This is a genomic window from Ruegeria sp. C11 (assembly GCF_056537725.1).
In genome coordinates, this window is record NZ_JBQFSB010000006.1 from 57,203 (window position 1) to 112,122 (window position 54,920).

56 protein-coding genes and 1 pseudogene (1 of these 57 cut by a window edge) are annotated in these 54,920 nt (G+C 58.9%); 33 read left to right on the top strand and 24 right to left on the bottom strand.

Translation table 11 applies throughout. The features are described 5' to 3' along the window. The first annotated feature begins 241 nt into the window (after positions 1–241). From ACR0NA_RS12420 to ACR0NA_RS12430, 3 genes are all read left to right on the top strand, one after another. Positions 242–1,036 carry a CE1 family esterase gene (locus ACR0NA_RS12420; protein WP_480729323.1) on the top strand — a complete coding sequence of 265 codons (795 nt, stop codon included), beginning with the start codon at positions 242–244 and terminating at the stop codon, positions 1,034–1,036. A 78-nt stretch (positions 1,037–1,114) separates the two neighbouring features. Further along, positions 1,115–3,511: a phenylalanine--tRNA ligase subunit beta gene (pheT, locus tag ACR0NA_RS12425; protein WP_480729325.1), complete on the top strand. Its 2,397-nt coding sequence runs from the start codon at positions 1,115–1,117 to the stop codon at positions 3,509–3,511. Between the two features lie 170 nt (positions 3,512–3,681). Next, on the top strand, positions 3,682–4,131 hold the full coding sequence (locus ACR0NA_RS12430; protein ID WP_480729327.1) for a YtoQ family protein: 450 nt from the start codon (positions 3,682–3,684) through the stop codon (positions 4,129–4,131). 76 nt (positions 4,132–4,207) lie between these two features. On the opposite strand, the gene ACR0NA_RS12435 is transcribed toward ACR0NA_RS12430, so the two are convergent. Next, on the bottom strand, positions 4,208–4,906 hold the full coding sequence (locus tag ACR0NA_RS12435; RefSeq protein WP_480451606.1) for a glutathione S-transferase N-terminal domain-containing protein: 699 nt from the start codon (positions 4,904–4,906) through the stop codon (positions 4,208–4,210). A 207-nt stretch (positions 4,907–5,113) separates the two neighbouring features. On the opposite strand from ACR0NA_RS12435, the gene ACR0NA_RS12440 reads away from it, so the two are divergent. Beyond that, positions 5,114–5,926: a mechanosensitive ion channel family protein gene (locus ACR0NA_RS12440; protein WP_480729537.1), complete on the top strand. Its 813-nt coding sequence runs from the start codon at positions 5,114–5,116 to the stop codon at positions 5,924–5,926. Between the two features lie 87 nt (positions 5,927–6,013). Here ACR0NA_RS12440 and ald read toward each other — a convergent pair whose 3' ends face one another. After that, entirely contained in the window at positions 6,014–7,132 is a 1,119-nt protein-coding gene (gene ald / locus ACR0NA_RS12445) for an alanine dehydrogenase (RefSeq protein ID WP_480729330.1), read from the bottom strand. A gap of 137 nt (positions 7,133–7,269) precedes the next feature. Here ald and ACR0NA_RS12450 point away from each other — a divergent pair, with 137 nt between their 5' ends. Further along, a complete protein-coding gene (locus ACR0NA_RS12450; protein ID WP_480729333.1) occupies positions 7,270–7,728 on the top strand; it encodes an Lrp/AsnC family transcriptional regulator in 459 nt (152 codons plus the stop codon). A gap of 9 nt (positions 7,729–7,737) precedes the next feature. Here ACR0NA_RS12450 and ACR0NA_RS12455 read toward each other — a convergent pair whose 3' ends face one another. Next, a complete protein-coding gene (locus tag ACR0NA_RS12455) occupies positions 7,738–8,577 on the bottom strand; it encodes a CPBP family intramembrane glutamic endopeptidase (protein ID WP_480729335.1) in 840 nt (279 codons plus the stop codon). 331 nt (positions 8,578–8,908) lie between these two features. Between ACR0NA_RS12455 and ppk2 the strand changes: the two genes are divergently transcribed. Then, positions 8,909–9,826, top strand: coding sequence for a polyphosphate kinase 2 (ppk2, locus tag ACR0NA_RS12460; protein ID WP_480729337.1), 918 nt, complete (start codon positions 8,909–8,911; stop codon positions 9,824–9,826). A 63-nt stretch (positions 9,827–9,889) separates the two neighbouring features. Here the strand turns inward: ppk2 and ACR0NA_RS12465 are convergent, their stop codons facing one another. From ACR0NA_RS12465 to rpsU, 3 genes are all read right to left on the bottom strand, one after another. Continuing rightward, the gene (locus ACR0NA_RS12465) at positions 9,890–11,122 is read right to left on the bottom strand and encodes a CAP domain-containing protein (RefSeq protein WP_480729339.1); all 1,233 of its coding nucleotides are present in this window, start codon (positions 11,120–11,122) and stop codon (positions 9,890–9,892) included. 202 nt (positions 11,123–11,324) lie between these two features. After that, the gene (locus ACR0NA_RS12470; protein WP_480729341.1) at positions 11,325–12,431 is read right to left on the bottom strand and encodes a CAP domain-containing protein; all 1,107 of its coding nucleotides are present in this window, start codon (positions 12,429–12,431) and stop codon (positions 11,325–11,327) included. Between the two features lie 299 nt (positions 12,432–12,730). Further along, positions 12,731–12,937 carry a 30S ribosomal protein S21 gene (gene rpsU, locus ACR0NA_RS12475; RefSeq protein WP_005614280.1) on the bottom strand — a complete coding sequence of 69 codons (207 nt, stop codon included), beginning with the start codon at positions 12,935–12,937 and terminating at the stop codon, positions 12,731–12,733. Between the two features lie 110 nt (positions 12,938–13,047). Between rpsU and ACR0NA_RS12480 the strand changes: the two genes are divergently transcribed. After that, positions 13,048–13,740, top strand: a complete 693-nt coding sequence (locus ACR0NA_RS12480; protein WP_480729344.1) for a COQ9 family protein — start codon at positions 13,048–13,050, stop codon at positions 13,738–13,740. Between the two features lie 70 nt (positions 13,741–13,810). Continuing rightward, on the top strand, positions 13,811–14,797 hold the full coding sequence (locus tag ACR0NA_RS12485) for an NAD(P)H-quinone oxidoreductase (RefSeq protein WP_480729346.1): 987 nt from the start codon (positions 13,811–13,813) through the stop codon (positions 14,795–14,797). 45 nt (positions 14,798–14,842) lie between these two features. On the opposite strand, the gene ACR0NA_RS12490 is transcribed toward ACR0NA_RS12485, so the two are convergent. Further along, positions 14,843–15,700 (bottom strand): DUF2189 domain-containing protein, encoded by an 858-nt coding sequence (locus ACR0NA_RS12490; protein ID WP_480729348.1) that lies wholly within the window; start codon positions 15,698–15,700, stop codon positions 14,843–14,845. Between the two features lie 194 nt (positions 15,701–15,894). Between ACR0NA_RS12490 and ACR0NA_RS12495 the strand changes: the two genes are divergently transcribed. Next, a complete protein-coding gene (locus ACR0NA_RS12495; RefSeq protein ID WP_480729350.1) occupies positions 15,895–16,878 on the top strand; it encodes a quinone oxidoreductase family protein in 984 nt (327 codons plus the stop codon). 58 nt (positions 16,879–16,936) lie between these two features. Here ACR0NA_RS12495 and ACR0NA_RS12500 read toward each other — a convergent pair whose 3' ends face one another. From ACR0NA_RS12500 to ACR0NA_RS12535, 8 genes are all read right to left on the bottom strand, one after another. Continuing rightward, on the bottom strand, positions 16,937–17,491 hold the full coding sequence (locus ACR0NA_RS12500) for a porin family protein (protein WP_170654548.1): 555 nt from the start codon (positions 17,489–17,491) through the stop codon (positions 16,937–16,939). Between the two features lie 265 nt (positions 17,492–17,756). Continuing rightward, positions 17,757–18,230 carry a YHS domain-containing (seleno)protein gene (locus tag ACR0NA_RS12505; protein WP_480729352.1) on the bottom strand — a complete coding sequence of 158 codons (474 nt, stop codon included), beginning with the start codon at positions 18,228–18,230 and terminating at the stop codon, positions 17,757–17,759. Positions 18,231–18,429: 199 nt separating this feature from the next. Further along, complete coding sequence (locus tag ACR0NA_RS12510; RefSeq protein ID WP_480729354.1) at positions 18,430–18,699, bottom strand: hypothetical protein; 270 nt, start codon at positions 18,697–18,699, stop codon at positions 18,430–18,432. Beyond that, positions 18,696–19,301, bottom strand: coding sequence for a glycerol-3-phosphate 1-O-acyltransferase PlsY (plsY, locus tag ACR0NA_RS12515; protein ID WP_480729357.1), 606 nt, complete (start codon positions 19,299–19,301; stop codon positions 18,696–18,698). Before plsY ends, ACR0NA_RS12510 begins: the two co-directional genes overlap by 4 nt. Next, positions 19,301–20,581: a dihydroorotase gene (pyrC, locus tag ACR0NA_RS12520; RefSeq protein ID WP_480729359.1), complete on the bottom strand. Its 1,281-nt coding sequence runs from the start codon at positions 20,579–20,581 to the stop codon at positions 19,301–19,303. The genes plsY and pyrC overlap by 1 nt, the downstream gene beginning before the upstream one ends. Beyond that, positions 20,578–20,964, bottom strand: a complete 387-nt coding sequence (locus tag ACR0NA_RS12525; protein WP_480729361.1) for a hypothetical protein — start codon at positions 20,962–20,964, stop codon at positions 20,578–20,580. Before ACR0NA_RS12525 ends, pyrC begins: the two co-directional genes overlap by 4 nt. Continuing rightward, positions 20,949–21,467, bottom strand: a complete 519-nt coding sequence (locus ACR0NA_RS12530) for a hypothetical protein (RefSeq protein WP_480729363.1) — start codon at positions 21,465–21,467, stop codon at positions 20,949–20,951. The genes ACR0NA_RS12525 and ACR0NA_RS12530 overlap by 16 nt, the downstream gene beginning before the upstream one ends. Next, a complete protein-coding gene (locus ACR0NA_RS12535) occupies positions 21,464–22,399 on the bottom strand; it encodes an aspartate carbamoyltransferase catalytic subunit (RefSeq protein WP_480729365.1) in 936 nt (311 codons plus the stop codon). Before ACR0NA_RS12535 ends, ACR0NA_RS12530 begins: the two co-directional genes overlap by 4 nt. Positions 22,400–23,179: 780 nt before the next feature. Between ACR0NA_RS12535 and ACR0NA_RS12540 the strand changes: the two genes are divergently transcribed. From ACR0NA_RS12540 to ACR0NA_RS12565, 6 genes are all read left to right on the top strand, one after another. Further along, positions 23,180–23,947: a uracil-DNA glycosylase gene (locus ACR0NA_RS12540; RefSeq protein WP_480729539.1), complete on the top strand. Its 768-nt coding sequence runs from the start codon at positions 23,180–23,182 to the stop codon at positions 23,945–23,947. Beyond that, the gene (locus ACR0NA_RS12545) at positions 23,944–24,543 is read left to right on the top strand and encodes a metallophosphoesterase family protein (RefSeq protein WP_480729366.1); all 600 of its coding nucleotides are present in this window, start codon (positions 23,944–23,946) and stop codon (positions 24,541–24,543) included. The genes ACR0NA_RS12540 and ACR0NA_RS12545 overlap by 4 nt, the downstream gene beginning before the upstream one ends. Continuing rightward, entirely contained in the window at positions 24,540–25,157 is a 618-nt protein-coding gene (locus ACR0NA_RS12550; protein WP_480729367.1) for a LysE family translocator, read from the top strand. The genes ACR0NA_RS12545 and ACR0NA_RS12550 overlap by 4 nt, the downstream gene beginning before the upstream one ends. Before the next feature lie 6 nt (positions 25,158–25,163). Further along, entirely contained in the window at positions 25,164–25,706 is a 543-nt protein-coding gene (gene moaB, locus ACR0NA_RS12555; protein WP_480729368.1) for a molybdenum cofactor biosynthesis protein B, read from the top strand. Between the two features lie 107 nt (positions 25,707–25,813). Continuing rightward, positions 25,814–27,268, top strand: coding sequence for an efflux RND transporter periplasmic adaptor subunit (locus tag ACR0NA_RS12560; RefSeq protein WP_480729369.1), 1,455 nt, complete (start codon positions 25,814–25,816; stop codon positions 27,266–27,268). 5 nt (positions 27,269–27,273) lie between these two features. After that, complete coding sequence (locus ACR0NA_RS12565; protein WP_480729370.1) at positions 27,274–30,669, top strand: efflux RND transporter permease subunit; 3,396 nt, start codon at positions 27,274–27,276, stop codon at positions 30,667–30,669. Here ACR0NA_RS12565 and ACR0NA_RS12570 read toward each other — a convergent pair whose 3' ends face one another. Both ACR0NA_RS12570 and ACR0NA_RS12575 read right to left on the bottom strand, forming a co-directional pair. After that, positions 30,670–31,110: an NUDIX hydrolase gene (locus ACR0NA_RS12570; protein ID WP_480729371.1), complete on the bottom strand. Its 441-nt coding sequence runs from the start codon at positions 31,108–31,110 to the stop codon at positions 30,670–30,672. A 3-nt stretch (positions 31,111–31,113) separates the two neighbouring features. Beyond that, a complete protein-coding gene (locus tag ACR0NA_RS12575; RefSeq protein WP_480729372.1) occupies positions 31,114–31,926 on the bottom strand; it encodes a protein-disulfide reductase DsbD domain-containing protein in 813 nt (270 codons plus the stop codon). Positions 31,927–32,068: 142 nt separating this feature from the next. Here ACR0NA_RS12575 and ACR0NA_RS12580 point away from each other — a divergent pair. Then, positions 32,069–32,626 (top strand): annotated as a pseudogene (locus ACR0NA_RS12580) (YqgE/AlgH family protein); the annotation flags it as partial. Here the strand turns inward: ACR0NA_RS12580 and ACR0NA_RS12585 are convergent. Beyond that, positions 32,627–33,577, bottom strand: coding sequence for an L-threonylcarbamoyladenylate synthase (locus ACR0NA_RS12585; RefSeq protein ID WP_480729373.1), 951 nt, complete (start codon positions 33,575–33,577; stop codon positions 32,627–32,629). Positions 33,578–33,713: 136 nt separating this feature from the next. On the opposite strand from ACR0NA_RS12585, the gene ACR0NA_RS12590 reads away from it, so the two are divergent. The 7 genes from ACR0NA_RS12590 to ACR0NA_RS12620 all read left to right on the top strand — a co-directional run bounded on the left by ACR0NA_RS12590 (position 33,714) and on the right by ACR0NA_RS12620 (position 40,220). Further along, positions 33,714–35,417 (top strand): acyl-CoA dehydrogenase, encoded by a 1,704-nt coding sequence (locus tag ACR0NA_RS12590; RefSeq protein WP_480729374.1) that lies wholly within the window; start codon positions 33,714–33,716, stop codon positions 35,415–35,417. Continuing rightward, positions 35,417–36,463 (top strand): MBL fold metallo-hydrolase, encoded by a 1,047-nt coding sequence (locus tag ACR0NA_RS12595; RefSeq protein ID WP_480729542.1) that lies wholly within the window; start codon positions 35,417–35,419, stop codon positions 36,461–36,463. Before ACR0NA_RS12590 ends, ACR0NA_RS12595 begins: the two co-directional genes overlap by 1 nt. A gap of 3 nt (positions 36,464–36,466) precedes the next feature. Then, positions 36,467–36,919: a DUF6173 family protein gene (locus tag ACR0NA_RS12600; RefSeq protein ID WP_170654586.1), complete on the top strand. Its 453-nt coding sequence runs from the start codon at positions 36,467–36,469 to the stop codon at positions 36,917–36,919. 64 nt (positions 36,920–36,983) lie between these two features. Then, positions 36,984–38,822, top strand: coding sequence for a glycerophosphodiester phosphodiesterase family protein (locus ACR0NA_RS12605; RefSeq protein ID WP_480729375.1), 1,839 nt, complete (start codon positions 36,984–36,986; stop codon positions 38,820–38,822). After that, a complete protein-coding gene (locus ACR0NA_RS12610; protein WP_480729376.1) occupies positions 38,809–39,369 on the top strand; it encodes a hypothetical protein in 561 nt (186 codons plus the stop codon). Before ACR0NA_RS12605 ends, ACR0NA_RS12610 begins: the two co-directional genes overlap by 14 nt. 66 nt (positions 39,370–39,435) lie before the next feature. Next, positions 39,436–39,570 (top strand): aa3-type cytochrome c oxidase subunit IV, encoded by a 135-nt coding sequence (locus ACR0NA_RS12615; RefSeq protein ID WP_170654591.1) that lies wholly within the window; start codon positions 39,436–39,438, stop codon positions 39,568–39,570. A 17-nt stretch (positions 39,571–39,587) separates the two neighbouring features. Beyond that, on the top strand, positions 39,588–40,220 hold the full coding sequence (locus tag ACR0NA_RS12620) for a hypothetical protein (protein ID WP_480729544.1): 633 nt from the start codon (positions 39,588–39,590) through the stop codon (positions 40,218–40,220). Here ACR0NA_RS12620 and ACR0NA_RS12625 read toward each other — a convergent pair. Beyond that, on the bottom strand, positions 40,209–40,541 hold the full coding sequence (locus ACR0NA_RS12625) for an AzlD domain-containing protein (RefSeq protein WP_480729377.1): 333 nt from the start codon (positions 40,539–40,541) through the stop codon (positions 40,209–40,211). The genes ACR0NA_RS12620 and ACR0NA_RS12625 overlap by 12 nt on opposite strands. Then, positions 40,538–41,254, bottom strand: a complete 717-nt coding sequence (locus ACR0NA_RS12630) for an AzlC family ABC transporter permease (protein ID WP_480451558.1) — start codon at positions 41,252–41,254, stop codon at positions 40,538–40,540. Before ACR0NA_RS12630 ends, ACR0NA_RS12625 begins: the two co-directional genes overlap by 4 nt. Positions 41,255–41,303: 49 nt before the next feature. On the opposite strand from ACR0NA_RS12630, the gene ACR0NA_RS12635 reads away from it, so the two are divergent. The 6 genes from ACR0NA_RS12635 to ACR0NA_RS12660 all read left to right on the top strand — a co-directional run bounded on the left by ACR0NA_RS12635 (position 41,304) and on the right by ACR0NA_RS12660 (position 47,164). Then, the gene (locus ACR0NA_RS12635; RefSeq protein ID WP_480729547.1) at positions 41,304–42,194 is read left to right on the top strand and encodes a formate dehydrogenase accessory sulfurtransferase FdhD; all 891 of its coding nucleotides are present in this window, start codon (positions 41,304–41,306) and stop codon (positions 42,192–42,194) included. 112 nt (positions 42,195–42,306) lie between these two features. Beyond that, positions 42,307–43,260, top strand: a complete 954-nt coding sequence (locus ACR0NA_RS12640; protein WP_480729378.1) for an AEC family transporter — start codon at positions 42,307–42,309, stop codon at positions 43,258–43,260. Positions 43,261–43,321: 61 nt separating this feature from the next. Next, positions 43,322–43,966, top strand: coding sequence for a molybdenum cofactor guanylyltransferase MobA (gene mobA / locus ACR0NA_RS12645; protein ID WP_480729379.1), 645 nt, complete (start codon positions 43,322–43,324; stop codon positions 43,964–43,966). Beyond that, a complete protein-coding gene (gene mobB, locus ACR0NA_RS12650; protein ID WP_480729380.1) occupies positions 43,963–44,454 on the top strand; it encodes a molybdopterin-guanine dinucleotide biosynthesis protein B in 492 nt (163 codons plus the stop codon). The genes mobA and mobB overlap by 4 nt, the downstream gene beginning before the upstream one ends. A gap of 20 nt (positions 44,455–44,474) precedes the next feature. Next, entirely contained in the window at positions 44,475–46,520 is a 2,046-nt protein-coding gene (locus ACR0NA_RS12655) for a molybdopterin-binding protein (RefSeq protein ID WP_480729549.1), read from the top strand. Then, on the top strand, positions 46,517–47,164 hold the full coding sequence (locus ACR0NA_RS12660) for a GNAT family N-acetyltransferase (protein WP_480729381.1): 648 nt from the start codon (positions 46,517–46,519) through the stop codon (positions 47,162–47,164). Before ACR0NA_RS12655 ends, ACR0NA_RS12660 begins: the two co-directional genes overlap by 4 nt. Here the strand turns inward: ACR0NA_RS12660 and ACR0NA_RS12665 are convergent. The 3 genes from ACR0NA_RS12665 to ACR0NA_RS12675 all read right to left on the bottom strand — a co-directional run bounded on the left by ACR0NA_RS12665 (position 47,127) and on the right by ACR0NA_RS12675 (position 49,128). Then, positions 47,127–48,128: a hypothetical protein gene (locus ACR0NA_RS12665; RefSeq protein WP_480729382.1), complete on the bottom strand. Its 1,002-nt coding sequence runs from the start codon at positions 48,126–48,128 to the stop codon at positions 47,127–47,129. The genes ACR0NA_RS12660 and ACR0NA_RS12665 overlap by 38 nt on opposite strands. 13 nt (positions 48,129–48,141) lie before the next feature. Continuing rightward, entirely contained in the window at positions 48,142–48,612 is a 471-nt protein-coding gene (gene greA / locus ACR0NA_RS12670) for a transcription elongation factor GreA (protein WP_170654607.1), read from the bottom strand. 135 nt (positions 48,613–48,747) lie between these two features. Continuing rightward, positions 48,748–49,128, bottom strand: a complete 381-nt coding sequence (locus tag ACR0NA_RS12675) for a VOC family protein (RefSeq protein WP_170654609.1) — start codon at positions 49,126–49,128, stop codon at positions 48,748–48,750. Positions 49,129–49,213: 85 nt separating this feature from the next. Between ACR0NA_RS12675 and soxR the strand changes: the two genes are divergently transcribed. The 4 genes from soxR to ACR0NA_RS12695 all read left to right on the top strand — a co-directional run bounded on the left by soxR (position 49,214) and on the right by ACR0NA_RS12695 (position 54,082). Further along, positions 49,214–49,669 carry a redox-sensitive transcriptional activator SoxR gene (gene soxR / locus ACR0NA_RS12680; protein ID WP_480729383.1) on the top strand — a complete coding sequence of 152 codons (456 nt, stop codon included), beginning with the start codon at positions 49,214–49,216 and terminating at the stop codon, positions 49,667–49,669. Between the two features lie 136 nt (positions 49,670–49,805). Then, positions 49,806–51,452: an electron transfer flavoprotein-ubiquinone oxidoreductase gene (locus tag ACR0NA_RS12685; protein WP_480729384.1), complete on the top strand. Its 1,647-nt coding sequence runs from the start codon at positions 49,806–49,808 to the stop codon at positions 51,450–51,452. 103 nt (positions 51,453–51,555) lie between these two features. Then, on the top strand, positions 51,556–53,271 hold the full coding sequence (locus ACR0NA_RS12690) for a tetratricopeptide repeat protein (protein ID WP_480729385.1): 1,716 nt from the start codon (positions 51,556–51,558) through the stop codon (positions 53,269–53,271). Further along, a complete protein-coding gene (locus ACR0NA_RS12695; protein ID WP_480729386.1) occupies positions 53,261–54,082 on the top strand; it encodes a 4-(cytidine 5'-diphospho)-2-C-methyl-D-erythritol kinase in 822 nt (273 codons plus the stop codon). Before ACR0NA_RS12690 ends, ACR0NA_RS12695 begins: the two co-directional genes overlap by 11 nt. On the opposite strand, the gene ACR0NA_RS12700 is transcribed toward ACR0NA_RS12695, so the two are convergent. Beyond that, positions 54,075–54,920 carry the 3' portion of a polyprenyl synthetase family protein gene (locus ACR0NA_RS12700; protein ID WP_480729387.1) on the bottom strand. Its footprint extends 153 nt past the window's final position, so the window shows 846 of its 999 coding nt (coding positions 154–999); its start codon lies off the right edge, out of view; it ends in the stop codon at positions 54,075–54,077. The genes ACR0NA_RS12695 and ACR0NA_RS12700 overlap by 8 nt on opposite strands.

The following is a 54,920-nucleotide window of genomic DNA, read 5'->3' on the forward strand; positions in this document are numbered from 1 at the left end:
AGTTTTCTTCCCGGTTGGTTGAGCATTCTGATTCTGCTTGCGGCCTCGCCGTTTCAAGGGCTTTTTATGTTGGCGCATCATCGTGTTTGGGAAATACGAGATCAGACATCGCGTGATCAAAAGTACCAATTGTGGAAAACAATAAAACTCATTGACTGGCTCAAAAAATAGGCGCGGCTTGTCACAGAATCCCACGGGGTTGTGACGTGACACTGAGAGCGGGCTCGTTAGGTTCAGTCGCATGATTTACCGACTGCTTTGCCTCTTTCTGCTGGCCGCCACCCAAGCTGCCGCCGTGGATACCTGCCACGGCGATACCGCCTGTCAGGTCGGTGACAGATCCTATCATGTGCTGGAACCGGACGGGTGGGATGGTGAAACGCCTCTGCCCGTTCTGCTGCATTTCCATGGCTGGGCACGGCAAGGGACCGTGGTGGTGAACCATGAGCGGATCGCGGGCGCGACGAAACTGCGCGGCGTGCTGCTGGTTGCCCCGAACGGGCTGGGCAAAAGCTGGGATTTCTGGACCTCGGACACCGGTGACGTGCCCTTTGCCGACCGGGTGCTTGAGGATGTGGCCAGACGCTACCCGATTGACCCGGACCGCATCTATGTCTCGGGCTATTCTTTCGGCGGTGCGATGGCGTGGCGCTATGTCTGCCAGTCTGGCAACGACACCGCCGCGTTGCTGGCCGTTGCGGGCTCGATCCGGCAGACCGAGGATTGTCCTCAGGCCCCCGCCCAAGTGCGCCATGTGCATGGCCTCAGCGATACGGTGATGGATTTTCCCTATGGCGCGGGCGGCGATACGACCTATCCGGTGGCCCTGTGGCGGCAGAAATACGGCTGCAACACCGCGACCCCGCGCGGGGATTGGAGCGTGGTGCCGATCCTGACGCTCAGCCGGGTCGAATGGACCGATTGCGCCCGGGGGCAGGTCACTCTGGACACCCATCCCGGTGGGCATTTCATTCCGCATGGTTGGATCGGACGGCAACTGGACGAGCTTTTGGGCCGCACCCCCACCTATCCGTGACGCGCAGCGCTTGCACCTTGGGCCATTCTTTGCCATTGCCTGTGCCGACTGGATGTTTGCCAAAAAAGGCCCCGTGCAATGAAATTCACCCTCTCCTGGCTGAAAGACCACCTCGACACCAATGCCTCGGTCGATGAGATCGCCGAAGCGCTGACCGACCTTGGGCTTGAGGTCGAAGAGATTGTGAACCCTGCGGACCGGCTGGCGGGCTTTACGCTGGGCTATGTGAAACATGCCGAGAAACATCCCGACGCCGACAAACTGCGCGTCTGCAAGGTCGACACGGATGAGGGTGAGCTGCAGATCATCTGTGGTGCGCCCAACGCGCGCGAAGGCATCACCGTCGTCGTCTGCAAGCCGGGCATGTATATTCCCGGGCTCGACCTGACGATCAGCGTCGGCAAGATTCGCGGCGTCGAAAGCTTTGGCATGATGGCCTCGGAACGCGAGCTGGAGCTGTCGGACGAGCATGATGGCATCATCGAGCTGCCAACGGGCGAAGTGGGCGACCGGTTCGTCGACTGGTTGGCCGAAAACGATCCGTCCAAGGTTGATCCCGTGATCGAGATTGCCATTACCCCCAACCGGCCCGACGCTCTGGGTGTCGAGGGAATTGCCCGCGATCTGGCCGCGCGTGGTCTGGGCACGCTGAAGACGCGCGATTACGCAGCTGTGGCCGGTGAATATGAAAGCCCCATCAAGGTTTCGATTGACGAAGACACGCTGGACGGCGCGCCGCACTTTACCGGCCGTTTGATCCGGGGGGTGAAGAACGGCCCCAGCCCGCAATGGCTGCAGGATCAGCTCAAGGCGATTGGCCTGCGCCCGATTTCGGCGCTGGTGGACATCACCAACTACATGACCTTTGATCACAACCGCCCGCTGCACGTGTTCGATGCGGACAAGGTGCAGGGTAATCTGCGGGTGCACCGCGCCAAGGGTGGTGAAAAGCTGGTCGCACTGGATGAGAAGGAATACACCCTTCAGCCCGGCATGATGGTGATTTCGGACGACAACGGTCCGGAATCCATTGCCGGTGTCATGGGCGGTCAGGAAACCGGATGCACCGAAGAGACCGAGAACGTGTTTCTGGAAAGCGCGTTCTGGGACCATGTGCAAATCGCGCTGACGGGTCGGGCCCTGAAAATCAACTCGGACGCTCGCTATCGGTTCGAGCGGGGTATTGATCCGGAATACACGCTTGAAGGGCTGGAACATGCGACGCAGATGATTCTGGATATCTGCGGCGGCGAGGCGTCGAACGTGGTGATTGCCGGTAAAACGCCGGATCATTCCCGCGCTTACCGATTGGATGCCGAACGGGTGCAGTCATTGGTCGGGATGGACATTCCCGAAAGTGAGCAGCGCCAGACCTTGACGCGTCTGGGCTTCCGTCTGGAAGGTGACATGGCACATGTTCCCAGCTGGCGCCCCGATATCATGGGCGAGGCAGACCTTGTCGAAGAGGTCGCGCGCATCGCTTCGCTGACCAAGCTTCAGGGTAAGCCACTACCACGGGTGACGCCCGGCATTCCCAAACCGGTGATGACGCCCGCGCAGCGCCGCCAGACGATGGCCCGACGGACCTGCGCTGCGCTGGGTTACAATGAATGCGTGACATATACCTTCATCGATCAGGCCTCGGCCGCGCTGTTCGGTGGCGGGGATGACGCGACGATGCTGGAAAACCCGATTTCGTCGGAAATGAGCCATATGCGCCCCGCGCTTCTGCCCGGATTGTTGCAGGCGGCGGCGCGCAATCAAGCGCGCGGCTTCAGGGACCTTGCCTTGTTCGAGGTTGGTCCGGCCTTTCACGGTGGCGAACCTGGCGAGCAGCATACGTTGATTTCAGGTCTGCTGGTCGGGCAATCCGGTCCCAAGGACGTTCACGGGGCGTCGCGGCCAGTTGATGTGTTTGACGTCAAGGCCGATGCCGAGGCGGTGTTGGCGGCCATTGGCGCTCCGGCCAAGGTGCAGATTCTGCGCGGCGCGCGTGAATGGTGGCATCCGGGACGTCACGGCAAAATCTGCCTAGGCCCCAAGAAAGTGTTGGGAATATTCGGTGAATTACACCCGCGCGTGCTGCAGGCAATGGACATCAAAGGCCCAGCGATGGCCTTTACCATCTGGCCCGAAGAAGTGCCGTTGCCGCGTAAATCCGGAGCAACCCGCTCGGCGCTGGAACTGCGCGATCTTCAGGCGGTCGAGCGTGACTTTGCCTTTGTCGTCGATGCCGATATCGAAGCGCTGACACTGGTCAACGCGGCTGCTGGGGCGGACAAGGCCCTGATCGAGGATGTGCGGGTTTTCGACGAATTTATCGGCGGCGGTCTGGGTGAAGGCAAAAAGTCACTGGCCGTTACGGTCAGGTTGCAGCCTACCGAAAGGACGCTGCAGGAAAAAGATATCGAGGCGGTCGCAGACAAGATCGTCGCCAAGGTGACTAAAGCCACCGGTGGCGTTCTGCGCGGTTGAGTTTCCGGTACGACGACTGTGGAACAGGGGCTCTGATTTCAGAGCCCCTTTTTTGGTTTGCACCGTCGTGTGCTGTTGATCTTTTTTCCGAAAGCACCTGTCGCAGATTGCACATTGGGATTTTCGGATTTCGTCGTTAGATACAGGGTCAACGATCAAAGGAGGTGGCAATGGGCCTGAACGTATATCTGTCCGGAGAAATTCATACGGATTGGCGAGAGCAAATTATCGATGGCTCACAGGGTCTCGATATCACGTTCAACAGCCCGGTAACCGATCATGACGCCAGCGACGATTGCGGTGTTGCTGTTCTGGGAGCTGAGCCCAACAAGTATTGGCACGACCACAAAGGTGCGATGGTGAATGCGATCCGTACGCGAAAGGGTATCGCTGATGCGGATGTCGTGGTGGTGCGGTTCGGCGACAAATACAAACAGTGGAATGCTGCCTTTGACGCGGGTTTTGCTGCGGCTCTGGGAAAATCCATCATCGTTCTGCACGGCCCCGATCATCAGCACGCCCTGAAAGAGGTCGATGCCGCTGCTTTGGCTGTGGCTGAAGAACCGCATCAGGTCGTTGAAATCCTGCGTTATGTTCTGACCGGTAAACTCCCAGGGTAACATTTCGCAGATAGTCAGATCGGTGGGAACAAATTTGCTCCCACCATCATGTTTTCAGAACGTTGTGCGATAGCGATCAATCGCGGGCAGGGGTGACCAGACCTTTCTGGACGGCCGGGCGTTCAACGAAACGGTCGACATAGGCAACAGCATTCTTGTAATCGTCCCAGCCAAGCACCTCTTTGGCGCCATAGAAATCCAGGGCGCGCAGCCATGGGGCAATCGCAATGTCCGCAATCGAATACTCGCCGGCGATCCAGTCCTGCCCGTCAAGCTGCGTGTTTACGACATTCAGCAGGCGCTTGGCCTCGTTGATGTATCGTTCACGCGGACGCGGATCCTCGATCTCGCTTCCCGCAAACTTGTAGAAAAACCCAAGCTGCCCGAGCATCGGGCCAACTCCGCCCATCTGAAACATCAGCCATTGTGTGATGCGGTGCTTGTCGCTGGTGGAGCTGCCGATAAATTTCCCGGTTTTTTCGGCCAGATACAACAGGATGGCGCCGCTTTCGAAGAGGCCGATGGGCTCTCCGTCCGGGCCGTTGGGGTCAATGATCGCCGGAATTTTGTTGTTTGGATTCAATGACAGGAATTCCGGGCTTTTGACATCTGCATCAGCCAGCGTGACCTTGTGTGCCTCATAGGGCAGGCCCGTTTCTTCCAGCATGATCGACGCCTTGACACCGTTGGGTGTCGGAAAAGAGTAGAGCTGAATGACATCCAGTGACTTCGGCGGCCATTTGGCCATGATCGGGTGGGAAACGGTATCCAGCATTTTGAACTCCTTGGCTGACGGTGTTTGTAACCTAGGAACTTCGGTGCCGTTTTTTCAGATGTTTTTTGTGCAGAGCCGGTCAGGAATTGTTCGTTGGTGAACATTGCGGGGAAAACTTGCTGAACTCGCACCTAGACCGCAGCGTGATTATTGGCCAAAATCGCGCGCAACCCCGCGTATCCACGCGGGTTTCACTTTGTACAGGAGATGCGTGTGGAAGAGGTTGTCAATCAGGTCGGAGCCTTTGCTCCGCTGCTGTTGAGCGCGATCAAGGCGCTGATTGTTCTCGTTCTCGGCTGGATTGTGGCCGGTGCAGTCGGCGGTATGGTACGTCGGCGGATAAACAAAACCCCGCAGATCGACCAGACACTGGGCAACTTTGCGGCCAGTATGGTCAAGTGGGCGATTCTGGCGATGGTCCTTGTGGCCGTTCTGGGCATCTTCGGGATCCAGGCCACAAGCATTGTCGCAATCCTTGGTGCTGCTTCGCTGGCAATCGGTCTGGCACTGCAGGGAACGCTGAGCGATCTGGCCGCGGGCGTGATGCTTGTTATCTTTCGCCCGTACAAACTGGGCCAGTATGTCGATATCGGCGGCACTGCGGGTACTGTGAAGGACCTGAACATGTTCACAACTGAACTAGTGACGCCGGACAATGTTCAGATCATTGTTCCGAACGGTCAGGCCTGGGGGTCGATCATCGTCAACTATTCCGCGCATGACACGCGGCGCGTCGATCTGGTGTTCGGCATCGATTACGGCGACAGTGCCGATGAAGCGATGAACATTATTCTGGATGTTGCCAAGGCAGACAGCCGCATTCTGGGCGATCCGGAACCGTGGGTGCGTGTGACCAATCTGGGTGACAGCTCTGTCGATCTGACTGCGCGCCTGTGGTGCAATGCTGCCGATTACTGGGATCTGAAGTTTGAGATCACCAAGGCAGTCAAGGAAGCCTTTGATGCAAAAGGTGTCTCGATTCCCTATCCCCATTCGGTCGAGATTCAGAAACAGGGTTGAGTTTTTCGCCCGTTGTCATGGCACGCTGACGCGCCATCTTCCCATTGGGTTCAGCGCCGTGTCTTGCGACACGGCGCTTTTGTTTTTTTAGGATTTGACCACGATGTTTGGCGAGACTACGTCGATCCCCAATGCCTTGCCTACCGCGTAATAGGTCAACTGTCCTGCATGGACATTGAGTCCGGCGAGCAGGTGCTCGTCATCAATGCAGGCCTGTTTCCAGCCCTTGTCGGCAAGTGCAAGCATGAAGGGCAGCGTCGCGTTACCAAGCGCAATGGTCGAGGTGCGGGCCACAGCGCCGGGCATATTGGCCACGCAATAGTGCATGATGCCGTCCACATCATAGATCGGGTCGGCATGGGTGGTTGCCTTCGACGTTTCGAAACATCCGCCCTGGTCAATGGCGACGTCCACCAACACAGCGCCGGGTTTCATGGTCGAAAGCTGCTCACGGCTAACCAGTTTGGGCGCTTCGGCCCCGGGGATCAGAACCGCGCCGATGACCATATCTGCGTCCTGAATAAGTTCCGCCGTCGCGCCAGCCGTGGAATACTGATTCTTGAACGTGTCGCCGAAGACGTCATCAAGGTAACGCAAACGGGGCAGTGACCGGTCAAGCACGGTTACATCCGCGCCCATGCCGGCGGCGATCTTGGCCGCGTGTGTGCCGACGACGCCGCCGCCGATTACCACAACCTTGGCAGGGCCCACTCCGGGGACGCCGCCCATCAGGACACCGCGTCCGCCATTGGCTTTTTGCAACGTCCACGACCCGACCTGCGGCGCAAGACGGCCTGCCACTTCGGACATGGGCGCCAGCAGCGGCAAGCCGCCATTGGCATCTGTCACGGTTTCATAGGCAATCGCGGTGCAGCCCGACGCCAGCAGATCGTGTGTCTGATCCGGGTCCGGAGCAAGGTGCAGATACGTGAACAGCAACTGCTCTTCGCGCAGCATCTTGCGTTCCACGGCCTGCGGTTCTTTCACTTTGACGATCATGTCCGCAGTGGCAAAAACCTCTTCTGCGGTATCCACGATCTTTGCGCCTGCGGCGATATAGGCGGCGTCGTCAAACCCCGAACCCAGTCCCGCATTGGTTTCGATGATGACGTCATGTCCGTGCGCAATCGCCTCTTGGGCTGCGTTCGGCGTCATGCCGACACGGAATTCCTGTGGTTTGATTTCCTTCGGGCAACCGATCTTCATGAATCCTCTCCATTCATAAACTGCCTAAATTATGTGCAGAAAGTGACTGCAATTTCTGTGAAACCCCACTCGTCATTTGATGTTGTTGCGGGATAATATTCGATAATAGACGAAATTCATGCAATGGATGTGCGCGAATGGCCCTTGATGCAACTGACCGAAAGATTCTGGCGGCGCTTCAGCGCAAAGGACGGTTGTCCAATTCGGAAGTGTCTGACCGGGTGAACCTTTCGCCTTCGGCGTGCCATCGGCGGGTGCAGCGTCTGGAGGCCGAGGGGTATATACGCGACTATGTTGCACTGCTTGACGCGCGCAAGATGGGTGTCCCTACAACGGTCTTTGTCGAAATTACACTGCAAGGTCAGGCCGAAGAGGTTCTGGAGGGGTTTGAAAAAGCGGTTGCTCGAATTCCCGACGTGCTGGAGTGCCATCTCATGGCCGGGACGGCTGACTATATTCTCAAGGTCGTGGCCGAGAACACCGAGGACTTCGCCAGAATCCATCGGCAGTATTTGTCACGTTTGCCCGGCGTTGCCCAAATGCAAAGTTCGTTTGCGCTCAGGACGGTGTTCAAAACCACGGCATTGCCGGTCTAAGAGGAAGTATCAGGCGGGCCCTGGATAAGTGAACAAAGCAAGGTGTGCGAAGTTAAATCCGAAATGCATCAGGACAGGCACCCACAGTCTTCCGGTTGCCAGATATCCCAAGCCGCAGGACAGCCCCAGAAGCGCGGCAAAGATGACCAGACCCGGTCCCCCTGGAAAATGCACCAGCCCAAAAAGCCCACTCGCCACCAAAAGCCCGGTGGCCGCGCCGAATTTTGACGTGATTGCCGACTGCAGGTAGCCCCGAAAAAAAGCCTCTTCCGTCAGGCTGGTCAGAAACAGATTCGAAAATGCAAAAACAAGCCACCACTCGGGCAGCCCCGGTTCAAACCTGACCGCGCCGACACTCATCCCCATACCAAAAAGCACTGGCAGCAAAGCAAGCGCGGCGGCCAATGTCACAGGCCGCGTTGTAGCATTGTGCGACAACATCGAAGGCCAGGCCAGAAGCAGCGCAAACAGAACCATCGGCTTATCGAGGTTCAGATGCATTGTGAATGACGTGCTTTGCGCCCCCGCCTGAACATGATCCAGAACTTTCAGATTGTTAAATCCGGGCAGCAAATGCGCGCCAAGCGTCAGACACCAGCCTATCAATGCTATATGGCCCGCAATTCGCACCCAACCCTTTGTTTGCGGCAGGCACGCGGCCAACGTCAGACCGATCATGATTGCCGACAATGCGACCGGCGATAGCAAACCCAGAAAAAGACACACGCCGCAAAATAATGCCAGCAGAACAAAGGCGAGCTGAATTTTTCCGGCCAACCCGGCGACCTGTGCCGATACCAGAATGATCCAAGGCCAAATGGCCGGAAGCACAGAGAAAAAGAATGCCATACGCCGTCCTGCTGCAGATTGCCCATTGATGAAAGGAAAGGATGTGATTGCGCAAGACCGGAATCACCAGTCACTATTGCCGGAAATGATCAGCACCGCCGGCCTTGGTTTGCACCGTGCTCCGGTGATGCGGCAAATCTGTCGCTTGTATCTGGTAAGGTTGAAGTTCACATTTGAAACTTGGAATTATGGGTTGGCGGGTTAGTTGGCCGCTTTTTCGGTGGCAGCCGCCTGCAAAAATTGATCTGGTTCGTTCAGGATATTTTGCTGACATCAGGGATTTACAAGCGTCAGATACGGTGCCGACCCAGTGAAAGATAAGGAGCAGACCGTGGCTTACGAAAACGACCGCGCGCCCAAGGACTGGCTGGAGGCCGAACTTGAGGACACGCTGGACGAAGATTTCGAAATTGAATTCAGCGAACCGATGCTCTCGATGGAGGTCCGCAAGATCTACAAGGATCAGCATCCCGATATGCTGGACCGAAAGGTATACTTCCGAAATCTTCTGCGCTTGCAGGCTGAACTGATCAGGGTGCAGGACTGGGTTCTTCATACTGGTGCCAAGGTCTGTATTCTGTTCGAAGGCCGCGACAGTGCTGGCAAAGGTGGGGTGATCAAGCGGATAACCCAGCGCCTTAACCCCCGGGTCGCACGGGTGGTGGCGCTGCCCGCGCCCAGTCGCCGCGAGCAAAGCCAGTGGTATTTCCAGCGATATGTGCCGCATTTGCCAGCCGCCGGAGAGATCGTTTTGTTCGATCGGTCTTGGTACAACCGCGCCGGTGTCGAGCGGGTGATGGGATTTGCCAACGAGGATCAGGTCGAACAGTTCTTTCAGGACGTTCCGGAATTTGAGCGAATGCTGGTCCGGTCGGGCATTATTTTGCTGAAATACTGGTTCTCGATCACCGACGAAGAACAGCAGTTGCGATTTCTCATGCGTATCCATGATCCGATGAAACAGTGGAAACTGTCACCGATGGATCTGGAATCCCGCATCCGCTGGGAGGCCTATACCAAAGCCAAGGAAGACATGTTCTTTCGCACCAATATCCCCGAGGCTCCGTGGTACATCGTCGAAGGGAACGACAAAAAACGTGAGCGTCTGAACTGTATCGAGCATCTTTTGACCCGAATCCCCTACGAGGATGTCCCGCAGGACAAGGTCAATTTACCAGATCGCAGATACAACCCGGATTACGAGCGTCGGGTTTTGCCCGATGAATTGTACGTGCCCAAGGTCTACTGACAAAAAACGCCCCTGGATCGGGGGCGTTGCAAAATGTGGTTCATGGTCTTTTTGATGGTTTCCTCAAAAGAGGAAATGGCTCTGATCAAGTTGCGCTAAAAGCGTGTCCTCGAGTAGCAGCGAATTCCCCAGACCGTCATAAATCAGAACATCCTGGCCTGACTGGAACATGTGGTTGGCCCTGAGGTCGCCGTAGTTGCGGATCGGCGCAGACCCGTTCAGGACAATCTGATCATTACCCTGAAAGTCGGTGACGCGATCGCGGCCGGCTGCAAAGACAAAGTCATCGGCCCCAAGGGAACCCGTCATCACGTCGTTGCCTGCGCCTCCGTCCAGTCGGTCATTGCCGAAACCGCCATTCATTACATCGTCTCCGGACTGACCTTTGAGGTTGTCCGCGCCCCGATTGCCAAACAGACGGTCATTCCCGTTTCCACCTCGGATAACGTCTTTCCCATAACCGCCGGAAACAAAGTCAGCACCATCGTCACCGCTCAGATAATCGGCGCCCTGACCTCCCCAGAGCTCATCCTTGCCACTGCCGCCGTGAAGCCTGTCGTTGCCGATTGAACCATAAGCTTTGTCGTTTCCACTTTCGCCAAAGATTACGTCGTTGCCGCCGTTCGATTTCAGAACATCGTCCCCGCCACCGCCCAGCAGCGTGTCGGCGAATTGCCGGCCCGTCAGGATATCGTTGCCTCCCCGCCCTTCCAGCCGTCCGCTTTTCCCTGATTCCAGCACAAGCCAGTCCGCGTTGTCAGTCCCGGTCGTATCCGAGGATACAACCTGTCTTGCCGGGGCGCTTGGAGGAGGCGCGGGCGGATTGCCCGGTGCGCCATTGTCCACCTGAACCGGTGCCGTGGTGCGCGCAAAGTTCTGCGTGACCATAATAGCGTTCCAACCATTGAAATTACCGGTCTCGATGCCGATTCCAATTACCGTCACATTGGGGTTGAGGATGTTTGCCTTGTGACCGGAACTGTTCATCAGGCTGTTGTGCAGATCTATGACGTCATCGCTCAGACCGGGGGCGCCCTGTATCGTTTGCCAGGCGATATTTTCGGCCCAGGTCCAGCTGCCCGAAAACTTGAATCCGGCGCTCTCCATCCGATCGCCCGCACTTGATCCACCAACCCCGGTATGGTCGAACGTGTTGGTGGCCAGCATCCAGCGGCTGTGATCCTCGGAAGAATCGTTGAGCCTGAGTTCAAGCTGGACCGGATTTAACCCGCGCGAGGTTCGCTCCGCATTGATAAGATTGAGCATTTGCCGCTCAAGGCTGCTGGCATAGGACATGGTACTGCCTCCGGTGGATTGTGATTTTTTGTGGGACATTAATGGCGAGACTTTGGCGAGAGAAAGTCACAATCTTGCCGTGTATTCCGGATGAGCGAATTGCCACCAAATTGTGATGCTGCGTGTGCAGAAAACTGCGCAGAGATGTAAAGCAGGATAAATGGGGGCACCGTTTCCAGTGCCCCGTGTTGTCCATCTCTGGTCAGACAAACTCTATCAGGTATCCCGCATCACATTGCATGGGCCTGAAATCGAGCTCGTCCACTTCGACGCACTCCAAAGCGAACTCTTCGGGAGAGGTAGCATCTTCCAGGTCGGCTGTGCGCGGTGTCATAAATTCATCGACGATATTCGTTTCAGCGACAACGTCACTTTGCGCGGTGTCTGTCTTGTTCCAGTCGAGCTGATCCACGAATGCTTGCAGTTCGAACCTGAACTCTTCAATTGCAGCCAGAAACTCCTGAATGTTGAAACATCCATTCTCTGGCTCTGCGGTTTCAGTGACCTCGGTTTCGGGTGTTTCGGTCTCCGGTTCCTCTGTTTCAGTAACATCGGTGTCAGGTTCTTCGGTTTCGGGTGTCTCGGCTTCCGGTTCCTCGGTCTCAGTGACCTCGGTTTCGGGCGTTTCGCCCTCTTGCTCATCCGTCTCTGTGACGTCGGTATCCGGCTCGTTGGGCTCGGTTACATCGGTATCGGGTGTTTCTGCCTCCGGTTCCTCGGTCTCGGTTACATCGGTATCTGGCTCTTCGGGGATGGTTACATCGGTTTCCGGTGTTTCCGCCTCGGGCTCTTCAGGTTCCGCCACTTCTTCGTTTGGCGGTGTTGGCGCAGGGGGCGTGGGTGAATTGCCGTTGTCCAAGACCACAGCTGCATCTGTCGCCGCGAAATTCTGCGTGACCATGACCGCGTCAAAGCCTTGCATGTCCCCTGTCTCGATCCCGATTCCAACGTATTCGAAGTCCGGGTTCAGGATGTTTGCGCGGTGGCCCGGGCTGTTCATAAGGTTCTGGTGAAGCTGCGCGACGTCATCGCTGATGCCGGGGGCGCCGCGTTCGGATTGCCAGGCAATGTTTTCACCAGAACGCCAGCTGCCTGAGAAATCAAAGCCCGCATTTTCCATCCGCTGTGTCGCGCTGGAACCACCTGAACCAGTATGGCTGAACGTGTCTGTATTCAGCATCCACATGCTGTGATCCTCGGACGAGTCGTTCAGGCGGGTTTCCAATTGCACCGGGTTCAGCCCGCGAGACGTGCGTTCCTGATTGATAAGCTCCAGCATTTCCCGCTCGAAAGTACTTGCAGTCGACATATTAGCCTCCGTTTGGTTTGTCGTCTTAGTAGACGGGGCCAGTTACAGGAGGCTTCGACGGGGCCGATAGAGACACAGGAATTCGGGGCGAGTTTTGGCGGGGCCGTGCTACCTCTGCGGGATTCGCTGCGCTGCAAAATGCCGGGCAAAATTCTGCTTGGGGCGAAATGGCAGGTTGCCGCGCGGTGCCCGCCCTATGTCGGCGAAATACATCCGACCCCAGAAACGACAAACCCCCGGGCGATGCCTCGGGGGTCGTCAAATAGTGTCATCCAAAGCTGGACGAGTCTTGGTCGCTCTCAGAGCAAACCTTCGCGCTGTGCTTTCTTGCGTGCCAGTTTACGGGCACGGCGGATCGCTTCAGCTTTCTCGCGCGCTTTCTTCTCGGACGGTTTCTCGAAATGTTGCTTCAGCTTCATTTCACGGAACACGCCTTCGCGCTGCAGCTTTTTCTTCAGGGCACGAAGCGCCTGATCGACGTTATTGTCGCGAACACTAACCTGCATGTGGTTGTCACCACCTTTCTAGATAGAGTTGCAAGGAAATTGCAGGAAGTGGCCGTATAGCAAAGCGCGCCTAACTTGTCTAGTACTGGGCCGTGAACCGGAGAACCGTCATGACCGCAACATACGAAGATGCAAAAGAGAAACTGCTGGATGCCATTCTGAACCACGTTCCGTTCGAAGGATGGTCCGAATCAAGCTTTCGCGCGGCAATTTCAGACTGCGATCTGGATGATGGTCTGGCGCATGCCATCTGCCCCCGCGGTGCCGTTGATCTGGCGTTGGCGTTTCACGCAAGGGGAGACGCGGCCATGCTGTCCAGGCTGCAAAGCGAGGATCTGAGCGACCTGAAGTTTCGGGACAAGATTGCAGCGGCGGTTCGTTTCAGGTTGCAGGCCGTTGATGACAAAGAGGCCGTACGCCGGGGTGTGACCCTGTTTTCCCTGCCGACGCATGCGGCGGACGGTGCCCGGGCGATCTGGGGGACCTGCGATCTGATCTGGAACGCGTTGGGGGACACCTCCGAAGACGTCAACTGGTACACCAAACGGGCCACGCTGTCCGGAGTGTATTCCTCGACATTGCTGTTCTGGCTGGGGGATGAAACGCCCGATCATCAACCGACTTGGGAGTTTCTGGATCGCAGGATCGCCGATGTCATGCAGTTCGAAAAATTCAAGGCGCAGGTAAACGGCAATCCTTTGTTCAAGCCGTTTCTGGCCGTGCCGAACTGGCTGGCGGGTCAGGTCCGGGCACCGGCTGGCGCCCGGGCGGATTTACCGGGATCTCTGTCAAACAGGAAATAGGCGGGAATTCAGCTTGAGTCTTTGCCTTGGCTGTCCTGCCTGCTAGGCAGGGCGCAAAGGAGAATTGCCGATGACCCAGATGATGCGTGCCGTCGAAATAACCACTCCCGGCGGGCCCGATGTTCTGAAACTGACCGAACGCCCCGTACCCGAACCGGAGAACGGGCAGGTTATCATTAAGGTTGCATATGCAGGCGTGAACCGCCCCGATGCCTTGCAGCGCGCGGGTGCGTATGATCCGCCGCCGGGGGCAAGCGACCTGCCGGGGCTGGAAGCATCGGGCGAGGTTGTGGCCATCGGCTCCGGAGTCGAAGGGCTTGCCATCGGAGATAAGGTTTGCGCTTTGTTGCCGGGCGGCGGATATGCCGAATACGTGGCGACTCCGGCTGATCATTGTCTGCCGGTTCCTGCCGGGATGGGCCTGAAGGAAGCGGCGTGCCTGCCCGAGACGTTTTTCACCGTCTGGTCGAACGTGTTCACGCGTGGCGGATTGCAGGCTGGTGAGCGGTTTCTGGTTCACGGCGGCTCCAGCGGCATCGGTACTACTGCGATCCAGCTGGCAAATGCGTTCGGGGCGCGGGTCTTTGCCACGGCCGGGTCTGACGACAAATGCGATGCCTGTCTGAAGCTAGGCGCGGAAAAGGCAATCAACTACCGGGATGAGGATTTTGTTGCGGCCATGCGGGCAGAGGGTGGCGCGAACCTGATCCTCGACATGGTTGGCGGAGACTATATCCCGCGCAACGTCAAGGCGCTGGCCGAGGACGGACGTTTGGTGCAGATCGCGTTCCTGCAAGGGCCGGTGGTCGAGCTGAACTTTGCACTGATGATGGTCAAGCGCCTGACGCTGACGGGCAGCACCCTGCGCCCGCAAAGTGACCTTGCCAAGGCGCGGATCGCGCAGGATTTGCGGGAAGCCGTCTGGCCCCTGCTTGAGGCAGGCAGGATTGCCCCGGTCATGGATAGTGAATTTGATATGTCAGACGCTGCTGCAGCCCATGCTCGAATGGAAAGTTCGGGCCATATTGGCAAGATCGTTCTGAAAGTCTCGGGCTAATCTCGAACGCGCGCGATCAATTATTGCTCGCGCGCGCATCTGTGGTCAGACGACGGCCCTGCGATACAGATGCCATGTTGCATGGCCCAGTATTGGCATCACAAAGATCAGGCCCAGCAGGATCGGGATTGACCCCAGCACCAGCATCGCCGCGACTACAAAGCCCCAGGTCAGGATGACTCCGGGGTTGTGGCGGAACACGCGCACGGATGTTACGACAGCAACGGGTACACCAACCTTGCGATCCAGCAATAGTGGAAAACTAACTACACTGATGGCCAGCGCGATCAGCGCAAACAGGAAGCCAACGGTCGTACCGATCAGAACCATGCTCCAGCCTGCACTGGTGGTGAATACTTCGGTCATGAATGCACCGAAGGTAGCAGGCGGTTCAGGACCAAGCGTCTGAACGTAGATGCTTTGCGCGACCATCAGCCAGATCAGCAGCAGCATGACCAGATAAAAGCCAAGCGCGAGGATGGCCCCGAAAGAAGGTGAACGGAATACGCCGAACGCGTCCAGCCAATGCACGTCGTGCCCCTGTTCCCGCTTGCGGCTGATTTCATACAGCCCGACAGCGGCAACCGGTCCGATAAGTGCAAAACCGGCGATCAAAGGTGCAAGCAACGGCACCATGTTCATGTTCATTCCGAGTCCGAACATCACCAGCCCGGCGATCGGATATATCAGGATAACGAAAACCGCGTCCGCCCGGGTTTCGACAAAATCCTGATACCCCGCCCTCAGGCACGAAATGATATCCTGCATGGTCAAGGTCTGCACTGTCGGCAGATGCTGCGTATCGGCGCTGCCGATGCGGCTGACGCTTTCTGTTACGTGGTCACTGGTCGCCCCAAGGTTCCGGGCGGCCCAGCTGACAGGGTTACCGATTGTTTTGGCCATCTTCATCCCCTTCTTCGGCGTGATCGCGCCGCAGAATGAATCCGGCATTCGGGTTGCCCGTGGCCGGATCAGCCGGCAACGCCTTCCATCATACTAGCATATTTTGGGAAAACAGCGAATCACCCTTGTGAGACTGAGGTGATTGTTCAATTTTTCAGGCGTGCTAGCTTGGCCTCAAACATGAGGAGGACGTTATGCAGGAAACCGCGCGCACGGTTGTCATTCACGAATTCGGCGGACCGGAGGTTCTGAAAATCGAAAGCCGCCCGGTCGGGGATCCCGGCCCCGGCCAGATTCGTATCCGCCATCATGCCTGCGGACTGAATTTCATCGATGTCTATCAGCGCACCGGGCTCTATCCGCTGGAACTGCCGCACGCGCTTGGAATGGAAGCGGCGGGTATTGTCGAAGCGGTGGGTGAAGGCGTCACTCATCTGGAGCCCGGACAGCGGGCAGCCTATGCTGCGGCGCCTTCGGGTGCCTATTGCGAGGCGCGGGTCATGCCAGCGGCGCAGGTGTGCCCGCTGCCGGATGCCATATCCTTTGACGCCGGTGCCGCGATGATGCTCAAGGGAATGACGGTTGAATATCTGTTTCACCGAACGACACCGCTCAAACGCGGGGACACGGTTTTGTTCCATGCGGCGGCAGGCGGGGTTGGCCTGATCGCCTGCCAATGGGCAAAATCCGAAGGGATTACTTTGATCGGAACCGCCGGGACCGATGAAAAATGCCGGTTGGCCCAGTTCAATGGCGCGGCGCATTGCATCAACTACAATACCGAAGACTTTGTTGCGAAGGTAAAGGAGTTTACTGGAGGCAAGGGCGTGGATGCGGTGATGGATTCAGTCGGAGCGGAAACATTCGAAGGGTCGCTTGATTGTCTGAAACCGTTGGGAATGATGATTTCGTTCGGCAACGCGTCCGGATCAGTACCACATTTCAATATCGGCGTCCTTGCGCAGAAAGGATCGCTCAAGATAACCAGGCCAACCCTGTTCACGCATATTTCCGACCACAATATTTGTCAGGCAATGGCACGGCGGCTGTTCGGAAAGGTCGAAGGCGGCGAGGTCAAGATACACATGGATCAGCGGTTCTCGCTGGAACAGGTGGCGGATGCCCATCGTGTTCTAGAGGCACGGCAGACCACCGGCAGTACAGTTCTGGAACCGTAATCCGAAATTGACCCGATGATTTACTCAGCGGGTCAATGCGTTGCAAATGCGCGCGGGTTCAGAACCTGTAAGCCCCGCGGATCTGAATCGTGGTTGCATCCACGTCCACACCGCTGGAGTTGAAGTTGTTGAACTCGTGATACAGGATTTCACCGCCCAGGCTGAAGTTGCCGTTGATGATTTGTTCGTAACCGGCGCCGATAAGCCAGCCATCATCGTCACCCAGAACGTCGGTGCCCGCGTCTGCCCAGCCAGCGACGCCATATAGCAGCCCGTCAGGTGAAACCTTGTATCCGGCACGGGCCTTCAGGCGCCAGACATCCTCGACTTTGACTGCGCCGCCCAGGCTGACGCTGGTCCAGTCATAGTCGAAGCCGCCACCCAGAACCCAGGTTCCGAAATCATAGTCGTATCCAAGGATGATACCGCCGATCCAGTCATCCCCGCTAATGCCGGGTAGGCTGGTGCCGACGTCGATCCAGCCAACCTGCGCACCGGCATAGAAACCAGTCCAGTCACCCGAGCTTGTGTTCAGCAAGGTTGGCGATTGTGCAGCAGCCGACCCGGCGGCGAGCGAGGCGATTGCGGATATCAGTGCCAGTTTTCCAGTCATCTCGTATCCTTTCGGTCGAAAAAAAGCGGGCAAAGCACGTATTTGCCCCGCCTGCAGTGAATCATACGGTCCGGCCACAAGACCGGATCAACATTCACCCAACTGTTCCGAACCGAAGTGTTTTATTGGAGTATCGGCGGCTCATGTGATGTCCGCGATCCCTGAAATCACATAATGAGACAAGATAATGCGTCTATGCGCGAACTCAAATCACAAGCGGCGGCGGAGCGATCCGCCGCCGCTGACCACCCTTAAGACAGGCAGTTTATTGCTGAAGAGCCGCCGGATCTTTGTCGGCAATGTCTTCCCATTTCGCGCTGGCCTGTTCGATAAAGCCCGGGATGTCGCCTTCCCAGCGCTCCTGAATATCTTTCGAAATGTTCAGGTACAGCTTGTTGTCAACGATCCGCCAATAGTTCGGATCACCGTCAAATTTGAAACCCATCGCCGCACCAAAGGCGCAATAGCCACCATAGGCGGGCAGATAGGCCGCTGGGTTGGCCTCGAACGCCGCCTTGTTCTCTTCCGAGGCAAAACGATACATGGCGTCGTCATGGATCGTGGTGATTTTCCAGTTGCCTTTGGTCGGCTCACCTTCGGTGAAATAGGCGACCGGATCATAGCCCTGCATGGCCAGCCCGGTGGAGCTTGCATTGATCTCGACCCCGGCGGCCAGAGAAGAAGTGGCGATTGCAACGGACAGCGCGACGCCACCCAACAGCGATTTCATCTTGTTCATGATTTCACCTTTCGTGAAACGGACCGACCGGAGATGCCGAAATTGCGCCCGCCGGTCCGGGTTGGAATGCTGTGCGGTCAAAATGGACCGTCACGAAACAGCATTTGGGCACGTCGCCGGTAACGTTCAAAACAACCATTTTTGATTGTGCGCCAGCGAATAGAACGTGTGCAGGGATGAGTGATCTGAGAAGCGCTGATCAGGCTTCCGGTTCCAACCCGATGACAAAGGCGATGACCTTTTCAACAGGCATTTCGCATGGTCTCAACAATGCACCGCTACGGGTCGTCTGATACAGATTCATGCTGATGTAGTCCGGGCCGCCAAGCTCATGCGCGATCAGCTTTTGACTGCACCCGCCGGCAAATGAGGTCCGGCTGACGACATAGCGCCGGCCACCGGACCGACCCGTAAATGTCCCGTCCGGCAGGTCAAGGAAGGCGTCCAGAAACGCTGCACAGGGTGTCACGATTGTCCGATTTTGGGCTCAGTTCCGGCTTTCAGGCGTGCGACGTTTGCGCGATGGCGCCAAAAGACCAACAGCGTGAGAACCGCGCCCAGAAAAAGCGTCTCGCCATGCCCAAGGAACACGGCCCACATGGTGGACGAGGCCGCAGCAACCAGCGCGCCCATTGACGAAATGCGCCAGATCGCGGCAGCAATCAGCCATGTCAGGCACAGCGCAAGACCAACCGGCCAGGCCAGCGCAAGCCACAGGCCAAGGAATGTAGCAACCCCCTTGCCACCTTTGAAACCCAGCCAGACCGGATAGCAATGCCCGACAAACGCGGTCAGAGCGGCGATCTGGGCGGCGTCCTCACCGGCAAGAAGGCGGGCCAGCAGGACCGCGACCGCGCCCTTGGCGGCATCGAACAACAGGGTCAGCGCCGCTGCGGCCTTGTTTCCGGTGCGCAGAACGTTTGTGGCGCCGATGTTGCCCGACCCGATCTGCCGCAGGTTGCCAAGCCCCATCACCCGCGCAACGATCATGCCGTAAGGGACAGATCCCAGCAGGTATCCCAGCACTGCCCACAGGATCAGTTGGGCTGTCGAACCGTCGATTATTGGCATCAGGGTCTCCGGTAAACTTCTTTGCCTGCAACGTAAGTTGCCGCAACCCTACCTTGCATCCGCTGTCCGTCAAACGGAGTATTTTGGGATTTGGATTTCAGAGTGAACCGGTCGAGCACAAAAGGCACATCCGGGTCGAACAGAACCAGATCGGCAGGGGCGCCTTCGGCCAGACGGCCGCTGTCCAGTCCCAACCGTTTTGCCGGGTTCAAAGCCATCGCCCGGAACAGGGTTGGCAGGTCGAGTTGCTCAGAATGATATAGCCTCAGCGCAGCAGGCAACAGGGTTTCCAATGCAACTGCGCCGGATGCGGCTTCTTCAAAAGGTAGGCGTTTGCTTTCCTCGTCCTGTGGCGTGTGCATTGAGCTGATCGTGTCGATCAACCCGGTGCGAACCGCGTCGATCACCGCCTGCCGGTCGTCTTCGGATCGCAGGGGTGGCTTGACCTTGAAGAAAGTCCGGTAATCGGCCACGTCCAGCTCGTTCAGCGTCAGGTGGTGTATGGACGTGCCAGCCGAGATATCCAGCCCGTTCCGCTTGGCCCGTTCCAGCGCAGGCAGAGCGCGTGCGGTGGTGATCTGGTCGGCGTGGTATTTGGCACCGGTCATTTCCAGCAGCGCGATGTCGCGGTCCAGCCCCATACGCTCGGCCATGGGCGAGACGGCGGGCAGGCCGCGCAGGGCCGCGAACTTGCCACTGGTTGCGGCGGCACCGTTGCTGAGACCGGGATCCTGCGGGTGGGCGATGACCAGAGCACCGCAGGAGCGGGCATAGGTCAGGGCGCGGGAAAACACCTTGGTATTGGTGACGACGTGGTCACAGTCGGTGAAGGCCACGGCGCCTGCGTCCTGCAGAAACCCGATCTCGGTCATCTCGCGCCCTTCGCGGCCCTTGGTCAGGGCAGCCATGGGTAGAACGTTGACGGGCGTGTCGGCCTGCGCGCGGCGGGTTACGAATTCCAGGCTCTCGGGCGTGTCGATAGAGGGGCTGGTGTCAGGGCGCGTGACGATGGTGGTCACACCACCGGCTGCGGCGGCAATACCGGCTGACTTGTAGCTTTCCTTGTGACGCTCACCCGGTTCACACACTTTGACGCCGATATCGACAATCCCCGGTGCAAGGCAATGGCCGCCGCAGTCGATGATTTGCGCATCCGCAGAGGGGGCTTCGCCGTCACCCCGCGCGGTAATCCGACCCTCGGCAACCTGCAGCCAGCCGATGTTGTCTGAACCGGATTCGGGATCGATCAGGCGAGCGTTGGTGAAGATCGTATTGCTCATGCAATGGCCCTTTCGATTGCGGCTTTGGTGGCGGCGGGGTCCGCCTGATACTTGATCAGATGTTTATCGCCGCCCTTGGTGACGATCTGGACAAAGCTTCCCATGATATTGACCGCCTCGATCTGGTTCAGCGCCACAGTGCGCGAACCGGGGCCGGTGAGGGCGGTGTCGGTCATCTGCCACGTCGCGACAAGTTCTTCCGAGGCCAGATACCAGGCGCGGAGGCCGACGGCGGCCAGCCCCGCAGGCGCGCCGGTCCAGACATAGGGGTTGCCGATCAGCCATAACACGGCCATCGCCGCCGCCATGGCCCCTGCGGCAAGCCATGCGTTGGTGCGGATATAAGCGCCTTTGTCCGGCGCGAAGGTTACAGGATCAGCCATAGGGCGCCTCCGATGGCCAGCAAGATCACCAGGGCCAGAACGGCCGAACCGATGCGGCGCGGTCTGTCATCTTGCGTTGCGTTCTGAGGGGCCGAGAACGGTTTCGCGCTTTCGGTTTCGATTTTGCCGCCGGTCCAGTTTGTGGCCTCTTCGGTGAAAAGACCAATCAGGCGCACGCGAGGGTCCGGTTTCAGCGTGGCAGAGCGATCCCCAAAGGCGGCGCTGCGCACGACCATCACCCAGCCTTCGATGGCCTCAAGTGCGTCGCGGTCCAGTTGATTCCTGGACACGCCGCAACCTTCGTTTAGATATCCGTAAAGTCCAAGGTCTTCGAGGTCGGAGACCGGGAAGATGTCGATCTGTTCCGGGTCCAGCCCTTTGACACCCAGCACCTGATCGACAGCGCCGGGTTCGCGCAGAAACTTTGCCTCTTCGGGCCGCATATCCAGCGTAAACAGGCGGATCACGCCGCGTTCATGGGGGGCGATGGTCAGATCGCTCATGCGGCGTCTCGTAAATTGCGGGCCAGCAGTTCCATCGCGGCCATGCGGACGGCGACGCCCATCTCGACCTGCTCTTGAATCACCGAACGGTTGATGTCGTCGGCCAGGGTTCCGTCAATCTCGACCCCCCGGTTCATCGGGCCGGGGTGCATGACGATGGCATCGGGCTTGGCCAGCGCCAGTTTGGCGGCGTCCAGACCGTAGCGGTGGTAATACTCACGCTCCGAAGGGATAAAGCCGCCATCCATCCGTTCCCTCTGAAGGCGCAGCATCATGACGACGTCCACGTCTTTCAGGCCCTCATTCATGTCGTCGTAAATCTCGGCGCCGAATTCGGCAAACTGGCCCGGCACAAGCGTCGGCGGGCCGATCAGGCGGATGCGGTTTTCCATCTTGCCCAGCAAGATTAGGTTGGATCGGGCTACGCGAGAATGCGCGACGTCTCCGCAAATAGCGATGTTTAGCCGGTGCAGGCGGCCTTTGGCCCGGCGGATCGTCAACGCGTCCAGCAGGGCCTGCGTTGGATGTTCATGCCGCCCATCGCCCGCGTTCAGAACTGCGCAGTTCACCTTTTGCGCCAGCAGATCGACTGCGCCGGAGTGCGGATGCCGCACCACCAGCAAATCAGGATGCATCGCATTCAGCGTCATCGCAGTGTCGATCAGCGTCTCGCCTTTTTTGATCGAGCTTGCCTGCATCGCCATGTTCATCACATCCGCGCCCAGTCGCTTGCCTGCCAGTTCGAAACTGGCCTGCGTGCGGGTCGAGTTCTCGAAGAACATGTTGATCTGCGTCAGCCCCGACAGCACATCGGACCGCTTGGCCGGTTGCCGGTTCAGATCAACGTATTTTTCGGCCAGATCGAGGATTGCAGTAATATCGGATTGCGACAGATGCTCGATGCCAAGAAGGTGACGATGGGCGAAACGCATGGGCGGGCTCCTGTCTGACAATCGGGCCGCTTATAGAAAGGACTGAGCGGCGGGGCAACACGGTCCTGCGACTATGGGTTATTTTCCGTTTCGGGCAGTTTTTCGCACTCGCCATCTTCCAGACACTGTTCACCGGGTTTGCACCAACGCCCGAACCCGCAGTCGATGGCCTTTTTCGGGACACAGCCCTGTTCTCGCGAACATTTGAAACCGGGGCGGCATTGTGAACCGGTTTCTTCGCACAAAAACCAACCCGGTCTGGTGCACCCGCCGCCGGGCAGGCAGGTCGACCCGGGCCCACAGCTGCGCCCATCTGAACATTTTGTCTCGCGGCCGGGATCGAATTCCGGGCTGCTACTCTCACACTCTCCACGCGCATTGCAAAAGCTGCCACCGGGGCAATCAAGGCGCGAGGCGCATTTGTTCGCCCCCGCCGGCGCGCATCGGGTTCCGCCGGATACGCATTTTTCGAATGGTCCGCAGGATCGCCCGCCGCCGCAATAGGTGCCTCCGGGCGGGATACAGTGGCCATCCCAGCTGCAACGTTGACCCAAAGGGCAGCAGTTTCTTGCACCGCACTGGGCCTGCCCCCCCGGGCATTGTCTGAGCTTGTCGTGAAAATGGGCCACAGCGGGCAAACCGCTTGTCAGCGCAAGCAGAACACAAAGCAAAAGGAATCGAACGATCAACAGCATGAATTCCCCCATGGTCGGGGTGTTCGGTGGCTCAGGCAAGGTCAATTCGCTTTCCCTCGCCGCAAAGGCGGTTAGATTGTCAGCCATGGAATCGGCTCTGGACTTTCATACCGCACGCGCCCTGCTGGAATGGCAGGTGGAACTAGGCGTGACCGACGCGGTCGGGGACAATCCGGTCGATCGGTATGCTTTGCCGGACATCACGCCCAAGCCAAAGAAAGCCGCACCGGCACAGGCGGCCCCTGTGAAACCGAACAAAGTGGATCCGGTGAAGGTGGCGCAAACGTCAGCACAAGCGGCCAATTCGCTGGTTGATTTGCGCGCTGCGATGGACGCGTTCGATCACTGCGATCTCAAACGCGGAGCGCGGCAGCTGGTGTTTGCGGACGGAACGCCGGGTGCGCGCGTCATGATCATTGGCGAAGCTCCGGGTCGGGATGAGGATCGAGAGGGGAAACCGTTTGTCGGACGCGCGGGCCAGTTGCTGGATCGCATGCTGGCCGCAATTGACCTGAAACGATCCGAGACTGTCTATATCACCAACGTTCTGCCGTGGCGGCCACCCCAGAACCGCGACCCCCGGCCCGAGGAAATCGGTATGTTGAAGCCGTTTCTGGAACGTCATGTCGCGTTGGCAAAGCCCGAGGTTCTGGTTCTGATGGGCAATATCAGTTGTCAGGCGGTGCTGGGTAAACGCGGTATCACGCGGCTGCGGGGACAGTGGGAACAGGCCATGAACCTTCCGGTCATTCCTATGTTCCACCCCGCTTACCTGCTGCGCCAGCCGCAGATGAAGCGACAGGCCTGGGCGGATTTGCTGGAACTCAGGGCGCATTTGGGAGGCACGTCATGAAAATTCTGGCCTTCTCGGACCTGCACATGGCGCGAAACCGCGCCGCAGATTTGGTTTCTGCCAGCCGTGACGCGGATCTGGTGGTAGGTGCGGGCGACTATTGCAACATGCGTCACGGATTACCCGAGGCGCTGGAAATGCTGTCCGGCATTTCTGCGCCACTTGTGCTTGTTCCTGGAAATGCGGAAAGCGTCGAAGAACTGGAAGAAGCCGCGCCCGAAGGCGTCCACATCCTGCACGGTTCCGGCATGACGATGGACGGTCTGCGCCTGTTCGGTCTTGGCTACGGCGTTCCGGTGACACCGTTCGGTGATTGGTCCTGCGACCTGACCGAGGCGGAGGCCACCGAGATGCTGGCCCGGTGCAACGACGCGGATATCCTAGTTGTGCACTCACCTCCGAAGGGAACCGGCGACACGACTTCGCAAGGTGTCTCTGTTGGCTCGGTTGCTATACGCGACGCGATAGAACGCATTCAGCCAAAACTGGCGTTCTGCGGCCATATTCACGACAGCTGGGGGTATCGCGGAACTGTTGGCCGGACCGAAGTTGCCAATCTTGGCCCAAAGGTAAACTGGTTCGAGGTTACAGTGTGATTGATCCGGTTATTCTGTTTGCCTTCGTTCCTGCGGCACTGGCACTGAACTTAACTCCCGGCGCGGACATGATGTTCTGTTTGGGGCAGGGCCTGCGTTCGGGATCGGGATCGGCTGTGACTGCCAGTGCGGGAATATCGCTCGGAACTCTGGTCCATGTTGTGATCGCGGGTCTGGGGCTAGGCGCTGCGGTTGCCACTATGCCCTGGCTATTTGATGCGATCCGATGGCTTGGCGTGGGCTACCTGCTGTATCTCGCGTGGGGCGCCATACGAAACGGCGCGATTGCAGGAGATGCTCAGCGGCGACCCACCCGATATGCCTTTCGGGACGGGTTTCTGGTCAACCTGACCAATCCCAAGGTCATCTTGTTCGTTCTTGCCTTCATTCCGCAATTCGTTGATCCGGCCGGTTCGGTTCTTATGCAGTTTCTGATGTTCGGAACGATCATCGCGCTGGGCGGCTTTTTTGTGAATTCGGCAGTTGGCGTATTTGCCGGTGGCATGGGCCGACGGCTGGTCAATAATCCTCGGTTTTCGCAGATTGTTGGCTGGATCACGGGGGGCATTTTTGCTGCACTGGCTCTCCGTCTTGCAATAATGGAAAGGGCCTGACACGGCATGTCGCAAATTGATGAAACCAAGGCGTTCATTCCTGTTCGCATCGCGATACTGACCGTCTCGGATACCCGGTCAGTGGAAGAGGATCGCTCGGGTCAGACCCTTGCCGACCGTATCGAAAAAGCCGGTCACACACTAACTGACCGCAAAATCATTCGGGATGAGCGTGCAGAAATCGCTGCTCAGTTGCGGCTGTGGGTGGCTGACCCGGAAATTGACGTGGTGATCTCGACCGGCGGCACCGGGCTGACCGGCCGGGATGTCACCGTCGAGGCGCATCGCGATGTCTATGAGAAAGAGATCGAGGCCTTTGGTACCGTGTTCACCATCATTTCGATGGACAAGATCGGGACCTCTGCGGTTCAGTCTCGCGCAACCGGCGGCGTGGCGGGTGGAACCTATCTGTTCGCCCTGCCGGGCAGCCCGGGCGCGTGCAAGGACGCATGGGACGGCATTCTGGAGAAACAGTTCGATTACCGCCATCGTCCCTGCAATTTCGTGGAAATAATGCCACGATTGGACGAACACTTGCGACGGAAGTAGACTGGACTCACGTTACACTATTCATAACTGCTTTGTGGCTTGGCATTTTTTTCTGCCCGGCTACCTTCAGCATGTGGCAGCCCGACGCGACCGGAGTGACGTGAACGATGCGATTTCTAAGGCAAAGCCTTGTGGGGGTTTTTCTGGCGGCTTTGACGCTGGCGCTGCTGATTTATGCCGCGCAGTCCATCGTGGGTGCCGTGCAAGAGGTTCTGGCCCGTGACTCGCAGCCGCCGGAATCGCGGGAACGTGTGTTTGCTGTCAGCGTCCGCACTGCTGAGTTGGCGACGGTCACGCCATATCTCGAAGCCTTCGGAGAGGTCCAGAGCCGACGCCGGCTTGAACTGCGCACAGCCGCAGGGGGACGTGTGATTGCATTGTCTAGCGACTTCGAAGATGGCGGCTCGGTCTACGCCGGTGAAATACTGGTCGAGCTTGATCCGGCAGACGCTCAATCGGCCTTGGACCGCGCAAAGTCCGACCTGCTGGATGCGCAATTCGAGGAACGTGATGCCGAACGCTCGCTTCTGTTGGCGCAGGATGAACTGAAGGCGGCGGAAGATCAGGCGGATTTGCGGGCAAGGGCGCTGCAACGGCAGAAGGATCTTGAATCCCGCGGATACGGATCGACAGCCAGCGTGGAAGAGGCAGAACTGACCGCTGCGTCCGCGCGGCAATCCGTTCTGGCGCGCAGCATCGCGCTTGCGCAGGCGGAATCCCGTGTTGATCAGACCACAACCCTGCTGGCGCGCGCCAGAATTGCATTGGAAGCGGCCGAGCGGGATTTGGAAGACATGACAATCCGCGCCCGCTTCGACGGTACCTTGTCGGGGGTGACCCTTGTCGAGGGCCGCCTTGTCGCGGCCAATGAAAAGCTGGCCGAACTGGTTGACCCTAACGCGCTTGAGGTGGCTTTCCGTGTCTCGACGGCACAATACGTGCGGTTGCTGGATGAAAACGGCGATCTGATCAATGCGCCTGTCAGCATTTCGCTTGAAGTGACCGGGGCCGATCTGGTCGCGCATGGCCGCATCAGCCGAGACAGCGGGTCGGCAGGCGAGGGTCAGTCGGGGCGGTTGATTTTTGCACGCCTTGACGCGGCACCCGGATTCAAACCGGGTGATTTTGTTACGGTTTCGGTGGAAGAACAGCCTCTGGACAAAGTGGTGCGCCTGCCAGCATCGGTTCTGGACGCATCCGGATCGGTACTGGTCCTTGGACCGGATGACAGGCTTGAGTCGCTGCCTGTGCAGCTTGTGCGCCGTCAGGGTGACGAGGTTCTGCTGCGCGGTCAGGGTCTTGAGGGGCGCGAGGTCGTGATCGGGCGTACCCCACTTTTGGGAACGGGCCTGCGTGTGCGTCCGCTGCGTGTCGAAGCTCGGGCGGACCCGGATCCCGAGATGGTCGAATTATCCGATGAGCGTCGGGCGCAGCTGGTCGCGGTGGTCGAAGCCAACGAACGCATGCCGCAGGACGTCAAGGCCCGAGTCCTGAGCCAGCTAGGCAACCAGCAGGTTCCCGTGCAATTGGTGCGGCGAATTGAAGACCGGGCAGGGGGCTGACGGGCATGATCCGTGAGATCCCCGGTACGGCCAGCGGTATCCTCAGCTATTTTGCGCGGCATCGCACCCTGGCAAACCTTTTGCTGCTGGTGATGCTGGTTTTGGGGGCCGCCTCGATCCCCAATATGCGTGCGCAGTTCTTTCCGGACGTCATACTCGAACGGGTCGATATCACGGTTCAGTGGGACGGTGCCGGTCCGGAAGATGTTGATAACGGTATCGTTCAGGTGCTCGAGCCGGTGCTGCTGACCGTCGAAGGCGTAAACGAAACGAGGGCCCGATCAACGGAAGGCCGGGCACAGATCTGGCTTGATTTCGAGCCAAACTGGGACATGGCGCGCGCGGTAGAAGAGGTGAAGACCGCAATCGATGGTGTAACGAACCTGCCGGAAGATGCCGATGAGCCGAATATTCGCAGGGCGGCATGGCGGGACCGCGTAACCGATGTGGTCCTGACCGGCCCGGTCGAAACCAGCCAGCTTGCGCAATTTACTGATGAATTGATTACCCGATTGTTCGACGTGGGCGTGACGCGGACCACGATCCGCGGGCTGGCAGCCCCGCGCATCGTTGTCGAGGTGCCAACTGCACAGCTTATCGCCAATGATATCGGCATGGTGGACATTGCATCTGCCATTGCAGCTGAGGTGACGGCCAGCCCTGCCGGCGATGTGACCGGTGCCAATGCCCGCATTCGCACCGGCGCCGAAAAAAGAAAGCCCGAAGAGATCGAGAGTATTGTTCTGCGGTCCTACCCGGACGGCTCCAAACTGGTTGTCGGTGACCTGGCACAAATCCGGGTGGAAGGCACAACGCGCGAACGCGGGTACTATGTTGGCGACGATCCTGCGATGTCCGTGCGGGTGGATCGGTCGGATCAGGGCGATGCAATCGAAATTCAGCGCACGGTCGAACGGGCGGTTTCGGAGATGCAGGCCAGCCTGCCCGAGGGTATAACGGTTGAACTGATCCGCACCCGGGCGCAGGCGATTTCGGACAGGCTGAATATACTTGTCGACAACGGGTTGGTCGGTCTTGGTCTGGTCGTGTGTCTTCTGTTCCTGTTTCTGAATGCGCGTATCGCCTTTTGGGTCGCTGCCGGAATTCCGGTGGCGATGTTCGCGGCCATTGCCCTGATGTATATCGGCGGGTTGTCGATCAACATGGTGTCCCTGTTTGGCCTGATCATCACGCTGGGCATTGTTGTCGATGATGCCATCGTCGTCGGAGAGCATGCCGATTTCCGCGCCCGTCGACTGGGCGAACCGCCGGTCGTCGCCGCCGAGCGCGCAGCCCGGCGCATGGCGATGCCGGTGTTTGCAGCGACACTGACGACGGTGATCGCTTTCTTTGGCCTTACATCCATCGGCGGGCGGTTCGGAGAACTGATCCGCGATATTCCGTTCACCGTGATCGCGGTGTTGATCGCGTCGCTGGTCGAGTGCTTTCTGATCCTGCCCAACCATATGGCGCACGCCATCAAGCATTCGGCAAAAGAACATTGGTATGATCTGCCCAACCGCGTCGTCAACCGCGGCTTCAGATGGGTTCGTGACACTCTGTTCCGGCGATTGATCACATGGGTTATCCAGGCGCGGTACGTGGTTCTAGCGGCCATGATCGCCATTCTTGCCAGCCAGATTTCCCTGTTCATCCGGGGAGATGTGCACTGGCGGTTCTTCAATGCGCCCGAACGCGGATCGGTCACCGGCAATTTCATCATGATCGAAGGAGCCACGCGGTCCGATACGATGGAAATGATGCAGGAATTGCAGCGGGCGACGGAAGAACTAGGAAAAATCTACGAAGAACGACATGGACGAAATCCGATTGATTACGTGCTGGCAGAAGTCGGCGGTTCCGCCGGGTACGGGTTGTCGGCCGCGCAGGGCAAGGACAACGATCTTTTGGGTGGCATTTCAATCGAGTTGATCGACGCCGATTTGCGCCCCTATTCCAGCTTTGAATTTGTGGGCGAGTTACAGGAATTCGCAGTCAGGCATCCTCTGGTCGAAGTGCTTAGTTTCCGGGGGTGGCGGTCGGGTCCGGGCGGCGATGCCATCGAAGTGAATTTCTTTGGCGCGGAGGTCGGAACACTCAAGGCAGCCTCCGAGGATCTTCAAGCCGAGCTAGTGAAATATCCCGAAGTTTCGGCGCTTGAGGATGATATGGCTTATGACAAGGAAGAATACATACTGGATCTGACCGCGCAGGGCGAAGCGCTGGGTTTCCGGATCGAAACTCTGGGCCGTGTTCTGCGCAACCGGCTGAACGGTATCGAGGCGGCGACCTTCCCCGACGGGCCGCGCAGCACCGAAATCAGGGTGGAACTGCCCGAGGGAGAACTGACCGCCGATTTTCTTGAGCGGACTTTGATGCGCACACCAGATGGGGTGTATGTGCCCTTGGCGGATATCGTCTCGGTCAAGCGCGTATCCGGCTTTTCGACAGTGCGGCGCGTCAATGGTCTGCGGACCATCACGGTGAATGGCGACATCTCCGAAGACGACCCGGCCCGCGCTGCCGAAATAGAACGTGCCTTGCGGCAGGAAATCCTTCCGAACATCGCGACCGAGCGTCAGGTGGAATGGCGCTTGGAGGGTCTCAGCGAGCAGGAGGACAGGTTTCTTGCCGAGGCGCGAACGGGTCTGATCCTGTGCTTGACCGGTATCTACCTTGTTCTGGCCTGGGTGTTTGCCAGTTGGACGCGGCCATTTGTGGTGATGGCAATCATTCCTTTCGGATTGGTAGGAACAATCTGGGGGCATTACATCTGGGATGTGCCTCTCAGCATGTTTACTGTGGTCGGCCTGTTGGGGATGACGGGGATCATCATAAACGATTCCATTGTTCTGGTGACGACCATTGACGCCTATCAGAAGGACAGGGGACTGGTTCCATCAATCATCGAAGGGACCGCTGACCGTTTGCGGCCGGTGATGCTGACCACCCTGACAACGGTTCTGGGCCTGACGCCTTTGCTCTACGAAGGATCGCAACAGGCGCAGTTTCTGAAGCCAACAGTGATCACCTTGGTTTATGGCCTGGGTTTCGGGATGCTCCTTGTTCTTCTTCTTGTCCCCGCACTGATTGCGATTCAGGGTGATATTTCGCGGCCCATGACGGCAATGCGCCGTGCCTTGCGCGCACCGGATCGGACTGTGCGTATTGCGGTAACCGGAACTGCGTGTGCGATGCTGCTCTGGCTGGTGGTAACGATGATCTGGCCATTGATCACAGGCGCGCCCTGGTCGGTCTTACAGATGTTTGACGCAGGTGACGCGAACGTCATTCGCGTCGCGTTGGGCCAGTTTGTTATTGGCGCCATGCTGATCCTGCTTGTCGGAGTAACGATATCTTCGCTTGTGTACGCCCGCCTGTCCGGCCGCAGAAAAACCTGATCAGTGGCGGTTTGCCTCAGAATGCTGAACGGCCAGTGCGTACTCTAACAGGTCGATGACCTGCGCACTCATTGCAAGGTCACCGGCGCGTATCTGCTCAACCGGAAACCATTGCGCGTCTATCGCATCATCGCCCGCCTTTGGCTCGCCCTCAACATAGGAGCAGGCCACACCAACAAGCAGGTAGTGGGCGACAACACGTCCCTCTGCGTCCCGGCGAATAAGATCCAGATTGTCCAGATAATGCGTCGGATCGGCCTCGATACCGGTCTCTTCCCGCAATTCCCGCTGCGCGGCGTCAAGGGCGGTTTCACCCCACTCCACATGTCCGCCGGGAAAACCCCATAGTCCGGCATCCGGCATTTTGCTGCGCTGTACCAACAGCACCCTGCCTTCATGCAGCAATACGGCCAGCGCGCCGATCAATGGGGTATTGGCCATCCCTCAGCCCGCACCACAACCCTGAATGTCAACGGAATGATTTGCGCCCAATACGGTGATCCGAACTTCGGACCGATCCAGTGCAAATGCTCCGCCCGACTGGCTGACCAGTTCCGAGCTGGCAACCAGCCTATTTCCCTGCCTTCGGGTTTCGGTCTGCGACGCCCAGATTGCGGGATTGCCGGGTTCGATGACGGCAACTTCCGCACCACCGGCCGAGGGCATGGTGATGTGCGCTTCAACCTGTATTCCATCGGCGGTCGGCTTCAGAAGGCAACTGGCCTTTGCCACACCAGCCTCGCTGGCGGAATAGGGCCGTTGCGCCAACGCCGCCGCAATGGCGGGGTTGCGGTCGGCTTGCGCGTCCAGGCGGTGGTCGAATTCCAGATTGCCCGGCACACAGACATCCTTGCAGACACCCAGATCCATTTCGCCTTTCAGCCGAACCGCTTTGCCGGGCTTTGCCGGGGTGATTTCAACGGGCAGGACAAGCTGATCCTTATACCCGATCGAGCGCAGGCCGTTCTGATCAAAGACATATGGCGCGGGCCATGTAATCTCGATGTCGCTGACATTTTGCGAACCGCTCCAGTCGAAATGCGGCGGGATGCCTGCGTCGCCCGGTGCCCGCCAATAGGTCTTCCAGCCGTCCGCCAGCGTCAGGCGGATAGCGCCCATATAGGTGCCTTTGGCAGTCAGTCCGCCGTCCAGGATTTCCAGCTGCACCAGTTTGTCCACACCCCCTGCAGAGGACGATGTGGCAAGAGCCAGGCAAATGGCCGAGACGACTGATAGGGATTTAATGCGCGCTGTCATGTTCTATAGATGCGCAGTGCGGGCGGAAATGCCAAGTCACGTTCAGGTCAGAAGGGCCGTTTTCGCCGGAATTGCGCGTCTTTACTTGCCAATACCGTCTTAGCAGGGTCATTCTTGGAATGAAACAAGCAAGAGTTGTCAGCACATGGACCTAACCGGAAAACTGTTGATTGCGATGCCCGGGATGGGCGATCCGCGATTCGACCATTCGGTGATCTACATCTGCAGCCACGGGGATGACGGGGCGATGGGCCTGATCATCAACAAACCCGCCGATCTGCGTCTGAAAGGTTTGCTGACACAGTTGAATATTCCTTGCCGAATTCCGGCTATCGGGGAACGTCTGGTGCGTTTTGGTGGCCCGGTCGAGATGTCGCGCGGGTTTGTCCTGCACAGCGCGGAATACGAGGCGAATCTGCATTCCATGGCAATCTCGGAAGGGTTCCGAATGACGGCCACGCTGGATATTCTCGAAGACATCGCCGCCGGTCGCGGACCGCAACAGGCGATGCTGATGCTGGGGTATTCCGGCTGGGGACCCGGGCAGCTTGAGGATGAAATCTCGATGAACGGCTGGCTGACCGCCGACGCTGCGACCGATCTGGTTTTCGAGACCGAAGATGATGCAAAATGGGAAGCGGCGCTGGCCACATTGGGTGTCGACCCGCTGACCCTGTCCGCCAACGCCGGGCACGCTTGATCAGGTATTGCGCGGTGCTGCGGCCCGTCGAAGCCGGTCATTGATGGCAACACCCAGCCCGTGAGCCGGGATCGGAGTGACCGCTATCGGGCGCCCTGTCCGGTCCAGTTCATGCAGGGCCGAGAACAGGTTTGCCGCAGCTTCGTTCAGATTTGCGTCCACCGACAGGTTCAGATCGCAATCCACGGCACCGAAACCCAACAGGACTTCGTCGCCCTGACGTAACCGGGCATCCAAACGCACCGGTGCATCGGGCGCATAGTGGGACAGCAATTGCCCGGGCGCCGTCAGCTGATCACCCGCCTTATGCCGGTGCAGATTGCGGCACAGTGCAGCCTCGACCTCTTCTGAAGCCACTCCACCGGGGCGCAGCATTGCGGGGTCGCCCGCCAATCCGACAATGGTAGATTCCAGCCCTACTCCGCACGGGCCGTCGTCTAGTATCGCGGATATCCGGCCATCCAGCCCCGCGCTGACATGCGCGGCAGTTGTCGGGCTGATCCGGCCTGACGGATTGGCCGATGGGGCGGCGACCGGCCCGTCGAACACGGAAAGCAGTTTGCGCGCCGTCTCATGCGCCGGGACCCGCACCGCCAGAGTATCAAGGCCTGCGGTAACAAGTGATGATATTCCGTGGCCATCCTTCAGCGGCAAGACCAGCGTCAGCGGCCCCGGCCAGAAAGCCTTGGCCAGACACTCTGCCTCATCCGTCCATTCGACATATCTTTGTGCGGCCTCCACTGACGCCACATGGGCAATCAGCGGGTTAAAGCTGGGTCGCCCTTTGGCCGCATAGATGGCGGCAACCGCTTCGCCATTGCGGGCGTCGCCGCCCAGCCCGTAAACGGTTTCGGTCGGGAAGGCGACCAGATGCCCCTGCCGCAGCAGTTCCGCTGCGCGAGTAACGCTTGCGCCGTTAGCAGTCAGATATTCTGTGCCGTTGGGGATCATGAGTGGTGACGCGGCGTTTTGGTTGCTTGAAACATTCGGATGGATAGGTAATCGTCCAAGCCCCGATGAATACCGACGCGTGCCGGGGATTCCAAGCCCGCACGTGCACCACGCCAGACAGCCCCCGAGGGAAGCCATGCCGTATCGCGCCCCAATCTCTGATTACGAGTTCCTTTTTACAGATGTGGTCGGTTTCGATCAGGTCGCTGCGACAGACCGCTTCGCCGAAGCCAGTTCTGATGTGGTCAGCGCCATCCTGACGGAAGCCGGCAAGATGTGTGAAGAAATCATGGCCCCGCTGCAACGCCCCGGCGATCTGGAGCCTGCGCGGCTGGAAAATGGCGTTCTGCGGACGTCTCCGGGTTATGCGGACGGCTGGAAAGCGATTGCCGAAGGCGGCTGGATCGGAATCAGCGGCGATCCGGAATTTGGCGGGATGGGCCTGCCGATGACGGTGACCACCGCAGTGAACGAGATGATGAGCGCAGCCTGCCTGTCGCTGCAACTGGCGCCGCTGATGAGTCAGGGCCAGATCGAGGCCCTGGAACACCACGCCAGCGATGAGTTGAAACAACTCTATCTGCCCAAGCTGATTTCGGGTGAGTGGTCCGGTACCATGAACCTGACGGAACCGCAGGCCGGTTCGGATGTCGGTGCCTTGTCTTCCCGAGCCGAACCCAACGGCGACGGAACCTATTCGGTGTCCGGGCAGAAGATATTCATCTCTTGGGGCGACAACGATTTCTGCGAAAATGTGTGCCATCTGGTGTTGGCGCGTTTGCCTGATGGGGTGCCGGGAACCAAGGGGATTTCCCTGTTTTTGGTGCCGAAATACATCCCCGACGAAGAAGGCAATCCGGGTGTCGCGAATGATCTGAAGGTGGTTTCGCTAGAGCATAAGATGGGCCTGCACGGCTCGCCCACCTGCGTGATGCAGTATGACGGCGCCAAAGGCTGGCTTGTCGGCAAGGAACACGGCGGCATGGCGGCCATGTTCACCATGATGAACAACGCCCGTCTCGGCGTTGGCGGTCAGGGCGTCGGCTCTGCCGAGGGGGCCTATCAGCACGCACTGGCCTATGCGCTTGAGCGCAAGCAGGGTAAGACACCTTCAGGTACGATCATCGACCACGCCGATGTGCGCCGGATGCTGTTGGAAATGCGGGCCGATGTGTTTGCTGCCCGTGCGATTCTGCTGGCAAACGCCGTGGCGATCGACATGGCAAAAGCCACAGGCGACGCCGAGTGGGCCGCGCGCGCGGCATTGCTGACCCCGATCGACAAGGCGTTTGGCACCGAAACCGGCATTCGTGTTGCCGAGACCGGTGTGCAGGTTCATGGCGGCATGGGCTTCATCGAAGAAACCGGTGCCGCGCAATTCTACCGCGACGCCCGCGTCACGGCGATCTATGAGGGCACCAACGGCATACAGGCCATGGACCTTGTGGCGCGCAAGATGATGGACGGGGGTGAGGCCGCGTCACGCCTGCTGGATGAGATCGAGGATCAGGCCGAAAGCGCCCGAGCGGTTCTGCCCGACTTGGCCGGTCCGGTGTGGGAGGCAACGGAATCGCTGCGCGAAGCCACCGAATGGCTGGTCTCGCAGGGCGATATGAACGACCGATTTGCTGGTGCGCTGCCTTATCTGCGGGCGTTCGCGCGCGTTCTGGGCGGTCATTATCACCTGACAGCGGCGCTGGCCGATCCTGAAGGGCCACGCGCCAAACTGGCGCGCTATTATATCAACGCGCTGTTGCCCGAACACGCGGGCCTGCTGGTTCGGGCGCAGGCCGGATCGTCTGATCTGTATGCGCTCAGCGCAGACGAGTTGGTGGCGTGATGGATGGCGCGCGGCCTAAGGTAATGCGAAGTCCTTGGGATGAACCTCCAGCACCCGGTGAGGCCATCGAAGTGGCCGAAGGCGCCCTGTGGATGCGCCTGCCGCTGCCGATGGCGCTGGACCATGTGAACGTATACGCACTGGATGACGGCGATGGCTGGACGGTGATCGACACCGGATTTTCGTCGAAAAAGACGCGGGGCATCTGGGAAACTCTGATGGCGGGACCATTGGCGGGCAAACCGGTGACCCGCGTTGTGGCGACCCATCACCATCCCGATCACATCGGCAACGCGGGCTGGTTCCAGTCCGAACATGGGGCCGAACTGATCACCAGCCGCACGGCGTGGTTGTTTGCGCGGATGCTGACGCTTGACGTGCAGGAGACATGGCCAGAAGAGACGCTGGATTACTACCGCAGCGCGGGCATGGCGCCCGAAGTGCTGCAAAAGCGGATGTCCGACCGGCCCTTCAATTTTGCCGATATGGTTTATCCCATGCCGCTGGGTTTTACCCGCGTCCGTCAGGGCGATGTGTTTCGCATGGGCGGGCGCGATTGGGACGTTCACATGGGCAATGGCCACGCCCCCGAGCACGTGACACTCTGGAGCCGCGATGACAACCTCGTCATCACAGGCGATCAGATTCTCAGCTCGATCAGTCCCAACATAGGCGTGTACGCCACCGAACCCATGGCCGACCCTGTTGCCGAATGGCTTGAGGCCTGCGAGCGTTTGGAGCCGCTGGCCCGGCCCGATCAACTGGCCCTAGGCGGTCACAAACTGCCCTTTACCGGCCTGCCGGTGCGGATGCGGCAATTGATCGACAACCATCATGGCGCTCTCAGAAGGTTGACCGACTACCTCGATACGCCGAAAACCGCGGCGGAGTGTTTTGTGCCGCTGTTCAAGCGGTCGATCGGCGAGGGGGAATATGGCCTTGCTTTGGTCGAAGCGGTTGCGCACCTGAACCATCTCTACCACATTGGATCGGTAACCCGGTCGCGGCGCGCGGACGGGGCGTGGCAATACCTTCGCAAAGGGTAAGAGATGGAAGACAAGATCGAAACATCAGCCGAAGCTGCCGAGGCCGCGGCGCTGCCGCGCTGTTATGAGGTGCATGCGAACTCGGAGGCGGACTCGGGTACAAAGGAACTGCCCAAGACGCTGCAGAAGCCGGTCGAGGCCAAAAGCCCGGCGCAATGGGCCTATGAGCGTCTGATCCTATACATTCAGAACTTTGAAAAGCAGCTCGACAACAGTCAGGAAGTTGCCATGGGATTCACCGGCGGCGATGCGGGTGTGCTGCGGATCGAAGGAATGGGGTATTTCGATCCGGATATCGTGACATTCTATGGCTCGGACGGGACCGGGGGCAAAACCCAGCTAGTCCAGCATGTCAGCCAGCTGAACGTGATGCTGCGCGCCCTGCCAAAATCGATCGAGGACAAACCGGCCAATCGCATCGGTTTCCGTCTGGCGGCAGATCTGGAAGAGGAATGACCTCTTAGCTTGCAATTCAGTGTTGCGCAGCTTTGAATGATTGCATCGTTCAGGAGTTTGCCGCGTGACACATTTTTCAGCCGTTACAACCGCCTACGCCGGAGCATGGGCGCGCCGGCGCATGTTCGTTCCGATCTACATCGCGGTGCGCCTGCTGGTCATTGCGCTGATCGCGCCGGGAATGGCCATCGCGGTCAATCTGGCGGTTTCGCTGTCTGATCAGACGGCACTGACGGATCAGGACATAGCAGCCTTTATTCTGTCGCCGGTTGGTTTCGTTTCGGCCGTTCTGGTCCTCAGCCTGTTTCTGCTGGCCGAGGTTCTGGTCTTTTCCGTCATGGCCGGGTCCCTTCGGATGGGTGAGCGTGATCCGTGGCGCGCGGGAAGTTCCGCGATCGGTCTGATTGTTTCGCGACTGCCCAATCTGCTTAGCTTTGCGGTGCGCTTTGTACTGAAGGTCCTGCTGTTGGTCCTTCCTTTCGCAGCGGTTGCGGCGCTGATTGCGTGGTGGACGCTGACGGAATACGACATCAACTATTACCTGACCTTCCATCCTCCGTCTTTCTGGATCGCTGTCGCGCTGATCGGCGTTGTCATTGCCATTCTCGCCTGGGTATTGATCCGCCGACTTTCCGCTTGGGCCTTGTCGCTGCACCTCGTCCTGTTCGAACGGGTGGCGCCCGCTGATGCGTTTGAAGAAAGCGCGCGGCGGATGGAGGGTAAGCGTGGTCGCCTCAAGATAGAACTGGTGCTTTGGCTGTTGATCCGCGTTGCAATTGCCGCGGTGGTCGGCGGGCTCGCCACTCTGGTTTTTGGCCTTGTTCCTTTGCAGGAGGGGACCAACCTGCGGCTGGCACTGGTCGTCAGCCTGATCGTGGCCATGCTGTGGTCGCTTGCGGGGCTGGTCCTGGCGGCCATTGCGTTGGGGGCGTTGGCAGTTCTGCTGGATGGGTTTTTCGAAATCGAAACGCCCGAACCGCCACATCCTGAACCCCGCAATCTGCGTGGGCGGGTCTTTGGCTTGATGGCTCTGGCCGCCGTTGCAGTTTTTGGGGGCATTTGGATTGGTCAGGACTTGCTGGCCAAATCCCAGGGTGCCGAAGATGTCGATGTCATCGGTCATCGCGGTGCGGCGGCTTTACGGCCTGAAAACACGATGGCATCTGTCCTGAAAGCTATCGATGACGGCGCCGACTGGGTCGAGATCGACGTTCAGGAAACAGCGGACGGTGTTGTTGTCGTTGCCCATGACAGCGATTTCATGAAGCTGGCAGGGGTGAACCTCAAGATCTGGGACGCAACAATGGCCGATCTGGACGATATCGACATCGGCAGTTGGTTTGGCCCCGAATACGCAGATGAACGCACGCCAACACTGCGCGATGTTCTGGCTGCTGCGCGAGGTAAGGCCAAGGTCATTATCGAACTTAAATACTATGGCCACGACGTCGATCTGGAGAATCGCGTCGCTGAGATTGTCGAGCAACTGGGTATGGAAGAAGACATTGCCATCATGTCCCTGAAATATCCGGCGGTTCAGAAGATGCGGGCACTGCGCCCGGACTGGCGCGTCGGGATTCTGGCGGCAACGGCTGTGGGCGATCTGGCAGGGCTTGACGGTGATTTCGTCGCTGTCAACGCAAACATGGCTTCACCCGGTCTGATCCGGTCGGTTCAGAACGCGGGAAAGGATTTTTACGTCTGGACCATCAACGACCCGCTGCAGATGTCCGCCATGGTCTCGATGGGTGTGGACGGCCTGATCACCGACAGGCCTGCCATGGCGAACGAGGTTCTGCGGGTGCGTGCCGAAATGGGCCCGGCGGAACGCCTGCTTTTGTGGCTGGCGACAGAGTTCGGTCTGTCTGTCGATACCGAGGCGATGCGTGATGAAAACCCGTGATCTTGCGCTGGGCCTGTTGCTAATGGCAGCGCCGGTGGCCAGCCAGGACCTCATACGTACGGTTGAAATGCCCGGCCACCGCGCCCTGATCGAGGTGCTGGAAACGGGTGAACTTGTGCCGTTCGAAACGGACGGCTGTTCCGGTGGCCTGTCGTCCAGTTGGCGGCTTGTGGCCGATACCTTCCCCGCATTCGGTGAAATGCACGACTCTTCACCCCCATGGGAGGCTTGTTGTGTGATCCATGACCGGGCCTATCACAATGCCGCAGGCGCCTCGAGCGCCGAAGACAGCTTTGAGGCCCGTCTGGCTGCGGATGAGGCGCTGAAAGCATGTGTGATCGAGGACGGTAACCAACGCGCCGATGAATTCGCCATTCGATACCAGATGACCCCGGAACAGGTGCGCTCGGCCTATTCGACGATTGCCGGGTCGATGTATCTTGCAGTGCGGTTTGGTGGCGGCCCCTGCACCGGCCTGCCCTGGCGCTGGGGATTTGGATATCCGGGTTGTACACCTTTGCAATCCATGGTGCCTGCGCGCGAATGACGTGGTGACAGTCGCATTTTTTTGCATTATCCACCAAATAAACACGCGAATAGGAAAGATTCTGAAATGGCTGAACACAAGCACGGCGAAATGGACATCACCGTTCAGACAAAGACCTTTGAAGGGTTTGTGAAGTTCACAACATGGACCGTTGCGGTCATCCTTTTCATACTGCTTTTCATGGCTGTGTTCACCTCCTGATCTGAACGGGTGTGTCTGTGCTCAGAATTCTGATTGCCTGTCTTCTGGCGGCAACCGTTGCAGGGTGCGCGGGATCGAAACGTCCCGAGGGTGATCCGGCACAGATCGTTGCCCGGTCTTATCGCGATCCGGGTCCTTCGACGCTTACGCTCTATACGATGATCAACAACCGTACGGGGCAGGGCGCGCACACCTCTTTGATGATCAATGCGCGTGAGCGTGTGATTTTCGACCCGGCGGGTTCGTTTCAAGCAGACATCGTACCGGTTAAGGATGATGTGCTTTATGGAATCACTCCGGCGGTTGAACAGGCGTATCGGGCGTCTCATGCGCGTTCCACCCACCACGCGGTCATTCAGACGTTGCAGGTAACGCCGCAACAGGCCGAAATCGCCTATCAGTTGGCTAAACAGACCGGGCCGGTTCCTGGCGCGTTTTGCGCGAACTACACCGCGCGCATCCTGCAACAGGTGCCGGGGTTCGAGCAGATAGATGTGGTGTACCAGCCGAAAAAGCTGTCGGACCAGTTCGGGCAAATCCCCGGCGTAGTGACCGAAACCTACTATGAATACGATGATGCCGACCTGCAGAAAGGTCTGGCAGCGAACAACGCCAAACTGAACGAGCTGGACCGGGCGTCAACCGAGTAGGTACAACAACCCGTACAGCGTGGCGGCACCGGAAAAGATCGCCGCCAGTACGTTTTTCGTTATCAGCCCCACTGCCAGCGCGACCGTCGCTGCGCTCATCCGCGGCACATCGGCTTCCCCACCGGTTGCCGAGGGCCAGACAACCAATGGTGCGATCAAAGCGGGCAGGATGGCTACTGCCGTGTACCTGAGGTGGCGCAACAGCCACGGCGGCATCGGGCGGTCGCCGACAAAGCCAATGAACACGAACCGCAATGTAAAGCTGCCAACTGCCAGCCCGACAATGATGATCCACATGGTGGTGGGGTCGATCTGCGTCATGCCTTTGCCTTTCTGCGCTCAAGCATCACTTCTGCCTGCGCTCCGGCCATCATGCCTGCGCAACCCGCGATCAGCAGGCCCAGATTAAACGGAATCGCCACGGTCAGCAGGGACACCACAATCGCAACCAGCGCCGCCACCACATGAGCCATCGTCCGCATCATCGGGCCGATCATGGAAAGAAACGTAATAGGCAGGGCAAAATCCAGCGCCCAGCTTTCCGGAATTTGTGTGCCAAGAACCGCACCCAGATAGGTGGACAGAATCCACAGCGGTGTGATCGGCGTGACTGAGCCGAAGAAATAGGCCATCCGCTGCGGTACAGTCAGATCAGGTTCGTTTTCAAAACGTACGATCGAGCAGGCATAGGACTGATCAACAGTCAGATAGGCCGCAAAGGCCCGCTGCCACATCGGGGCCGCCCCAAGATACGGCGTCAGCGAGGCCGAATACATCGCCATCCGCAGGTTTACCGCCAGGGCCGAGGCCAGCACGATTGCCGTTGGTGCCCCGTCCTGCAGCAATTGCAGCGCCGCAAACTGCGCTGCCCCTGCAAACACGGTTGCGGTAAAGGCCATGGTCTGAACGATATCCAGCCCCGCCTCGGTGGCGAACACGCCGAAAAGCGTGCCAAAGGGAATGGCCACGAAAACAAAAGGCGAGCCGTCCCGAAAACCCTTCCAGAAGTATGACTTGGATGTGGTGAATGCCATGGCTAAATCCTATGGTGTCGGCATCAGCAGTAGCGGGCTTGGGAAAGGGTTGCAATTGGCCACGGAAACAGACCTGACGGAATATATCATCGCACCGGATCCCGGCGCGGCCCGTCTGACCCGGGCGGTCGAAGGCGTGGACCAGAACGGGCAGGCCAGTCGCATCTCGGTGGTCGAGGAACGCCCTCTGACGATATTTCTCAATTCGCAGGAAATCGTGACCGCGATGACCATTGGTGACTATCCCGAGTATCTGGCACTTGGGTTCCTGCGCAATCAGGGGATGTTGCTTGCGGACGACGAAATCGTACGTGTCGATTATGACGACGATCTGGAAACCGTCGTCGTACGAACCGCACGTGAGACCTCGTACGAGGACAAGCTCAGGAAAAAGACACGCACAAGTGGATGCGCCGTGGGCACCGTGTTCGGTGACATGATGGAGGGGCTCGAAGACGTGCGTCTGCCACAGGTACAGGTGCGCACCTCGTGGCTTTATGACCTGGCGGCCAAAATCAACCGCACGCCGTCGCTGTATCTTGAGGCAGGTGCGATTCATGGCACCGTCCTGTGCCGTGAAAATCGCCCGTTGGTTTATATGGAGGACGTCGGTCGTCACAACGCTGTTGACAAGATCGCTGGCTGGATGCTGTCCGAAGGTGAACAGGCGGAGGACAAGATCCTTTACACCACCGGGCGTCTGACCTCAGAAATGGTGATCAAGACCGCGATGATGGGCATCCCGGTCTTGGCGTCCCGATCTGGCTTCACCGCATGGGGTGTCGAGATCGCGCGCGAGGTTGGCCTGACCCTGATTGGCCGCATGCGCGGACAGCGATTTGTGTGCCTGTCAGGAGAGGATCGGCTGGTTCGGGATGTTGATCCGGCGAGCATTCCCAGCGAAGAAAAACGGAATAAGAGAAAAAGCTCTTTGCCCTGATTTTTGCCTTTCAGGGTAACTGTCTCAAGAAAATCCTGCGAATTCTTATAGATGTGCCCTATTATGGAGGGCGCAGATACAGAATTTGAACAGGCTCCGGCCGGAGAGAGACATGGAACTGATCAATCTTATTGCGCCGGTATTTGCGGTTATCCTGACGGGTTACGTGTTTTCGTGGACAAAGCTTCTGAGCGAAAACACCGCCGATGCATTGGTTCAGTTCGCGGTTTACGTCCTGATCCCAGCCATCATGTTCTATCTGATCGGGCAGGAGAAATTCGAGAACCTCATCAACTACGGCTTCTACATCTCCTACGGTGGAACGTTGCTGGCCCTGTTCATCGTTTTGTTTTTCTGTTTGAGGGGCGTGGTGCATCTGCAGACCGGTGCTGCAACTGTGGCGGCATTTGCCGCTGTCGCCTCGAACACGGCGCTGGTCGCCCTGCCTGTTCTGCACGCGATCTTCGGCTCGAAAGGTGCGTTGCCGGCGGTATTGGCTAATCTGGTCGTTGCACTTTTGCTTTTGGTCATGACAACCATCCTGGAAAGTTCGGCAGGGCACAAGGCAAGCACCAAGACGCCGATCTACAAGATATTCCTGAACGTTCTCAAAAACCCGATTATCGCCGCGACTTTGCTGGGTGTTGCGTATTCGTTTACCGGCATCGGGTTCTCGGATTCGGTTTCGGACTATCTGGAACTGCTGAGCCAGGCGTTGGCCGCCGTGGCGCTGTTTGCGATCGGGTTTACCACCAGCGTGCGCACGATCGTGCAGACTGGGCCGATGATCTTGTCTTTGACCGTTGTAAAGCTGATCGCCGCGCCAGGGCTGGTGCTGCTGGCTGCCCATCTGATCGGGCTGGACCCGTTGTGGACGATCGCGGCAACCGTTTCCTCGGCGGTTCCGACGGCGAAGAACGTGTTCCTGCTGGCCAAGCACTATGAGCAGGAGCCCAAGCTTGCAGCCCATATCGTTTCCTCTACATCCTTCCTGTCAATCGGGACACTGATCATGTGGCTGTTTGTCCTCCACCAGCTTTACCCCTCGGCATTTCAACTGAATTGATTAGATTGTGGATCGTCGCGAAGTGGCGACCGGTTATCGGTTTGAATCTTGGGGATAGAGAATGCAGCAGACTCTTGGCATCATCCTTGCAGGCGGGCTTGCCACCAGAATGGGCGGTGGTGACAAGGGTTTGCTTCAGCTAGGTCAAAAAAGCCTGCTCGCGCATGTGATCGACCGCCTGGGACCGCAAGTGGACGGTCTTGCGCTGAATGCCAACGGCGATCCCGAACGGTTTTCGGATCTAGGCCTGCCTGTGCTTGCTGACACCGTCGAAGGTTTTGCCGGACCTCTGGCCGGGGTTCTTGCCGGGCTTGATTGGGCTGCCGGACAGGGGGCCGACCGTATTGTAACCGCCGCTGCCGACACGCCGTTCTTTCCGCGTAATCTGGTTGAACGGCTGGTGCAGGCGTCGCAGGGGCAGACCCATCCGCTGGTTCTGGCCACGACGCCGCGCACCGGGGATGAGGCGCTGAAATCCGGTGGAGGTAAGCGCGTGAACCGACATCCGACCTTCGGCCTCTGGCCTGTCGCCCTGCGGGACGATCTGCGGGCGGCGCTGAAGGACGGGCTGCGCAAGGTCGTGTTGTGGACCGACAGGCATGACGGGCGCGAGGCGCTGTTCCCCGCGGACCCGTTTGATCCGTTCTTCAATGTCAACACGCCCGATGATCTGGAACTGGCGCACAAGATGCTGGAGAAGGCATGAAAATCTATGGCGTGACCGGATGGAAGAATACCGGCAAGACAGGGTTGATGGAGCGCCTGGTGGCGGAAATCACCGCACGAGGTTTCACCGTCTCGACCATAAAGCATGCGCATCATTCCTTCGATGTCGATCAGCCGGGTCGCGACAGCTATCGGCATCGTCAGGCAGGGGCGGCCGAGGTCTTGCTGGCCTCGCAATACCGTATTGCCCTGATGCAGGAATTGCGCGGTGCGCCCGAGCCTCTGCTGAAGGATTTACTGGGGCGTCTCTCACCCGTCGATCTGGTGTTGATCGAAGGCTACAAACGCGAGCGTCACCCAAAGATCGAAACCCATCGGGCCGAACCGGGACAGCCGCTGATCGCGACCGATGATGATACGATCCGCGCCGTGGCCAGTGACTCGCCACTGAATCTGGATCGCCCGGTTTTCGACCTGAACGACACCGCAGGTATCGCGGATTTCATTCTCCGGGAGGTCGGGTTGTGATACCGTTTCAGACCTTTGCCATGGTGGACTGGTCTGGTGGAAATGATACAGGCCCGCGCCCCTGCAAGGATGCAATCTGGGCCTGCATAGCGCGGGATGGCGTGGCGGAAGAGCCGGTATATCTGCGCAACCGGAAACTGGCCGAGGACTGGCTGGCTGAGCTGATCGCGGCGGAATTGGCTGCGGGCCGCCGCCTGTTTCTGGGCTTTGATTTCCCCTTCGGCTATCCGCAGGGCTTTGCGCGGGCGTTGACGGGTTCGGACGATCCTTTGGAGATGTGGGCATGGTTCGAGGCCCGGATCGAAGACACGCCAGGCAGGAACAACCGGTTCGATCTGGCCGGTGAAATAAATCGTGGATTTGGCGGAAAGGGGCCGTTCTGGATGAACGCCTTGCAACGCGACATTGCAGGTTTGCCGCGTAACAAATCCAACTATCGCAACCCGTTCCCCGATCGTCGCGCGGTTGAACATCTGGCCAAAGGCAGTTTCACGTGTTGGCAAATGGCAGGCGCCGGGGCTGTTGGCGGTCAGGTGATGATGGGATTGCCCGTGCTTTCCCGGCTGAGGAGCCGCTTCGCCGGAAAGGTGGCCGTCTGGCCGTTCGAGACCTTGGATAAACCTGTTGCGTTTGTCGAGGTCTGGCCTTCGTTGAATCTTGGTAAGGAACCCGCAAACCGGATCAGGGATGCTTGGCAGGTGGAACAGGTCACCTTGACTCTGGCCCGCTTGCCGGTTGAGGAATTGGCGATCCAATTGGATGTCAGCGCGTCAGAGGAAGGCTGGATACTGGGTGTGACACAGGACAAACCGAATATTTCCCCACCACCGCTCAGAAACGACTGCTTCGCGTTACCGGCAGGTGTGAACTGGACACCTGTTGACGAGGCTCTGGACCTTCTGCGGGACAGATTGCGCCCGATCGCGGGGATTCAGACGGTACCACTGGCCCACGCGTCAGGTCGCGTTCTAGCCGGTGATGTTACTGCGCTGCGATCCAACCCACCACAGCCGAACACGGCGGTCGACGGGTATGGCTTTGCGGGGGCAGTGCCCGAAGGCGCGCATGTATTGCCGCTGACCGAAGGGCGTTCGGCTGCCGGGATACCATATGACGGCACTGTCCCTAGGGGCCACGCCCTGCGGGTTCTGACCGGTGCGGCCCTGCCGGATGGGGTGGATACCGTCATTCTGGAAGAGGATGTGACGGTTCAGGACAACCACATCGCCTTTCACGGCCCGCTAAAGCAGGGGGCCAATATGCGGCGTGCGGGCGAAGATGTCGCCGCAGGGGACATCGCGCTGACAGCGGGCCGCAGGCTCACACCTGCTGATCTGGCGCTCTTGTCTGCTGTGGGGGTGGCCGAGGTACCTGTACGCACCTCATTGCGGGTGGCCGTGCTGTCGACCGGGGATGAACTGGTCGAACCTGGCGCCGCTGCTGGGCCCGGCCAGATCTACGATGCCAATCGCCCGATGCTGTTGGCGATGATCGAAAGGCTGGGTTTCACGGCGGTGGATATCGGCCGGGTCGCGGATGATCGGGCCGTTCTGAAAGACAAGCTGGATGAAGCGGCAGGCAAGGCCGATGTCATCCTGACCAGCGGCGGGGCGTCTGCAGGAGATGAAGATCACGTTTCGGCCTTGCTGCGCGAGGCCGGTGCCATGCAGGAATGGCGTATTGCCCTCAAACCGGGGCGCCCTCTGGCGTTGGGCGTATGGAACCAAACACCGGTTTTTGGATTGCCGGGAAATCCGGTGGCGGCGATGGTCTGCACTCTGATATTCGCCCGCCCCGCCCTTGGTCTGATGGCTGGCGAAGGCTGGCAGGTACCGCAGGGCTTTGACCTGCCCGCCGCGTTTGAAAAGCGCAAGAAGCCGGGTCGCCGTGAATATCTGCGCGCCCGCGTAAGGGAGGGTCGGGTCGAAGTTTTCCGATCAGAAGGGTCCGGACGGATCAGCGGCCTGAGCTGGGCTGAAGGTCTTGTCGAGATCGGGGATGGTGAGTGCCACATAACACCGGGTGATCCCGTGCGGTTCATTCCCTATGGAAGCTTCGGCTTGTGACGGTTTCGGTCTCACGCGGGTTCTCGGATCAAGAGCGCGCGCAGGCGGCGGCGCTGTTCTGGCAGGCCTTCGCGGCCAAGCTGAACCGGGTCATGGGGCCGGACAGCAAGGGTCTGCAGTTTTTTCAGCAGGCGCTGAACCCGGACTTTGCCCTGGTGGCCCGAAATGCCGATGGCAGAATGTTGGGTCTGGCCGGATTCAAAACCGATGCAGGCGGGCTGGCCGAAGGAAGTATGACAGATCTGGCGCGTGTCTACGGCTGGTTCGGGGCCACTTGGCGGGGTCTGCTTCTGGGTGTGTTGGAACGCAAACTTCAGCCGGATGTCTTTCAGATGGATGGGATATTCGTCGACGCAGCCGCCCGCGGCCAAGGTGTGGGCACGGCACTTCTGGCTGCGATCAAGGAAGAAGCCCGGCGTGCAGGAATGCGCGAAGTGCAGCTTGACGTGATCGACACCAATCCCCGCGCCCGCGCCCTGTACGAGCGTGAAGGGTTCTTACCCAAAGGCGAGGAAACGACCGGCCCGTTCAAATACATCTTTGGTTTCAGCAAAGCGACCCGGATGATCTGGTCGGTCGATGCCGAGCCGGTGACAGATAGCGACCTCAGTCAAACGTTCCCGCCACGCGGCCCAGCAACATGAACGCCCGCGCCGTGCGCGTTTCCCCCAGCGCGGTCAGTTCCGCGTCGCTGGCTTCTGGTTCGAACGCGACGATCATATGGTCGAACCGGCGCAGAAAGTGATGCGCCGCATCGCGAAAGATCGGGTCTTGCTTCATCCGGCCGGCCGTCAGCGCCAGGGACGAGCGGTCCCGGATACCCCCCAGCGAGGCAACCGCCCGCCCGCGCGCACCATGCGCAAACTGGCGCCAGATCTCGGGTCGCGCCATGTCAGGGCGTAGATCGTCCATATAGATGCCTTCCTGACTGAGCAGGGTCAGCACATCCTGCGCGGCCTGAATCAGCTGTGCCGTCTTTCTGTTCTTCAGGGCTGCCTTCAATGCGGCGAACCCTTCGGTATCTTCGGGCGTTTCCGGAAAATTCAAGGCGCGGATGAACGTCTCGGATGTCAGCGGCGGGGCAATTTCCTCGGCCGATGTGCCAAGCTCCAGCGATGTCTGGTCGTCCTGCGACGACGGGTCTGGGGGCTGAGTGGCCCGTGTGGGTTCGTGCCGTTTCGATGAAAAGGTGACCAGCGCTTCTTCGGTCTTTTTGGTAGCTTCCGCGATTTCATCCAGCTTCTGGTTGACGGCCGGTTCATAGGCGCTGGCCGCTTTTTGCTGTTGGATGACATAGGCCTGCCGGATGGCGTCGATCGCCGTTTGCAACCGCTCGCTTTCTTCGCGCATGACCCGGCTGGCACGCATCGCCAGCGCGGCAACCCAGATCATGGCAACCGGCATGAAGACAGCCAGAAGCGCGACGATAAACCCGCCGCTCCGGGTTTCGCCCGGCAATACCAGAAAGATAACGGAAACCACCAGCCAGATCAGGCTGAGTGCAACGGCCGCAATCTCAATCCCCGTGATGGACGGGTTGCCGGGCCGGTCATAGATGCCCAGAGATGTCGGTCGCTCGGATTCCCGGTCTGAGTTGGGCCCGGACATGATAACTGCTCCGTCAGGAGTACTGGATATTCAAAACTTCGTAAGACCGCATACCGCCCGGTGTACGTACCTCGACGCTGTCGCCCTCATCCTTGCCGATCAGGGCGCGGGCGATCGGTGACTTGATGTTCAGCAGACCGTTTTCGATGTTTGCTTCGTGTTCACCCACGATCTGCCAGGTCTTTTCTTCGTCGGTATCCTCGTCGACCAGCGTGACCCGGGCGCCGAACTTGATCGCGCCAGACAGTTTTTTGGGGTCGATCACGTCGGCCAGCGACAGGGTCCCCTCAAGTTCCTTGATGCGGCCTTCGATAAAGGACTGCTTTTCGCGGGCCGAATGGTATTCGGCGTTTTCCGAAAGATCACCATGTTCGCGTGCTTCGGCGATGGCCTTGATGATGGCCGGGCGTTCTTCGGATTTGAGGGTCTTCAGCTCTGCCTCAAGCGCGGCAAAGCCCGCAGGCGTCATGGGGATCTTTTCCATTTTTTCTTCGTCCACGCAAAAATTGTGTCGCCCCGCCGCACGAAAGCGTCGGGGCGACAGATTGGGTCGCTGAATACCTGACCCAAATGGCGCGCAAATTGCAAGAGGTCAGTGATAACTGGCGCGGATTACAGCCTAATCATAGGCAACAACCTCGAATTCGATGCCATTGTCGTCGTCGAAATAGAATCGCCGCCCCGGTTCGTAGTCGGCGTGATTGTGCGGCTCGAACCCGGCGGCCCGCACTTTGGTCTCGGTCGCGTCGATGTCATCGACCAGCACACCCACATGGTTCAGGCCACCAACTATGTCATAGCTGCTCTCACCCGAAGGTTTCGGGTCACCGGGGGCATAAAGCGCCAGATACGTGTGCGCACTGCCCACATGCACGGTGTATCCGCCCGCAATCGCCGGACCTTCCCACCGGGTTTTCCATCCGAATACATCCTGCATCCACTCAGCCGTGGCCTTTGGATCGCGCACGGTGAAATTGGTGTGTTCAAGTGTCGCCATCATGTGGTCATCCTTTCCGTTTCAGGCTTGTCCCGACTCACCGTAATTTCTAAACCTAACTTTAGGTCAAGATAATTGTGAGGGTCGTATGGCGGTTTCTGAAGGACTGGCAATCGGGGCATTGGCCCGGCGGACTGGGCTGGCGGTCTCAGCCATCCGGTATTACGAGGCGCAGGGCCTGATTGCACCCTGGCGCAACGCTGGCGGGCAGCGGCGGTATCAGCGCGCCGATATCCGGCGCCTGAGCTTCGTGATGATCGCACAGCAATTCGGCCTGACCCTGCCCGAAATCCGAGAGGTATTGTCTGGTCTGCCGGGCAATCGCACCCCCACGCCGCAGGACTGGAAAGACATCGGCGTCAGGCTACGTGCGCATCTGGACCAGCGAATCGATACTCTGCTTCGGTTGCGCGACAATCTGGATGGATGCATCGGCTGCGGGTGCCTCAGCCTGCCCAAATGTGCCCTCTACAACCCCGATGACCGTGCAAAAACGCATGGTAGCGGTCCCAGATACCTGATGGGTGACGCGCCAGAGGATTGATATGCCGCATTGCGGCAGTTTTACGCCGTGTTTCGATTGACCAGACACTTTCACAACGGGTAATCACCCGTGAAACAAAATTGCGCCAACCATGCGGTGAAAGCGCCAATTCGGAAAGTTAGCTAAGGAGCCCGCGATGGCCGAGATTGAACGCGAAGCGATGGAATACGATGTGGTTATCGTGGGCGCAGGCCCCGCGGGCCTGTCGGCGGCCATCCGTCTGAAACAGCTGGATGCCGACCTGAACGTTGTTGTGCTGGAAAAAGGCTCCGAAGTTGGCGCGCATATCCTGTCGGGTGCGGTTCTTGACCCCTGCGGTCTGGACGCGCTGATCCCGGATTGGAAAGAAAAGGGCGCACCGCTGAACGTGCCGGTACAAGAGGACAACTTCTATATGCTGGGTGAAGCGGGCCAGATCCGCATCCCCAACTTCCCGATGCCGCCGCTGATGAACAACCACGGCAACTACATCGTCTCGATGGGCAATGTCTGTCGCTGGATGGCGGAGCAGGCAGAAGAACTGGGCGTTGAAATCTTCCCCGGCATGGCCTGTTCCGAAGTGGTTTATGGCGAAAACGGCGAGGTCAAAGGTGTTGTGGCTGGCGTCTTTGGTCTGGAAGCAGACGGCTCGTACGGTCCGAACACCGAGCCGGGCATGGAGCTGCACGGCAAATACGTGTTCCTGTCGGAAGGCGTCCGTGGTTCGCTGTCCAAGGAAGTCATCGCCAAGTACGACCTGTCCGCGGGCAAGGAAGTGCAGAAATACGGCGTCGGCATGAAAGAGATCTGGGAGATCGACCCGGCCAAGCACAAAGAAGGCTCAGTTACGCACACCATGGGCTGGCCGCTGGGCGGCAATGCCGGGGGTGGATCGTTCATCTATCACCTTGAGAACAATCAGGTTTATGTCGGTTTTGTGGTTCACCTGAACTACAAGAACCCGCACCTGTATCCTTACATGGAATTCCAGCGCTTCAAGCATCATCCGATGGTGGCCGAGCTGCTGAAAGGTGGCAAACGCGTGGCTTATGGTGCCCGTGCCATTACCGAGGGCGGCTATCAGTCGATGCCGAAGCTGGTCGCGCCGGGTGTGGCGCTGCTGGGTTGTTCGGCGGGCATGGTCAACGTCCCGCGCATCAAGGGCAACCACAACGCCATGTTGTCGGGCAAAGCCGCAGCCGAGGCCGCGTATGATGCCATCAAGGCCGAGCGCTCGGGTGATGAACTGACCGATTACGAGACCGAAGTCCGCAATGGCGCCATCGGCAGCGACCTCAAGAAAGTGCGCAACGTCAAGCCGATGTGGTCCAAGTGGGGCCTGACGGCCTCGTTGGTGTTTGGTGGTCTGGACATGTGGACCAACACCTTTGGGTTCTCGCTGTTCGGTACGTTGGGCCATGGCAAGAATGATGCGGAATCGACCGAAGACGCCAGCAAGCACAAGCCCATCGACTATCCGAAACCCGATGGCACGCTGTCTTTTGACCGTTTGACCAACGTGTCCTTTGCCGCAACCAACCACGAGGAAAGCCAGCCCTGCCACCTGCGCTTGGCCGACCCCGAAATTCCGGTTAAGGTCAACCTGCCAAAATTCGACGAACCCGCGCAACGTTACTGCCCGGCGGGTGTCTATGAAATGGTCGAAGATGAAGAGGGTCCGCGATTCGTGATCAACTTCCAGAACTGTGTTCACTGCAAGACATGTGACATCAAGGATCCCAGCCAAAATATCACCTGGACCACACCGCAAGGTGGGGACGGTCCGAACTATCCGAACATGTAAGCAAAAAACGGGCGATGGCGGGGACGTGAAAGCTCTGCCATTGCCTCTTTGTTCCGCAGGCCCTAGCTTATCCGTCAGACAACGACAATAAGGCAGGATTTCGGTGTTTTCTCTGGTTCGTCGCGCGGCGTTCGCCGTGTTTGCTACCGCTTCTGCGCTTCCGGTTCTGGTTTTGGCAGATACCGGCGCGGGCTCTTATCTGGCCGGGCGTCAGGCGATTTACGAAAGCGACTATGCTGCTGCGGCCAGATACTATGCCCGCGCGCTGAATTTCGACCCGAAGAACACTCAACTGCTGGAAAGCGTCCTTCTTGCCCGTCTGGCATTGGGTGAAGTTGAACGCGCCCTGCCGATTGCCGAAGCCATGGCAGATCAGCAGTTACGCAGCCAGGCCGCGAGCATGACCATCGCGGCCAGTCTGGTTTCCGAAGGCAAGTATGACGAATTGCTGGCACGGGATCCGGAAACGCAGGGTGTCGGTCCGCTTGTCGACGGTTTGATGATTGCCTGGGCGCATATCGGAAACGGGGCAATGTCGAAGGCCCTGGAACAGTTCGACACGGTTGCCGGGCAGGATGGTCTGCGCGAGTTTGCGCTGTACCACAAGGCAATGGCACTGGCCTCTGTCGGCGATTTTGAAGGAGCCGAGGCGGTTTTTTCGGCCGAAGACGGGGTTGTTTCGCGCATATCGCGCCGCGCCGCGTTGGCCCGGGTCGAGATTTTGTCGCAACTGGATCGCAATGAGGACGCGCTTGCGTTCCTGTCGGACGTCTTCGCAGGTGGTACCGATCCGTCAGTCAGTGATGTCGTCGATCGTCTGAAAGCAGGCGAAACGTTGCCTTTCACGCATGTTCGCACGGCGCAGGACGGGATTGCCGAGGTGTTCTTTACCGTTGGTGCCGCTCTCAACAGCGAAGCGGCTGACGACTATGTCCTGCTCTATTCCCGCATCGCAGGATATCTGCGGCCGGATCATATCGACGCCTTGCTTCTCAGCGCCGAAAAGCTGGATGAGCTGAACCAATACGATCTGGCGGTTGCGACCTATCGCATGGTGCCGCCGGACAGCACGGATTACCATGCGGCTGAACTGGGCCGCGCCGACGCCCTGCGCCGTGCCGACAAACCGGACGCTGCCGTCGAAGTGCTGCAAAATCTGGCTCTGCAACATCCAGCCCTGCCAGGCGTTCACAGCGCGTTGGGCGACCTGCAAAGGCAGCAGGAAAACTATGCCGACGCGGTGGCCTCCTATGACAAGGCCCTTGATCTGTCCGCAGACACTTCGGGCCGCAATTGGTTTCTGTATTATGCGCGCGGGATATCCCATGAACGGCTCAAGCATTGGGACAAGGCCGAAGCGGATTTTCGCAAGGCACTGGAGCTGAACCCGGACCAGCCGCAGGTTCTGAACTATCTCGGCTACTCGCTGGTCGAACGGCAGGAAAAGCTGGACGAGGCGCTGGACATGATCGAGCGCGCCGTGGCCGTCCGGCCCGACAGCGGCTACATCGTCGACAGCCTCGGCTGGGTCCTGTTCCGTCTGGGCCGCTATGAAGATGCCGTGGATCACATGGAACGAGCAGTAGAGTTGATGCCGGTCGATCCGGTTGTGAACGATCATTTGGGCGACGTGTATTGGGCCGTTGGCCGCGCGCGCGAGGCCGAGTTCCAGTGGAAGCGCGCGTTGTCCTTTATCGATCCGGAAGACACGGATGGAGAGGCCGACCCCGACCGCATCCGCCGCAAGCTGGAAATCGGTCTGGATGCGGTGCTGGAGGAAGAAGGCGCAGACCCCCTGAAAGTCGCCAATGAAGGTTGAGGCATTCGCGCCCGCCAAGATCAATCTGACCCTGCATGTGACCGGCCAGCGTGACGATGGCTATCACCTGCTGGATTCACTGGTGGTGTTTGCTGATGTGGGGGATCATCTGACCTTCACTCCCGGTGCTGATTTATCGCTTACCGTTGCCGGAGAACATGCCGAAGGAGTTCCAGCGGACAGCCGCAATCTGGTCTGGAAAGCAGCGCAGGCAGTTGGCTGGACAGGGCAAATTCATCTGAACAAAGTTCTGCCCCACGGCGCGGGGATTGGCGGTGGGTCTTCGGATGCAGCGGCGGCCCTTCGCACGTTTGCCGGACAGGGTGCAAAGGTTCAACAACACCTCCCGCTGTCTCTGGGGGCTGATGTTCCTGTCTGTATGACGGCCGCAGCGGCGCGGATGCAGGGTATTGGCGACAGCGTTTCACCTGTCACACTGCCAAATCTGCCTGCCGTTCTGGCCAATCCGGGGATTCCGGTTCCAACCGGCCAGGTTTTCAAGACCTTGGCGCGGCGTGATAACTCACCGATGCCCTCCGAAATTCCAGAGTTTGATACGCCTGAGGATTGCGCCATATGGCTGTGCGAGCAACGTAACGATCTGGAAGATCCTGCCATTGGACTGGCGCCCCAGATCGAGCGCGCGTTGGACGATCTGCGATCGACTCGGGATGCCCTGATGGCGCGCATGTCCGGGTCAGGTTCAACCTGTTTTGCGCTTTATCCGACAATGAAAGCGGCGCATTTCGCGGCTTATGAGATCGGCGCTGAGCATCCCGATTGGTGGTGTCGCGCGACGCAACTCAATTGAGCCGCGACACCACGTAATCGGCCAGATCGCGTAGCAGGCCGCGGATTTCGTGATCCGGCACCTGCTCCAGTGCCGCCTTGGCTTTGGCCGCCCAGCCAAATGCATCTGCGCGGGTCGCATCGAACGTGCCATATTTGTTCATCAGCCCAAGAGCGTGATCAAGATCGCCGTCTTCCTGACGGCCCTTTTCGATCGTGCGCTGCCAGAATGCGCGCTCTTCGGGGGTGGCTTGTGCAACCGCCTTGATCACCGGCAGGGTCAACTTGCGCTCGCGGAAATCGTCGCCGACATTTTTGCCGGTCGCTTTGCTGTCGCCCTGATAGTCCAGCAGGTCATCGGCAATCTGAAACGCGATACCCAGCGCATCGCCAAAGTCAAACAGGGCCTTGACCTGTTCCTCGGATGCGCCCGCAATCACACCGCCCACTTCGGTCGCCGCCGAAAACAGTGCCGCCGTCTTGCCACGCACCACTTTCAGATAAACCGACTCGTCAGTGCTCAGATCGGTTGCTGCCGTCATCTGCAACACCTCGCCCTCGGCAATCGTGGCCGAGGCATTGGCAAGGATATCCAGAACCCGCAGCGATCCGGTTTCCACCATCAGTTGGAAGCTGCGCGAAAACAGGTAATCGCCCACCAGAACGCTGGACTTGTTGTCCCACAACAGGTTTGCCGTGGGCCGTCCGCGCCGCTGTGCGCTTTCGTCCACAACGTCGTCATGCAGCAAGGTGGCGGTGTGGATGAATTCGACCGTCGCGGCCAACCGCACATGATGCGCGCCGGAATAGCCGAACAGCCGCGCCGCAGCCAGCGTCAGCATCGGTCGCAAGCGTTTGCC

Coding starts and splice junctions, on each gene's coding strand:
- ACR0NA_RS12420 (WP_480729323.1), top strand. CDS start 242: ATGATTTACCGACTGCTTTGCCTCTTTCTGCTGGCCGCCACCCAAGCT.
- pheT (WP_480729325.1), top strand. CDS start 1,115: ATGAAATTCACCCTCTCCTGGCTGAAAGACCACCTCGACACCAATGCC.
- ACR0NA_RS12430 (WP_480729327.1), top strand. CDS start 3,682: ATGGGCCTGAACGTATATCTGTCCGGAGAAATTCATACGGATTGGCGA.
- ACR0NA_RS12435 (WP_480451606.1), bottom strand. CDS start 4,906: ATGCTGGATACCGTTTCCCACCCGATCATGGCCAAATGGCCGCCGAAG.
- ACR0NA_RS12440 (WP_480729537.1), top strand. CDS start 5,114: ATGCGTGTGGAAGAGGTTGTCAATCAGGTCGGAGCCTTTGCTCCGCTG.
- ald (WP_480729330.1), bottom strand. CDS start 7,132: ATGAAGATCGGTTGCCCGAAGGAAATCAAACCACAGGAATTCCGTGTC.
- ACR0NA_RS12450 (WP_480729333.1), top strand. CDS start 7,270: ATGGCCCTTGATGCAACTGACCGAAAGATTCTGGCGGCGCTTCAGCGC.
- ACR0NA_RS12455 (WP_480729335.1), bottom strand. CDS start 8,577: ATGGCATTCTTTTTCTCTGTGCTTCCGGCCATTTGGCCTTGGATCATT.
- ACR0NA_RS12465 (WP_480729339.1), bottom strand. CDS start 11,122: ATGTCCTATGCCAGCAGCCTTGAGCGGCAAATGCTCAATCTTATCAAT.
- ACR0NA_RS12470 (WP_480729341.1), bottom strand. CDS start 12,431: ATGTCGACTGCAAGTACTTTCGAGCGGGAAATGCTGGAGCTTATCAAT.
- rpsU (WP_005614280.1), bottom strand. CDS start 12,937: ATGCAGGTTAGTGTTCGCGACAATAACGTCGATCAGGCGCTTCGTGCC.
- ACR0NA_RS12480 (WP_480729344.1), top strand. CDS start 13,048: ATGACCGCAACATACGAAGATGCAAAAGAGAAACTGCTGGATGCCATT.
- ACR0NA_RS12485 (WP_480729346.1), top strand. CDS start 13,811: ATGACCCAGATGATGCGTGCCGTCGAAATAACCACTCCCGGCGGGCCC.
- ACR0NA_RS12490 (WP_480729348.1), bottom strand. CDS start 15,700: ATGGCCAAAACAATCGGTAACCCTGTCAGCTGGGCCGCCCGGAACCTT.
- ACR0NA_RS12495 (WP_480729350.1), top strand. CDS start 15,895: ATGCAGGAAACCGCGCGCACGGTTGTCATTCACGAATTCGGCGGACCG.
- ACR0NA_RS12500 (WP_170654548.1), bottom strand. CDS start 17,491: ATGACTGGAAAACTGGCACTGATATCCGCAATCGCCTCGCTCGCCGCC.
- ACR0NA_RS12505 (WP_480729352.1), bottom strand. CDS start 18,230: ATGAACAAGATGAAATCGCTGTTGGGTGGCGTCGCGCTGTCCGTTGCA.
- plsY (WP_480729357.1), bottom strand. CDS start 19,301: ATGCCAATAATCGACGGTTCGACAGCCCAACTGATCCTGTGGGCAGTG.
- pyrC (WP_480729359.1), bottom strand. CDS start 20,581: ATGAGCAATACGATCTTCACCAACGCTCGCCTGATCGATCCCGAATCC.
- ACR0NA_RS12525 (WP_480729361.1), bottom strand. CDS start 20,964: ATGGCTGATCCTGTAACCTTCGCGCCGGACAAAGGCGCTTATATCCGC.
- ACR0NA_RS12530 (WP_480729363.1), bottom strand. CDS start 21,467: ATGAGCGATCTGACCATCGCCCCCCATGAACGCGGCGTGATCCGCCTG.
- ACR0NA_RS12535 (WP_480729365.1), bottom strand. CDS start 22,399: ATGCGTTTCGCCCATCGTCACCTTCTTGGCATCGAGCATCTGTCGCAA.
- ACR0NA_RS12540 (WP_480729539.1), top strand. CDS start 23,180: ATGGAATCGGCTCTGGACTTTCATACCGCACGCGCCCTGCTGGAATGG.
- ACR0NA_RS12545 (WP_480729366.1), top strand. CDS start 23,944: ATGAAAATTCTGGCCTTCTCGGACCTGCACATGGCGCGAAACCGCGCC.
- moaB (WP_480729368.1), top strand. CDS start 25,164: ATGTCGCAAATTGATGAAACCAAGGCGTTCATTCCTGTTCGCATCGCG.
- ACR0NA_RS12560 (WP_480729369.1), top strand. CDS start 25,814: ATGCGATTTCTAAGGCAAAGCCTTGTGGGGGTTTTTCTGGCGGCTTTG.
- ACR0NA_RS12565 (WP_480729370.1), top strand. CDS start 27,274: ATGATCCGTGAGATCCCCGGTACGGCCAGCGGTATCCTCAGCTATTTT.
- ACR0NA_RS12570 (WP_480729371.1), bottom strand. CDS start 31,110: ATGGCCAATACCCCATTGATCGGCGCGCTGGCCGTATTGCTGCATGAA.
- ACR0NA_RS12575 (WP_480729372.1), bottom strand. CDS start 31,926: ATGACAGCGCGCATTAAATCCCTATCAGTCGTCTCGGCCATTTGCCTG.
- ACR0NA_RS12585 (WP_480729373.1), bottom strand. CDS start 33,577: ATGATCCCCAACGGCACAGAATATCTGACTGCTAACGGCGCAAGCGTT.
- ACR0NA_RS12590 (WP_480729374.1), top strand. CDS start 33,714: ATGCCGTATCGCGCCCCAATCTCTGATTACGAGTTCCTTTTTACAGAT.
- ACR0NA_RS12595 (WP_480729542.1), top strand. CDS start 35,417: ATGGATGGCGCGCGGCCTAAGGTAATGCGAAGTCCTTGGGATGAACCT.
- ACR0NA_RS12600 (WP_170654586.1), top strand. CDS start 36,467: ATGGAAGACAAGATCGAAACATCAGCCGAAGCTGCCGAGGCCGCGGCG.
- ACR0NA_RS12610 (WP_480729376.1), top strand. CDS start 38,809: ATGAAAACCCGTGATCTTGCGCTGGGCCTGTTGCTAATGGCAGCGCCG.
- ACR0NA_RS12615 (WP_170654591.1), top strand. CDS start 39,436: ATGGCTGAACACAAGCACGGCGAAATGGACATCACCGTTCAGACAAAG.
- ACR0NA_RS12625 (WP_480729377.1), bottom strand. CDS start 40,541: ATGACGCAGATCGACCCCACCACCATGTGGATCATCATTGTCGGGCTG.
- ACR0NA_RS12630 (WP_480451558.1), bottom strand. CDS start 41,254: ATGGCATTCACCACATCCAAGTCATACTTCTGGAAGGGTTTTCGGGAC.
- ACR0NA_RS12640 (WP_480729378.1), top strand. CDS start 42,307: ATGGAACTGATCAATCTTATTGCGCCGGTATTTGCGGTTATCCTGACG.
- mobA (WP_480729379.1), top strand. CDS start 43,322: ATGCAGCAGACTCTTGGCATCATCCTTGCAGGCGGGCTTGCCACCAGA.
- mobB (WP_480729380.1), top strand. CDS start 43,963: ATGAAAATCTATGGCGTGACCGGATGGAAGAATACCGGCAAGACAGGG.
- ACR0NA_RS12655 (WP_480729549.1), top strand. CDS start 44,475: ATGGTGGACTGGTCTGGTGGAAATGATACAGGCCCGCGCCCCTGCAAG.
- ACR0NA_RS12665 (WP_480729382.1), bottom strand. CDS start 48,128: ATGTCCGGGCCCAACTCAGACCGGGAATCCGAGCGACCGACATCTCTG.
- greA (WP_170654607.1), bottom strand. CDS start 48,612: ATGGAAAAGATCCCCATGACGCCTGCGGGCTTTGCCGCGCTTGAGGCA.
- ACR0NA_RS12675 (WP_170654609.1), bottom strand. CDS start 49,128: ATGATGGCGACACTTGAACACACCAATTTCACCGTGCGCGATCCAAAG.
- soxR (WP_480729383.1), top strand. CDS start 49,214: ATGGCGGTTTCTGAAGGACTGGCAATCGGGGCATTGGCCCGGCGGACT.
- ACR0NA_RS12685 (WP_480729384.1), top strand. CDS start 49,806: ATGGCCGAGATTGAACGCGAAGCGATGGAATACGATGTGGTTATCGTG.
- ACR0NA_RS12695 (WP_480729386.1), top strand. CDS start 53,261: ATGAAGGTTGAGGCATTCGCGCCCGCCAAGATCAATCTGACCCTGCAT.